A 45004-nucleotide genomic window follows, 5' to 3' on the forward strand; every position below is an offset into this window, starting at 1 on the left:
GGCGGAAGCCCTCGTAGCGGAGCTACTAGGGCTTTTGTCCGGTGCGGCGAGAGTGCGTGCCGGGCGTCGCGACGCCGCGGAGATCCATCAGAAGGACCCTAGGTGAAGCGCAGCCCGGCGAGCGGGTGCTCCGCGCAGTCGCTCACCGGGGGCCGCTCCAGGTCTTCGCGGCGGCGTACGAGCGTCACGTCGACCGGCCTGGGACGCGCGGTCGGTGAGGTGCGGTGGGAGTGGTCCACGGAGGGTTTGGGCAGGTGCGCCCTGTCCTGCGGCCGCCGGGCGAGGAGTTGTTCGCCGTGGCCCTGTACGCACTCGGGGTCGGGGCCGTCCAGTGGCAGCCCGGTGAAGAACTTCGCGGCCATGCACCCGCCCTTGCAGGTGTCGTAGAACGCGCAGGAGCCGCAGGCTCCGCCGTTCTGCGGGGCGCGCAGGCGCCGGAAGAGCTCCGAGGCGCGCCACACCCCGGTGAAGCCGCCCGGCTCGCGGACGTTGCCGGCGAGGAACTCGTCGTGGATGGCGAACGGGCAGGCGTAGACGTCCCCGACGGGGTCGATGAGACAGACGACGCGTCCTGCGCCGCAGAGGTTGAGGCCGGGGAGGGCCTGGCCGTACGCGGAGAGGTGGAAGAAGGAGTCCCCGGTCAGCACGGTGTCGCCGTGCGCCACCAGCCAGTCGTACAGCTCGCGTTGTTGCGCGGGCAGCGGGTGCAGCTCGTCCCACACATCGGCGCCGCGGCCGGAGGGGCGCAGCCGGGTCAGGCGCAGTTGGGCGCCGTAGCGGTCGGCGAGGGTCTTGAACTCGTCCAGTTGCGGGATGTTGTGCCGGGTGCACACCACGGAGAGCTTGAAGTTCCTCATTCCGGCCGCGGCGAGGTTCTCCATGGCCCTGAGCGCCGTTTCGTACGAACCGGCGCCGCGTACCGCGTCGTTGACGTCCGCGGTCGCGCCGTCGAGCGAGATCTGGATGTCGACGTAGTCGTTGCGGGCCAGGCGTTCCGCGGCCTCCGGGGTGATGCGGACGCCGTTGGTGGAGAACTTCACCCCGACGTGGTGACCGGTGGCGTAGTCCAGCAGTTCCCAGAAGTCGGGGCGGACCGTGGGCTCGCCGCCGCCGATGTTGACGTAGAAGACCTGCATGGCCTCCAACTCGTCGATGACGGCCTTGGCCTCGGCGGTGCTCAGCTCGCGCGGATCGCGCCGGCCGGAGCCGGACAGGCAGTGGCTGCACGACAGATTGCAGGCGTAGGTCAGTTCCCAGGTCAGACAGATCGGTGCGTCGAGGCCGTACTCGAACAGGTCGGCCAGCCGCGAGGTGCCGTGCGTGGGTGCTGTCATGAGGTCCTCCGGACGACCATCGACGAGTGGGCGAGAGCTGCCAGGGCCCTGCCGTAGCGCGGCAGTTCGCTGTCCGCGATGCCGGCCGCCGTGCATGCGGCACGGGCGGTGGGCGCCTCCGCGAGAGTCCGGACGACCGTCAGCAGACGGCGGTCCTTCAGGAAGGACAGCTTGCGCGTGCCGAAGTGGTAGAGCAGCGCGCCGAACGGTTCCGGCCGCACCGAGACCTGCGGGTGCAGGTCCCAGGCACGGTCCAGGTCCATGGTCGTCATGGCGGGTGTCATCGGGGACTCAGTAGACGCCGCACATGCCGTCGATCGAGACCTCTTCGATCAGGTCGTCGGCCTCGATCAGCGGCTCGGGAGCCGTGGCCTCCTCGACGGGAGCCTCGACGGTCTGGACCGGGTGGGGCTGATTCATGGAACCTCCTCGGATCGACGGCGTCCGGCCGCTCGGTGGATTCGGACGAGGGCCCCTCGTTATGCTGTCCGGAGAGTAATGGCACCAAGTGCCAAAAAGGAAGGGGCGGGTGGCCATGGGTTCTTTCGGTGACCCGGACGTCATCGTGGTGGGTTCCGGGGCCGCCGGCTCCGCGCTCGCGGCACGCCTCAGCGAGGACCCCGCCCGCAGCGTGCTGGTCCTGGAGGCCGGGCCCGCGCCCCGCCACGACTCCGCCTTCGGGCCCGCCCTGCTGGACGCGCGACTCGTCCCCGGCGCGCAGCCCGGCCATCCCGCGGTGCACGCGTACGCCGTGCACCTCACCCCGGACCTTCCGTACGCGGTGCCCCGGGGGCGCTTCCTCGGCGGTTCGACCACCGTCAACGGCGGCTACTTCATCCGTGCCCGCCGCCAGGACTTCGACCGGTGGTCGGCCGCGGGCGGCGCGGCATGGTCGTACGACCGCCTGCTTCCGCTGATGCGCGGCATGGAGAGCGATCTCGACCACGGCGCCGGCCAACTGCACGGCGGGACGGGGCCGACGCGCGTCCGGCGCACGGATCTGACCCATCCGGCCGCCGCCGCGTTCCGGGAGGCGGCCCGCCAACTGGGCTTTCCCGAGGACCCCGACAAGAACGCCCAGGGCACCCCCGGCTTCGGGCCGGTACCGACCAATGCCGTGGACGGAGTACGCGTCAACACGGGCATCGCCTACCTGCTGGGCGCGCTCGACCGCCCCAACCTCACGGTGGAGGGCGACTGCCCGGTCCGCCGAGTCGTCGTCGAACGGGGGCGTGCCACGGGCGTGGTCGTCGAGCGGAACGGACGGCCCACCACCATGCGGGCCGGTGAAGTCGTGCTGTGCGCCGGCGCGTTCGCCTCCGCCCATCTGCTGCACCTGTCCGGAGTGGGACCGCGCGCCGACCTCGAACGCCTCGGCCTTCCTGTCGTGAGGGACCTCCCCGCCGTCGGCGCCCACTTCGGCGACCACCCGCAGGTGGCGCTTGAGTGGATGCCGCGGGAACCTCCGGAACCGCCCACCGGCTCCTGGCTCGGCGGCGCCCTGCACCTGTCCTCCTCCGACGGAGCACACCCCGGCGACCTGGAGATCCTCCAGTCGCTCGTCCCCCTCGCGGGCCTGATCGCAGGGACGACGGCCGTACCGGGCGCCCCGCTCGCGTTCCTCGCCTCCGTCCAGTCACCGCGGTCGACCGGCCGGCTCGTCACGCGCTCGGCCGACCCGGCGGTCCCCCCGCGGATCGACTACGGCTACCTGGAGACGCCCGACGACAGGCGCCGGCTGCGCGAGGTGATCCGCACCACCGCCGCGCTGGCCGCCACCGGGGCGTTCGACGACATCTCCCTCGGCCTGCTGGAGCCGGGTCCGGACGTGCTCGCCGACGACCAGGCACTCGACCGGTGGACGGCGGCCCGGCTCGGCACGTCCCACCACACCTGCGGCACGGTGCCCATGGGGCCCGCCGAGGACCCCGGTGCGGCCGTCGACCACTACGGCAGGGTGCACGGCCTCGCGGGGCTGCGCGTGGCCGACACGTCCGTCCTGCCCACAGCACCGCTGCGCGGCCCGGCCGCCACCGCCGTTCTCGTCGGCGAACTCGTGGCGCACGCCATGCGGAACGAACTGCCCTGAGCGCTGTCCCGTCACGGACGCGAAGGGGCCACGCCGCGGCGCCCTCCGCACCGGCAAGGCCCCGCCGGTCAGGACCCTGAGCGCACCGCGGCCTCGGTGAGCGTCGACGCGGTCCGTACGGCGCTTGAGACGGCCTCGTCGGGGCCGAGCCCGCACAGATCGGTGAGCGTGAACAGCGCCTCGGCGCTCACGACGACCGCGAGGTCCCGCTTGAGCTGGGCGAAGGTGTCCGGGTCCGTGGCGCCGAGGGTGTCCTCCAGCGGGAGGAGCGCGTGGTCGATGAGTCCGAAGCGGATGCCGGGGCGCGTGGCCACCGTCTCGGGCCGGGTGACGGTGGCGGCGATCATCGCCCGCACCGAGCCCTGGCGGGCGAGGATGCCGCGCAGCAGGAACTCACAGGCGAAGGCGACGCGTTCGACGGGGTCGACGGAGTCCGCGACCGGTGCGAGCGCTTCGGCGGGGGGCGGCCAGACACCGGCCAGGGCCTCGCTGATCAGTGAGGGCAGGTCCGGGAAGTACCGGTAGGCGGTGGCCTCGGAGACCAGGGCCGCGCGGGCGATCGCGGGCATGGTGACCTCGGATCCCGTGCCGACGAGTTCCCGGGCGGCCGCCACGATCGCCGTCCGGGTGCGCTGCTTCTGGTTGGTGCGGCCGGCACCCGTCTGCGTCGTCATCGCGCGACTCCTCCTGTCGGTCCCTCCACATGTTAGCAGTCGCCTCTCTTTATGAGAGTCGACTTGCATAACGAAACCCGACTCACCTAATGTCGTGAGAGTCAACTCTCACGAAGGAGCACGGAAATGACCCGCAGCACCCACACCCTCACGCTCGACCAGGGCACCCTCGACATCACCGTCGACCTCCACGGCGAGCAGGGACACCCCTTCCTGCTCCTGCACGGGGGCGGCGGCCCGCAGACCGTCGCCCCGTTCGCCTCCCTCCTCGCCGCACAGCGGCCGGCCAGGGTGTTCACCCCCGTCCACCCCGGCTTCGACGGCACCGTCCGCCCCGAGTGGCTGACCGACGTGACGACCCTGGCAAAGGTGTACGCCCATCTGCTCGACGCGCTCGGCCTGCGGGACGTCGCCGTCGTCGGGAATTCGATCGGCGGTTGGATCTCCGCGGAACTGGCGGCGTCGGGCAGTGACCGGATCAGCAGCGTCACCCTCGTCAACGCGGTCGGCATCCCCGTCCCCGGCCACCCGATAGCCGACACCTTCTCGCTGACGCCCCTCGAGCTGTCCCGCCTCTCCTTCCACGACCCCTCGAAGTTCCGCTTCGACCCCGGCACGCTGACCGAGGCACAGCGTGCGGTCATGGCCGCCAACCGTGCCGCCCTCCAGGTGTATTCGGGCCCGCACGCCATGGCCGACCCCACCCTGCCCGAGCGTCTCGCCAAGGTCACCCGTCCGACCCTGGTCGCCTGGGGCGCGAGCGACCAGATCGTGGACGCCGACTACGGACGCGCGTACGCACAGGCCGTCCCGGACGCGGAGTTCCGCCTGATGGAGGGCACCGGCCACATGCCGCAGAGCGAGACGCCCGAGCAACTCCTGCCGATCCTCTGGGACTTCGCCGACGCCCACGCCACCGGCCGGCCGCGGCACTGACCCCGGAAGGCCGGGCCCGATGGCTCGCCCCGGCCGGCTCCGCGGCCGACCGCGTCAGGATCTCCCGGAGGGCCCGCGCCCCAGCGAGGTGAGGCGTGCCACCTCCTCATCCGAGAGCCGCAGCGTGCCGGCCGCCATGTTCTGCGCGAGGTGGTCCGGATCACCGGTGCCCGGGATCGCCAGCACATGCGGCCCCTGCCGCAAGGTCCAGGCCAGCCGGACCTGCGCGACGGACACACCGTGCGCGTGGGCGACGGCGCACACCGCCTCGCTGTCACCGGCAGCCGGACCCGCCTCGCGCCCGGAACCGGCGATCGCGAAGAAGGGGACGAAAGCGAGGCCGAGTTCACCGCAGAGCCGCAGGAGAGCCTGGTCCTCGCTCAGCGCACCGATCCCGTAAGGGTTCTGCACGCATACGACCGGGGCGATGGCCAGGGCCTCGCCCAGTTGCCCGGACGTGACGTTGGAGACACCGAGGTGCCGGATCAGCCCGGCGTCGCGCAGTTCGGCCAACGCGCCGAAGTGCTCGGCGATCGAGCCGTTCCGCCGACTCGGCGGCACCCGAAGATTCACCACGTCCAGGTGATCGCGGCCGAGTTGGCGCAGGTTCTCCTCGACCTGGCCGCGCAACTGCGCCGGTGTCGCCCACCCCCACGCGCCCGAGGGATCGCGGCCCGGCCAGACCTTGGTGGCGATGACCAGATCCTCCGGGTACGGCGCCAGCGCCCGGTTGATCAGCTCGTTGGCGGAGCGCGTCGACGAGAAGTAGAACGCGGCGGTGTCGATGTGGTTCACGCCGAGCTCGACCGCCCTCCGGAGCACGCCGATCGACCGCTCGCGGTCGCGCGGCACGCCGAGGTCGAAGGGCGCGGTACCGGTCAGACGCATCGCGCCGAACCCGACGCGGTTGACGGTCAGGTCACCGAGTCGCCAAGTCCCTGTGGCTGCCGCGGTGTTCGTCCGTGGGCTCATGACATGGATCTCCTCTTGCGGATGGGGAACACGGAACGGATGGGTGGCGCGGCTCGTCAAGACCGCCCGGCGGGGCGAGAACCTTCGCAGCGGACCCATCGGTGCCGGGACAGACTGGACCCGGGCACGAAAAAAGCCTCCCCGGCGGATCGGAATCCGCACCGAGGAGGCTCACGCGATGACCGGCATCCTAGCAGGCCGGCCGGGAGACGGCGCGGCGTCGACGCTCGAGGCCGGCGCCGGGCGACCGATCCGTCCGCCCGACTCCCGGTAGATTGTGCCGATGGCCGAACACCTCCCGCCCGGCGGCGTTGTGCTCGATGCGGACGAACTGGAGGCCCGCTGGGCGGACGCCTGGCGGCCGGAACAGGTCGCGGAGCGGCTGGACGGGGTCGGAGTGCCCTGGTGTGTCGTGGCGGGGTGGGCGCTGGATCTGTTCCGCGGGGAGCAGTCGCGGCCGCACGGCGATCTGGAGATCGCCGTTCCCGCGGCGGGGTTCCCGGAGATTCGACGCCGCTTTCCCGAGTGCCGGTTCGACGCGGTGGGTTCGGGCCGGGCCTGGCCGGATGCCGGACCCGAGGCACTGGCTGCCACACGGCAGACCTGGCTGCGGGATCCGGCGAGCGGCCGGTTCCTGTTCGACGTCTTCCGCGAGCCGCACGACGGCGCCACGTGGATCTACCGGCGGGACGAGAGGCTTCGGCTGCCGTACGACGCGGTCATCGACCGAACGGCGGACGGGATCCCGTACCTGGTACCGGAGTTGGTGTTGCTGTTCAAGGCGAAGGGGACACGGCCCAAAGACCGGGCGGACTTCGACCGGGTGCTGCCGCTGCTCGGCAGGGCACGGCGGGAGGCCCTCGGTGGCCGGCTGCCCCCCGGGCATCCATGGCTGGCGGATCTGGCGGGGTGACCGACGCGGGCCGTGTCGTCGGCCTGCATCCGCTGGATCACCGGCCACCGGGCAACCACGGACCGCACCCGCACCGTCACTGTTCCGCCGACGTGATTCGGCGTCCCGTGACGCGGGTGAGGCGGATCGAGACCCACATCTCGCGGTCGCCCCCGGCCCACGGCCCGGTGTGGGCGCGATCGGCCAGTTTCCGTACCATGCCGGGCTCGGTGACCACGCGCGCCGGTCCTACGACGAGCACGCTCCAGCCTCGGCTCATCGCCTCGTCCACATGGTCGACCTCGAAGGCGACCTCCGCTCCGACGGCCGACGCCGGCGCCGAATGCGGGGCCGTCCGGAACACGAGCGCGTCATCGATGACGTCGTAGTTCACCGGAACCACGGCCGGGCCGTCCGGTGTCGACACGGCGACGCGCCCCACGCCGTGCGTGCCCAGGCGGGCACGGCACTCCTGGGGATCGAGATCCCGCAGTCGCGGGTGCAGGAGCGCCTCGCCCTGCCCCGGCGGCAGCTCGACTCCGCCGCCGCGGAGGGCCGCGACGCTGGTGCCCAGTGCGTCGGCCACCTTGATGAGACTGGCCATGGTCGGGTCCGCCGGCTGTTCCTCGAGGTAGGCCAGATATGCCGGTGCCATGCCGGCGCGGCGGGCCGTCTCCTCCCGGGACAGCCCCTGGCGGGCGCGCTCGGCGGCGAGGCGCCGGCCGATGTCGCCGGGGTTGACCGCCCGGCCCGTTCCGGTGCCGTCGGCTCCCGTGGCCCGCGGGCCGTCGTACGCGCTCGCGGGGGCGTGCTCGGGGTGCCGGATGTGCGCGTCCGGCCCGGGGAAGACGAGGGTGACGTCACCGGTGTCCGACCAGCGCACGTCGTAGGGCGGGGAACCGTCCGCGTGACGGAGTCCGACAATCTCGCCGTCGCGCCGGGCGGCACCGGCGCCCGGGCCCTCGACCACGAGTTGATCGCCGAGTTGAGCTCGCATGATCGCCACCGTTTCCTGAGAGTCCCGCGTGTCACGCATGGCTGCCTTCGCCGGCACACATCTCGAGCCGTCGATGTCACGGTCGGCCACTTCCACGGTATGCGGCATCGTTGTGCCCCTCACATCGGGGCGGATCGCCGGGCCGTCGGGGCCGGACCCCTGACCCGACCGGTGCCCCCGCCGCGCGGCCGGGACCGTACAGGACCGGGACCGCCGTGGAATAGTGGAGGAGACGGGCATCACCTTCCGTGAACGGCCGGCCGGCCCTGGAGGGAGGCAGGTCAAGTGTCCCTACGCGAACTCGACGCGACGACCGTGACAGCGCTGGTCGAAGACGCCACAGCGGCTCCGTCCATGCACAACGCGCAGCCGTGGAGATTCCGTTTCCTCCGCGGCGACCACGCCTTCCAGGTGTGGTCCGATCTCGAGCGCGCCATGCCCCGGGCCGACCCCACCACCCGCGCTCTCCACCTGGGGTGTGCCGCCGCCCTGTTCAACCTCCGCGTCGCGGCCTCGCACGCGGGCTGGGTACCGGAGACCGAGCTGCTGCCCGATCCCGCGGAACCGCGCCTGCTCGCGGTGGTACGGCTGACCGAGCGCCGGGCCCTTCCCGGGAACGCCGTCGAGGACGATCTCGCGGAGGATCTCGCCCCGCTGTATCCGGCGGTCCACCGCCGCCGTACCAGCCGTCACCCGTTCACCGACGAGGAGATTCCCCCGGCCATCAAGGACGCCCTGAGCGCCGCCGCCCTCCTGGAGGGGGCCCGGCTGGCCTTCCCCGACGCGTGGCATGTACACACACTGCTGGATCTGGTCCATGACGCCGAGGGGCGCGACGCCATGGACGCCGCCGCCTCCGCGGAACTGCGGCAGTGGACCCGCGTGGGCGCGGAAGCGGCGGAAACGGCGAGTGACGGCGTACCGGAACGCGCCTTCGGCCCCCGCAGGCTCTACGGCAGGGCTCCGGTGCGCGACTTCGCCGCCCGGGCGCCTGTTCCCGGCCGCGAGGCCGCCGCCTTCGAGAACGCGCCGCAGCTCGCCGTGCTGGGCACCGCCGACGACCGGCCCAGGGACTGGCTGGTGGCGGGCCAGGCCATGGAGCGCGTCCTGCTGCAGGCGACCCTGGACGGGCTCGCCACCTCGCTCACCTCGCACGCCCTCGAATGGCCCGAGCTCCGCTGGGCCGTGCGTGACCCGCGGTCGGCGATGGGATTCATCCAGATGGTCCTCCGGCTCGGATACGGACCTTCGGGCCCCGGCACACCGCGCCGCCCCGTGCCGGAGGTGCTCGACATCGTGTGAGTCCCGCACACCGCTGAGGTGCACGGGTGGTCCCCCGCCGGAGAGAGGGGGACCACCCGTGCACCTCAGCGCTCAGCCGACGAACTCCGCGACGGCTGCCTTCAGTTGGCCCAGTCCCTTCTTCGCGTCGGTGAAGAACATCCCGGTCTTCGGATCGGTGTACAGCTCGTTGTCGATGCCCGCGTAGCCGTGGCCCATCGACCGCTTGATGACGACGACGCTCTTCGCCTTGTCGACGTCGAGGATCGGCATCCCGGAGATCGCGTTGCCGGGGCGGCGGGCGATCGGGTTGGTCACGTCGTTGGCGCCGACCACGAGCGCGACGTCCGCCTGCGGGAACTCCGGGTTGGCCTCGTCCATCTCCTTGAGCTGGGTGTAGGGCACGTTGGCTTCGGCCAGCAGCACGTTCATGTGGCCGGGCATGCGGCCCGCGACCGGGTGCACGGCGTAGCTGACGTCGACGCCGTGTGCGGTGAGCAGCTTGGCCAGGTCGCCGAGTTCGTGCTGGGCCTGGGCGGCGGCGAGGCCGTACCCGGGGACGAACACGACCTTGCTCGCGTACGCCAGCTGGATCGCCACGTCGTCCGCGGAGACCGACCGCACCTGGGCCGGGGTCCCGCCGTCGCCGGTCGCCGCGGGCGCGCTGTCGCCGGTGCCGAAGCCGCCGATGACGATGTTGACGATGGACCGGTTCATGGCGTCCGCCATCAGCTTGGTGAGGATGCCGCCCGAGGAGCTGACGAGCATGCCCGCGATGATGAGGGCGGTCTCGTCGAGGACGAAGCCGGCCATCGCGACCGCGGAGCCCGTGAAGGCGTTCAGCAGGGCGATGACGACCGGCATGTCGGCGCCGCCGATGGGCAGCACCATGGTCACGCCGAACAGCAGGGCCACGGCGGTCAGCCCGTACAGCGCCGTACGGGAGTCCGGTGCCAGCACCAGCCAGACCGTGCCGGCGACGAAGGAGGCCGGCAGCAGCACGTTCAGCAGCCGTGCCCCCGGGAAGACGACGGGCGCCCCGGAGACGATCCCCTGCAGCTTGCCGGCCGCGATGAGCGAGCCGGAGAAGGTGACCGCGCCGATGACGATGTCCAGCGCGCCCGGCAGGGAGACCCGGGCGCCGAGCGCGGCCGGGTCGTCGGCCTGGAGCAGGTCGTTGACGGCGATGAGCGCGGCCGCGCCGCCGCCGACGGCGTTGAAGAGGCTGACCAGTTGGGGCATGGCGGTCATCCGCACCTCGCGCGCGGCCCACAGGCCGAGCGCCGCGCCGACCAGGCCGCCCGTGGTGAGGACGAGCCAGCCGGTGCCGCTGATCACGTTCTCGTCGGCCACGAGCCACACGGTGGCTCCGATCGCGACGGCCATGGCGGCGGCGGAGAGGGTGTTGCCCCGGCGGGCTGTGCGCGGATGGTTCATCAGGTGCAGGCCGAGCACGAAGCAGGCGGCGGCGCCCAGGAAGACGTACTGGACGGCGTGGGAGACGGTGTCCATGGCGGTCACACCTCCGCCTTGTCGTGGTTCTGGGGCCTGGCCTTGAACATCTCCAGCATCCGGTCCGTGACGACGTATCCGCCGACGACGTTCATCGCGCCGAAGACCATGGCCACGAAGGCCAGGACGTAGCCGAGCCAGGTGTGCGACTCAGCCGCGATCAGCATGGCGCCGACGACGACGATGCCGTGCACCGAGTTGGATCCGGACATCAGCGGGGTGTGCAGGGTCGCGGGGACCTTGCTGATGACCTCGATGCCGACCAGCACGCTCAGCACGAACACGGTGATCGCGGTGAGGAGGTCGAGGTCGTTCATGACGTTTCACCTCTCATCAGGGCGCCCGTGATCTCGTCGGCGGGGTCGAGGACGAGTTCGCCGTCCCGCACCAGATGGCGCAGCAGGGCGACGAGGTTGCGGGCATAGGCCGTGGAGGCGGCGGTGGCCATGGCGGACGGCAGGTGTCCGGCGCCGATGACGGTGACGCCGCCCGCCAGGACGGTGGTCTTGTCGGGTTCGGAGTTCTCGACGTTGCCGCCGAGTTCGCTCGCGGCGAGGTCGACGACGACCGAGCCGGGCTGCATCCGCTCCAGGACGGCGGCGGTCACCAGCAGCGGCGGCTTGCGTCCGGGGACCTGGGCGGTGGTGATGACGATGTCGGAGCGGGCGATGTGCGCGTCGAGCGCCTCCCGCTGGGCCCGCTGCTCCTCTTCCGTCAGCTCTCGTGCGTAGCCTCCCCGTTCGGTGCCCGGTGCCTCGTCCGGCGGGCGCGGGACGTCGAGGAACCGGGCACCGAGGGACTCCACCTCCCCTCGTGACGCGGGGCGTACGTCGTACGCCGTGACGACGGCGCCGAGGCGGCGGGCCGTGGCGATGGCCTGCAGTCCGGCCACTCCGGCGCCGAGGACGAGGACCTGCGCCGGGCGCATGGTGCCCGCCGCGGTGGTCAGCATCGGGAGGAAGCGGTCGTAGGAGTGGGCGGCGAGCAGGGCCGCCTTGTAGCCGGCGACGTTGGCCTGGGAGGTCAGGGCGTCCATGGACTGGGCGCGGCTGAGGGTGCGCGGCAGCAGGTCGAGGCTCACCGTGCGCACTCCGCGTCCGGTCAGTTCCCGGACCAGCGCGGGGTGGCGCAGGGGTTCGAGGAGGCCGATGAGGGTCTGTCCGGGGCGCAGTGCCTCGGCGGTCTCCGGGTCGGGCGCCGCCACGCACAGGACCGCGTCGGCGCGTGCGTACAGCTCGTCCGGGGGGACGACGGTCGCGCCCGCGGCGGTGTAGTCGGCGTCGGTGAACCAGGCTCCGGAGCCCGCCCCGGTCTCGACCAGGACGTCGAGTCCGGCCCGGCGCAGAAGGGTGACGGCCTCGGGGACGAGGGCGACGCGGCGTTCGCCGGGTGCCCGCTCCCGTACGGCGCCTACGGTGACGGTGGCCATGGTGTGCTGCCTCTCCCTGTGGCCCGGTGGGCGCCGGGCCACAGAACTCTCAGAACTCTCGGGCCGCTCGGGCCGCTCAGAACTCGAAGACGAGCCGTGCCTCGGCCCGTCCGTCGAGGACCTCGTCGAAGGAGTCGTTGACGTCCTCCAGTCGCCGGGTCTCGGCGATGACCTGGGTGCGTCCGGCCGCGTGCAGCGCGAACACCTCGGTCAGGTCCTGGCGGGTGCCGACGATGGAACCGATGACGGAGATACCGCCGACGACGGTCTCGAAGATCGGCACCTTGATCGCCGCGTTGTCGGCGGGCATCGCGACCATGATCAGGCGTCCGCCGGGGTTGAGCGACCTGTAGGCCTGTTCGAAGGCCTGGGGCACGGCGGCGAGCACGACGGCCACGTCCGCTCCGCCGGTCTTCCTGATCTCCTCGACCGGGTCGTGGGTGCGGGCGTTGACCAGCACATCGGCGCCGAGCCGGTGGGCCAGGCCCAGCTTGTCCGGTGCGAGGTCGACCGCGGTGACCAGTCCGCCGACCAGCCGCGCGTACTGCACCGCGAGGTGGCCGAGGCCGCCGACGCCGAACACGGCGACCCGCTCGGCCGGCACCACGCGGGCGACCTTGATCGCCTTGTAGGTGGTGACGCCGGCGCAGGTCAGCGGGGCGGCGTCGAACGACGTCACGCCGTCGGGCACGCGGACGACCGCGCCCGCGCTCGCGACGGTGTACTCGGCGTAGCAACCGTCCACGGAGTAGCCGGAGTTGACCTGCGACTGGCAGAGGGTCTCCCAGCCGGAGACGCAGTAGCGGCAGGTGCCGCAGGACGAGCCGAGCCAGGGGACGGCGACCCGCTTGCCGATCAGGTCCGGGGAGACGCCCGCACCGACCGCCTCGACGGGGCCGATGCCCTCGTGGCCGGGGACGAACGGCGGCTGCGGCTTGACCGGCCAGTCGCCGTGGGCCGCGTGGATGTCGGTGTGGCAGAGCCCGGAGGCCTCCATGCGGACGAGTACCTGTCCGGGGCCGGGCTCGGGGACGGGCAGGTCCTGGATCTCCAGGGCCTTGCCGAATTCGGTGACGACTGCTGCCTTCATTGTCCTGCTCCTCAACTGCTGTGGCGCCGGGGCACCTTGACCCGGGTGACGAAGTGCTGTCCGTCCCCGGCGGGGAGGGAGAAGCCGCCCGGTGTGCCCGGTTCGACGTCCAGGACGAGGAGCGGGCGGCCGAGCGCCTCGTAGTGGTCGGCGTTCATGTGGAAGGTGCAGCCGTGCACCACGCCGACGAGCATGTCGCCCTCCCCCAGGGCGAATTCGCCGCCGGGGAAGCACATCGGGTCGCTGCCGTCGCAGCAGCCCCCGGACTGGACGAACATCACCGGCCGGCCCTGGGCGGCGCGCAGGGCCTCGATCGCCCTGCGGGCCGCCCGGGTGACGGTGACGCGCCCGGCGGTGCCGTTCTCGACCTTCGCGGGCATGTCGCCGCCCTCCTTCCTAGAACAGCCCGAGCGGCTTGGTGCCGTAGCTGACCAGGAGGTTCTTGGTCTGGCTGTAGTGCTCGAGCATCATCCGGTGGTTCTCGCGGCCGATGCCGGAGACCTTGTAACCGCCGAAGGCGGCACCGGCGGGGTACTGGTGGTAGCAGTTCGTCCAGACCCGGCCGGCCTTGATGGCACGGCCCATGCGGTAGGCGAGGGCGCCGTCGCGGCTCCACACGCCGGCGCCGAGGCCGTACAGGGTGTCGTTGGCGATCTCGAGGGCCTCGGCCTCGTCCTTGAAGGTGGTGACGGCGAGGACGGGTCCGAAGATCTCCTCCTGGAAGACCCGCATCTTGTTGTGGCCCTTGAGGACGGTCGGCTCGTAGAAGTAGCCGTTCGCGAACTCCCCGTCGAGCGTGGGCCGGTGGCCTCCGATCAGCAGTTCGGCACCCTCCTTGACGCCGATGTCGACGTACGAGGCGATCTTCTCGACCTGCTGCTTCGACACCTGGGGGCCGATCATGGTCGCGGTGTCGAGCGGGTCGCCCTGCTTGATGGCCCGGATGCGCTCCAGGCAGCGGCCCATGAACTCCTCGTAGATGTCCTCCTGGATGAGGGCGCGGGAGGGGCAGGTGCAGACCTCGCCCTTGTTGAACGCGTACAGGACGAGTCCTTCGACCGCCTTGCTGAGGAAGTCGTCGTCGGCCGAGGCCACGTCGTTGAAGAAGATGTTCGGCGACTTGCCGCCCAGCTCCAGGGTGACCGGGATGATGTTCTGGGACGCGTACTGCATGATGAGGCGGCCCGTGGTGGTCTCGCCGGTGAAGGCGACCTTGGCGATGCGCTTGTTGGTGGCGAGCGCCTTGCCGATCTCGGCGCCGGGGCCGTTGACGACGTTGAGGACGCCGGGCGGCACGATGTCTCCGACGACCTCCATCAGCTTCAGGATCGACCACGGGGTCGGGGAGGCCGGCTTGATCACCGTGGCGTTGCCGGCGGCGAGCGCCGGGGCCAGCTTCCACGCGGCCATCAGCAGCGGGAAGTTGAACGGGATGATCTGTCCGACCACGCCGAGCGGCTCGTGGAAGTGGTAGGCGACGGTCTCCTTGTCGATCTCGGTGATCCGGCTCTCCTCGGAGCGGATCGCGGCCGCGAAGTAGCGGAAGTGGTCGGCGGCGAGCGGGATGTCGGCGGCCAGGGTCTCGCGGACCGGCTTGCCGTTCTCCCAGCTCTCGGCGATGGCCAGTTCCTCGCGGTGGGCGTCGATGGCGTCGGCCATCTTGTTGAGGACCGCGGCGCGCTGGGCCGTGGAGGCCTCGCCCCACGCGTCCTTGGCCGTGTGCGCGGCGTCGAGGGCGTGTTCGATGTCCTCGGCACCGGACTTGGGGATCTCGCAGATGGGCTTGGCGGTGGCGGGGCACAGGTTCGGCGTGTACTGACCCGTGGTCGGTGCCTGCCACTTGCCGCCGATGAAGTTCTCGTAGCGGGGCGCGACGTCGACTGGACTGCCCGGCGCACCCGGAGGCTCGTACTTCATCACCGTCTCCTCTCGGATGACGTCCGATCACGACGATCGGGGGATGTTCGGAACGCTAGGCGCGGGAACGCTGCAACACCGCTGCATGCCGCCGGACCTGGGGAAACACGGCCGTCTCCAGGTTCAGCGCGCGGGCCCGCGCGGCGGCCGCGGCATGCTGCGGCGAGCCGGCGGGCAGCGTCCGGGCCAGGGCCGCCCAGGCACCGAGGTCCTCGGCGCCCCAGGCCGCTTCCACCCAGCGGCGCAGCAGCCGGGCGTCACCGCTGCCGAGGACGGCCCCGCGCAACTGCTGCTCCAGGGAGCGCCGGTGCGCGACGACGGCCGGTGCCTCGGAACGCGGCAGCAGCGGGCCGGGGTAGCGGGCGAGCGCCTCGCCGACCCGGCCGTCGGCCAGGAGCCGGGACACGTCGTCGAAGTCGGTCCGTACGGGGCGCAGCAGCGCGTACGGGCGGGAGCCGAGCAGCTCCGGCCCCAAGGCGGCACGCAGGCGCGTCATTTCGGCGCGCAGTGTCGAGGCGGGCACCTCGCGTTCCGAGAGGTCCACGGCGAGCCGGTCCCCGGTCACGCCCCGGCGGGCCAGGGCGAGCGCCAGCACGATCTCGCTGTGCCGGGGGCTGAGGTGACGTTCCCGGCCGGCGTGGTCCAGGACGGCGCTGTCCCGGCCCAGGGCCAGCAGGCGGACCTCGCCCGGGAACGCCGGGGCGCCGTCCGGCCCGAGGAGCGGTACGGACGGCAGCCGGGCGAGGTGTGCCTCGGCCGCCAGCGCGGCGGCCCGGACCGCGGCCAGGGCGGGCGGGGTGGCGATGGTGGCGCCGCCGGACAGGTCGACCACGCCCAGCACGCGCCCCGTGACGGGGTCCCGTACGGGGGCCGCGGCGCAGGACCAGGCGTGCACGGCGGCGCTGTAGTGCTCACCCGTCACGATCTGCACGGGACGGCCCAACTCCAGTGCGGTACCGGGGGCGTTGGTGCCGGCCTGTCGCTCCGACCAGACGGCTCCCTCGACGAAGTGCATGCGCTCGGCCCGTCTCATGGCCGCGGTGTCGCCCTCGACCCACAGCAGGGCGCCGCCGGCGTCGCCGACCGCGAACACATGCCCGTCGTCTGCGGCGCCGGCGCCCAGCAGTTCGCGGAACAGGGGCAGTACGGCGGCGAGGGGGTGGGCGCGGCGATAGGCGCCGAGTTCCTCGGACGTCCAGCGCAGAGGTGGCGGAGGGCCGCTGTCGGGGCGTATTCCGCACGCTTCGCAGCGTTGCCAGGAGTCGGCGACGAGACCGCGCACGCCCGGCTCGCGGGCGGCGCTCGGCGCGGGGACCGAGGCGGTGGAAACGTCCATGGCACCTCCCTCATGCCTGCTGTCGGGAACTCGGGCCCCGCCGTCGGAGCGGCGTCGGGGAAGGCCGGGGGTCGGTCGTCATCGGACCGGTCGGGGGTGCTCCTCCGTCGCGCGGATGACCGCGACGGGGCAGTCGGCGTGCCGCAGGGCCGCGCGGCTGACGCGGGTGGGCGGGGTGCCGGGGAATCCGCCCCGGCCGCGGGTGCCGATCACGACGAGCTGGGCGTGTGCGCTCGCCGCGACGACGGCCCGGCGCGTGCCGCCCCGGACGCGGGGACGGCGCACGGTGACGTCCGGATACTCCTGTCGCAGCGCGGCCAGTGTGTCGCCGTACCCGTCCCGCCGCCCGTCGGCCGTCTCGAACCCGTTCAGCACCACCACGTCGGTTCCGCGGGCGGACGCCTCGGCGAAGGCGAACTCGGCCGCCGGCCGGCCGAGGTGTCCGTGGTCCGCGGCGAGCACCACCGGGCCGGCCGGGTCGGGCCTGCCCCGGACCATCAGTACCGGGGAATCCCCGTGGGCGGTCAGCCGGACGGCGACCGAGCCGCGTCGCACGCCCGCGGACCGGCTCACCGGCCGGCTTCCGACGACGGTGAGCGACGCCCCGCGCGACTCGGTTTCCAGCACCGCGGCGGGTTCACCCATGAGGACCGTGTGGGTGACACGGAGGCCGGGCGCGGCGCGGTGGGCCCGGCGCTCGGCCTCCGTCAGCGCGCCGTGCGCGTGGCCGCGTGCCCCGTTCCCGCCCGGCTCCCACGGAGGCACGCCCGGTGGCACATGGGTCACCGGCCACTCGAAGGCGTGGGCCAGCCGGAGTTCCACCCCCAGCCGGTCGGCCTCACGTGCGGCGGTCTCCACCGCGACCAGGCTCGATGCCGAGCCGTCCACTCCCACCAGTACGGGGCCGCTCATGACGGCACCCCCCTTCCCCTCGTACAGCCTCTGGACCGGGGCGGGACGCTCCCGGCACGACGACGGACGGCGTTCCCGCTGTCCGAGGCCACGCTCTCGTCCCGCCGGGCGCCCGCGGCAGGGGCCGGTCGGCCCCCTGCAACGCGCCGTCCGGCCCTGTCCCCGGCTGTTCGGGGCAGCCGGGTCAGGTGACCGCGGCGCCGGCCGCCCTGAGCACGTCCGTTACCGGGCGGCGGGGCAGCGGCCGGCCACACGGCGGATATCCGAGGCGGAGGATCATCTGCGGGTGGGCACCGCCGCCGAGTGTCTGCCGGATCCTCACCCGCAGGGACGGGACCTCCAGCGGCTGGGTGTGGAAGGCCGCCATGACGCCGTGGTCCGCCGCTTCCAGCAGGACCTGCTGAAGGGCTTCGCCCGCCCGGAGCCAAGCGGCCGGGTCGTCGCGGTCCGTGCCGAGGATCGCCACCGGTCCCGTGCGCGAGGGCCGGCGCCGTGGAGGCAGGGCGAACATCGGCGTGTGGCCGATGTAGTCCCGTCCCGCGAAGGACGTGGCGTCGGGGTGCGCCGCGGCGACGGTGACGGGAATCCCGTCGTACCGCGGCTCGCCGGGCCACCAGGTCCACCGCGCCTGCTCGGCGGCGCATTCCGGACGGGATCTGCGCGTCTCCTCGGCGCTCCGGACCAGCTCGGCCAGTTGCCGTCTGCCCTGCCGGTCGGCGACGAAATCAAGCGTGGCGCCCGCCCGGTGGGCGTGCTCGCGCAGGACGTCGGCCAGCGCCGGGGGAAGCGGCTCCGACAGGAACGGCCCGCGCACGGTCCGGCGTCGCCGCAGTGCGCCGAACAGGCGCTCCTCGTCGGGGGTGGGGCGCTGGTAGGCGCCCCATGTCACCCGGGCCAGGTAGGCCGGGTCCGCCGGGCGCGGGAAGTACTCGACGACCGGCGTGAAGCCCAGGTGGCGTACGGCGAGCCGGATGTTGAGCAGAGCGGCCCCGCAGCTGATCACCATTTCCCTGCCGGACGGGTCGGCGAGCAGCAGTCTCCGGCTGCCGTCCGCGTGTACTTCGACGCCCCTGTCCGCGTCCTCGGCCACGAAGGTCCAGGGCTGTGTGTTGTACGGGGACGGCGCGGTGACGGCGGCACGGACCAGGTAGGCGGACGCGTGGCGGGGGTCCGCGCGGACCTCGGACATGTGGGACATGATCGGAACACACCTTTCTCCCGCTCGGCTCTGACGAGCCGTCCGAAGTGCCTCTCCGTCAGCTCGTCACGCATGGGGGACGACGGCCACGGGGCAGCCGACGTGGTGGATCGCGGCGTGGGTGACGGGCCCGGTACGGGGACCGACGGGGCGTTCGGCGAGGCGGTGACCGACGACGAGGAGACTCGCTCCGGTGGCGGCCCGCACGAGCGCGGTCGCGGGCTTGTCGTCCACCACCGTCTCCAGGACCTCCACGTCGGGATACTTGTCGCGCCACACCTGGAGCACCGCCTTGAGGAAGCCCAGCCACTCCTCGCCCTGCCAGGAGTCCCGTGCCAGGCCGATGTCGCCGGGGCCCAGGCCCACCGGGCCGGCCAAGTGCCAGGCGTGCACGGCCCGCAGCCGTGCGTGCCGCAGCCGGGCGGCCTCGAAGGCGAACTCGATGACCTCGTCGCAGGCGTCGTCGAGGTCGACGGCGAGCACGACGTCCCCGTACCCGGTCTCCGTCGACGGGCTTCCGTCGTCCGCCGGCACGTGTTCGTCCGCCGCCACCTCGTCCGCGCGGACGAGAACGACGGGGCTGGTGGCCTTGGCGACCACGCCGAGGGCCACCGACCCCACCAGGAACCCGGTGAACCCGCTCAGCCCGCGCGAGCCCAGGACCAGCAGCTCGGCCTCATCCGCCGCCTTCACCAGGGCGGCCGTGGCCGGCCCCTCCATCTGCTCGTCGGTCAGGCGCAGTTCGGGGCACTCGGCGCGGACACGTTCCTCCGCCTGCCGCAGCGAGCGCCGGGCCAGATGCCGCTGGGCGGCGTTCGCGATCTCACGCTCCTCGTGACGAGGATGCCAGTCCCAGACGTGCACCAGACGCAGCACACGGTCCCTCCGCTCGGCCTCACGCGCCGCCCACGCGGCAGCGGCCAGGCTCTCCGCCGATCCATCCACTCCGACCACAACGGGCGCAAACATGTGGGCACCTCCAACACTCGGTCCGTCCTGCGGTACCAGCCTCACTCCACGGCCCGCCCGGAGGCAGAGGCTGCCCGGCCCCCTCCGAGGGCCGGTCGGCCCGCTGTGTGCCGCCCGGCCGGAGCGGCGCGGACCCCGAACGACAGTGTGCGTGGCCGGTGAATCACCGGCCACGCACACCTGATGCGGCCCGGCGGGCCCTGTCTCGGCCGCGCCGCACCCGCATGGTCCCGGCTCCTCCCCCGAGACCAGGACCGTGATGGTCGTGTCAGTCGTGCGGCACCACCGCGACCGGCGCCGAGGCGTGCTGCAGCACCGCGTGCGTCACCGGGCCGATACGGCCGCCGATGGGCGCCTGGCGCTTCTTGCGGCCGACGACGACCAGCGACGCGTCCCGCGAGGCGTCCACGAGGTGCCGGCCGGCGCCGCCGATGGCGGTCTGCTCCCGCACCTCCACCCCGGGGAACTTGTCCTTCCACGGCCGCAGGACGTCGCTGAGTTCGTGCTGTGCCTCTTCCGCCAGCTCGGTGCCCAGCCCCGCGTCCAAGGCGGCGCCGTAGCCGTAGACGGCGGCGGGGTTCCAGCCGTGGACCACCCGCAGGCAGGCCGCGCGCCGCCGGGCTGCCTCGAACGCGAACTCGACGACGGCGTCGCCCGGGCTCTCCAGGTCCAGCCCCAGCACGACGTCGCGGTACGGGGTGGCGATCGCCCCGGCGCCCGTGGCGTCAGGCAGATGCTCGTCCTCGGCGTGCTCACCGGCCCGCACGAGGACGACGGGCCGTTCCGTACGCGCCACCACGGCGAGCGCGACCGACCCGACGAGGAACCCCGCCACCGTGCCGAGGCGATGGGACCCCAGGACCAGCAGTTCGGTGTCCTCCGCGGCGGACAGCAGGGCCGGGACCGGCTGCTCCTCGGCCTGCCGGGTGGTGATCCGCAGACCGGGGTGCCGCTCGCCGAGCCGGGACTCCGTCTCGCTCAGGAGACGGGCCGCCCATGCACGCTGCTCGATCACGTCGGGCGCCGCGGCCCCCATGAAGGGGACGTACAGCGGGCGCAGCGAGTCCTCGGCGTGCAGCAGACGCAGCGGCACCTCTCGTTGTGCCGCTTCGCGAGCGGCCCAGTCTGCGGCGGCGAGGCTTTCGGGCGAGCCGTCCAGACCGACGGTGATGGCGAACATGTATGGACCTCCTTGGGGGATGCACCGTCAGTCTCCGGGCCCGCGTCCCGGGGCAGGAGGGGCCAGAGGTCCCCGCCCGGCGCCGAACGGCCCAGGACGGCACGTCAGGAACGGGCCGGCACGCGGTGGTGGTGGCGCTGCGGACGGTGCGCTGTCGGCGGCCGGTGCGGCGCCCTGTGCGCCCGACGGCTCAGCAGCCGGACGGCGAGGCCGTCGAAGGCCGCGGCGAGGACACACGTCAGGCCCGCCGCCAGCACGAGCAGTACCGCGAACCGTTCCCAGAACTCCGGTGTGAGGCTGGTACCCACTGTGCTCGCCCTCCCAGGTCGGTGTCGTTCTTCCTGCTGTCAGCCAACTCCGCCGCGGACAGGGGCGCATGAGCCGAAGGGGCCGGAGGAGGGCGCGGAACGGCCCTTGCGCGCCCGGCACCCGGCCCCGGGGGCACGGGACACGGGAAAGTCATCCGTCGCCGGTGGGGAGCCGTACCGTGAAGGTGGTCGACCCCGGGTTGCTCTCGAGGGTGACGCTTCCGCCGTGGGCCTCCGCCACCGCCGCCACGATCGACAGGCCGAGGCCGGTGCCGGTGCCGCCGCCCGCGCCGTCCGTGCGGCGGCCTTCCCCGTGCGTGAAGCGCTCGAAGACCCTGGGCTGTACGTCCGCGGCGACACCGGGGCCGTCGTCGTGGACCTTCAGCTGCGCCGTCCCGTCGCCGGTCCCCAGCGAGATGGTGATCGTGGTGCCGGCGGGCGTGTGCAGGCGCGCGTTGGCCAGCAGGTTGGCCAGCACCTGATGGAGCCGGTGGGCGTCGCCCGGCACCGTCACCGGCTCCTCGGACAGCTCCAGCGTCCAACGGTGTCCCGGGCCCGCGGCCTGCGCGTCCGTCACGGCGTCCAGGACCAGCCGGGTCAGGTCGACGGGGAGGCGTTCCAGGGGGCGGCCCGCGTCGAGGCGGGCGAGGAGCAGCAGGTCGTCGACCATCTCCCCCATGCGGGCCGATTCGGCCTCGATGCGTTCCAGGGCCCGCGCCACCGGCGGCGGCACCGGGCCGGGGTGCAGCAGCGCCAGTTCGGCGTGGCCGCGGACCGACGCCACGGGTGTGCGCAGCTCGTGGCTGGCGTCGGCGGCGAAGCTGCGCAGCCGTTCCTCGCTCGCGTGCCGTTTGGTCAGCGCGTCCTCGACGTGGCCGAGCATCACGTTGAAAGCGCTGGCGACCCGTCCCACCTCACTGCGCGGGTCGGTCTCGGGCGCGCGCGGATAGAGCTCCACCTCGCCGCTGGAGAGCGGCAGCCGGCTGACCCGGGTGGCGGTCGCGGCCACCCGGCTGAGGGGGCGCAGCGACCAGCGCACCCACAACGCCCCCGCGACGCCGGCGACGGCGAGCGCGCAGCCGAAGACCACCCCGGCGACCAGTTCCAGCCGGTGGACGGTGGCCTCGACGGACTCCGTGGGCAGACCGGTGATCAGGACGTCGCCGTCCCTGCCCTCGGTCGCCATCACTCGGTACTCGCCCAGCGCGGAGAGACCGACCGTGTGCCCCTCGCCGTCGGCCGGCACCGCGGCGAGCCTTCTGCCGTCCGCGGCCCCGAGCGGAACGTTCTGCGTGCCCGTGCCCGTGCTGGAGCCCACCACGGCCGCGCTGGTGACCGTGTCGCCGACCAGCCGGGCTCCGAAGGTCCCGACGGTCTGCCTGCGGGTGTCGCCGTCGCCGTCCTCGTCGCCGTCGTGGTCCGACGGCCGGGCACCGCCGTGCTCCAGGCTCGCCGGGAACCGTACGCCCGTCTCGCGCAGCTGCTGGTCGAGACGGCCGGTGAGGAAGCCGTTCAGCTCCACCACCGCCGCCACCCCGACGGCCGCGCAGCTCACCGCGAGCAGCACGACGAGGCCCGCGGTGAGCCGCGCCCGCAGTGTGTGCGGCCGGGGCAGGCGCGTCAGCCACCGCCTCACCACGCGCCGTAGGTACCTCACCGGGCCACCGGCTTGAGCACGTATCCGGCGCCGCGCACCGTGTGGATCATGGGCGGCCGGCCCGCGTCCACCTTCTTGCGCAGGTAGGAGATGTAGAGCTCGACGACGTGAGCCTGCCCGCCGAAGTCGTAGGACCACACGCGGTCGAGGATCTGCGCCTTGCTGAGCACGCGTCGCGGGTTGCGCATGAGCAGCCGCAGCAGTTCGAACTCCGTCGGGGACAGCTCGATCAGGTCGCCGCCGCGGGTGACCTCTCGGGCCTCCTCGTCCATGACGAGGTCGCCGACGGTCAGCCGCGGCCCGTCCTCCGACTGCCGGGCCATGCCGGCCCGGCGCAGCAGGCCGCGCAGGCGGGCGACGACCTCCTCCAGACTGAACGGTTTCGTCACGTAGTCGTCGCCGCCCGCCGTGATGCCCGCGATGCGGTCCTCCACGGCGTCCCGCGCGGTCAGGAACAGCACGCACACGTCGGGGCGTACGGCGTGCAGCGAGCGGAGCACTGCGAAGCCGTCGGTGTCCGGGAGCATGACGTCGAGGACGACGGCGTCGGGCAGCAGCTCGCGTGCCTCGGCGACGGCCGAGACGCCGTCGCCCGCCGTGCGGACCTCCCAGCCCTCGTAGCGCAGGGCACCGGAGAGGACCTCCGCGAGGTCGGGGTCGTCGTCGACGACGAGGACCCGGAGCGGGGCGCCGTCGGTCCGGGTCAGTGCGGGGCGGCCGGAGCCGCGGGGGCGGGAAGTGTTCATCTCAGGTACCAGGATGCGGCCTCGCCGCGACCCGGGCCGCTCCCCCGGCCTCTGAGTTCGCTATGAGTCCGCCCTGCCGCCGGTCCGCCGCGCTCCCCCTGGCACCCCGTCCCACCTGCGGCGGAGCCGCGCCGGCCGCCGCGTGCTGAGAGCGGGCTCAGAGGTTGCGGCCGCACAGTGGCGTCCCGGACGGCCGAACGAACGGCCTCGCCGGACGACCTGAAGGGACCTGCGCATGACGACGGTGTACGAGCAACGGAGGGTCGCCCCCGCGCCTCCGGCCCCCCGGCGCTCCCCCGTCGGCCCGGTGCTGGCCCTGCTGTGGGGCGGGGCCGCCGCCGTGGTCGCCCTGTGGTGGCACGACACGGGCTCGGTCGTGGGCGCGGCGGGCTGGCTGACCGGCGCCGGGCGGATCGCGGGACTTCTGTGCGGGTACGCCTGCGCCGTCCTCGTCGGACTGATGGCCCGCGTCCCGCTCCTGGAGCGGCGCGTCGGGGCGGACCGGGTGACGCGCTGGCACGCGATGGCGGGCCGCTACACGGTCTGTCTGCTGGTGGCCCACGTCCTGCTGATCCTGCTCGGATACGCCGCGCAGGACGGCTCCTCGCTTCTGGACGAGACGCTCACCGTGGTCCTGGACTACCCGGAGATGCTCAAGGCCACCGCCGGCACCGTCATCCTGTTCGCGGTCGGGATCGTCTCCGCCCGCGCGGTGCGCCGACGGGTCAGCCACGAGTTCTGGTACTACGTCCACCTGCTGACGTACGCCGCGGTGTTCCTCGCCTTCGGCCACCAGCTCGCCCTGGGGTCCGACCTCATCGGCAGCCGGCCGGTGCAGGTCGCCTGGTACGCGCTGTACCTGGGCGTCGCGGCCCTGGTGCTGTGGTTCAGGATCCTGGCTCCGGTGCGGCTCAACCTCCGTCACCGGCTGCGGGTGGACTCCGTGCACCGGGAGGCGCCGGGTGTGTACTCGGTCGTCGTGCGGGGCCGACGGGTGGACGAGATGGGTGCGCGGCCGGGGCAGTTCCTGCGCTGGCGGTTCCTGACCGACGGCATGCGCTGGACCTCCACGCCCTACTCCCTGTCGGCGCCGCCGCGCCCGGACCTGCTGCGCATCACCGTCAAGGCGCTCGGCGACCACAGCGCGGCAGTCCCCCTGCTGCGGCCGGGCACCCGCGTGTGGGCGGAGGGCCCCTACGGGGCGCTCACCGCGGACCGGCAGTCCGCGCACAAGTCCCTGCTGATCGCGGGCGGTGTCGGCATCACCCCGCTGCGGGCCCTGTTCGAGACGCTGCCCGGCGACGTCACCCTCCTCTACCGGGCCCGCACCGCCGAGGACCTCGCTCTGGGCGGCGAGCTGGAGGCCGTCGCGCAGTGGCGCGGGGCGAAGGTGCTGTACGCGCTCAACGGTCCGCAGGGCAGGCGCCCGGATCTCACGGCCCACTCCCTGCGCGCGGCCGTGCCCGACCTGGACGCGCACGACGTGTACCTGTGCGGCCCGCACGGGTTCGCGCGCGACCTGTACGAAGCGCTGCGCGCCGCCGGGGTCCCGGACCGCCGCATCCACCACGAGTCCTTCGAGCTGTGAGGCCGTCTTGCACACGTTGAGGAAGAACCGTCCGCTGCGCCGCGTCGTGCTGGCGAGCGCCGCGACCGTCTCCGGGATGGTGCTGCTGCTGTCGCTGAAGCCGCACACCACGCCGTCCGTCGCCGGGTTGGCGACCGCTCCGGCGCCGACCAGCAGTTCCAGCCCGTCGGCCGGGACGACCCCGTCGAGCGGGTCGAGCGGGTCAAGCGGGTCGGCGGCCACGGGCACCCGGACCCTCACCGGGGACTCCGTCCAGACCCGCTACGGCCCCGTACAGGTCCGCGTCACGCTGAAGAACGGCAGGATCACCGACGTCACCGCGGTCACCTACCCCCAGGAGAACCCGAGGGACCAGCAGATCAACGCCTATGCCGTCCCGCAACTGACCCGAGAGGCCCTCACCGCCCAGAGCGCGAACATCGACACCGTCTCCGGAGCCACGTACACCAGCGAGGGCTACCGCGAGTCGCTCCAGTCGGCGCTGGACTCCGCCGGCGGCTGACGGCTACTTCCGCGCCGGCACCCGCCACACCAGCCGGGTGCCGCCGCCCTCGGGCTGCTCCAGCTCCAGCCGGCCGCCCAGTTGCTCGGCGCGTTCCGCCATGTTGCGCAGCCCGCTGCGGCGGCCGGTCTCCGGGATGCCCACACCGTTGTCGGCGACCGTGAGCCGTACCTCCCGTCCGTCCGTCGCCAGCAGCACGTCGGCGCGGTCCGCGCGCGCGTGGCGGGCGATGTTGGTCAGGGACTCGGAGAGCACCGCCACCACGTGATCGGCGATCTCCTTCGGTACGTCGGTGTCCAGCAGGCCCTCCATGCGCACGCTGGGAGCGAAGCCCAGGACCGGCGCCGCCTCCCCGACCACCCGTACGGCACGCGCCCGCAGCCCGGCCTCCCCCGCTCCCTCGCGGGTGCGCAGGCCGAAGATCGTCGATCTGATGATCTTGATGGTCTCGTCCAGGTCGTCGACCGCGCGCACGACGCGTTCGGAGGCCTCCTCGTGCTCGATGAAACGGCCCGCGCTCTGCAGTGTCATGCCGGTGGCGAAGAGCCGCTGGATCGCCAGGTCGTGCAGGTCCCGTGCGATGCGGTCGCGGTCCTTGAGCACCGCGACCTCCTCCGCGTCCTGGCGGCGTTCCGCCAGCTCCATCGCTATGGCGGCCTGCGCGGCGAACGCCTGCAGCGTCTCCGTCTCGGTCGCCGAGAACGCCGGACGGCCGACCTCTCGCGCGAGCAGGACCACGCCCCGAGCGCCCGCCTCGTCCGTGCCGATCGGCATGGCCACCGCGGGGCCCAGTCCCCCGAACCGCGGAGGCTCCAGCGAGATGCGCTCGTCCCGGCCGACGTCCTCGCTGGTGACCGGGGCCCTGCCGGAGAAGGCCAGCCCCATCAGGCTCCGGTCCATCGACAGGACGAGTCCCCGGTGTGCGTCGGCGTCCATCCCGACGGCGATCTCCACCGCGAGCGACCCGGTCTCCCCCATGGGCAGCGCGACCGCCGCCAGAGCGGATCCGGTGATCTCACCGGCCCGCTCCGCGATCAGGGCGAGCACCTCGGTGCGGTCACCGCCGGACATCAGGCTGTGGGTGATCTCCGCGTTCGCCCGCAGCCAGCGCTCCCGCAGCCGGGACTCCTCGTACAGACGCGCGTTGTCGATCGCGACGCCGGCCGCCACGGCCAGTGTCAGCGTGACCGAGACGTCCTCCTCGTCGAACTGGGCGCCGCCCCGCTTCTCGGTCAGGTACAGGTTGCCGAAGACCTGGTCGCGCACCCGGATCGGGACGCCGAGGAAGGTGTTCATCGGCGGATGGTGCGCCGGGAAACCGTACGACGCCGGATGCTCGGAGATCTTCGCCAGCCGCAGCGGTTCCGGATGGCTGATCAGCTCGCCGAGGATGCCGTGGCCCTCCGGATACGGGCCGATCCGGGCGATCTGCTCCTCGCTCACCCCGACCGTGTGGAAGGCGGACAGCCTCTTTCCGTCGGGGCCGATCACGCCGAGCGCGGCGTACTCCGCGTCGACCAGCGCCGCGGCGGCCTCCACGATGCTGTGCAGGGCCTGCTCCAGGTCCAGCTCCCGGCCGACCGACAGCACCGCCTCCAGCAGGCTGTGCACCCGGTCGCGGGTGCCACGGGCCGCGTCCAGCCGCGCCTGCAGCTCCTCCAGCAGCTCGTCCAGCCGCAGCTGGGGCAGCCGTCCGCGGGCCTCCTCGGGGCTTCCCACCGGTAATCCTCCAGGTCCCCTCAACGCACGGACACCCACCGGTCCGATCATGTGCAACGGTATCGGGTCGGCCGGACGGCGCGGTAGCGGATCGGGCCGGTTCCCGGTGGCTCCCGCCTGGGCCGACCGGCCCACGGGAGGGGACCTGCGGCACCTGCCCCCTGCGGTCCCGGCGGCCGGACGCTGGAGAGGTAACCAGCCAGCAGCCCGACGGAGGAGACCGACGTCATGGTCCGTTACGTGTACGACTTCGCGGAAGGCGGCCGTGACCAGGCCGACCTGCTCGGTGGCAAGGGCGCGAACCTGGCCGAGATGACCCGGATGGGTCTGCCGGTTCCGCCCGGCTTCACCGTGACCACCGAGGCCTGCCGGGCCTTCCTGGCCGGCGGCACCGAGCCGGACACCCCGGCCGGGGAGATCTCCGCGCACCTCACCGCCCTGGAGCGGGCGGCGGGGCGGCGGCTCGGTCAGCCCGACGACCCGCTGCTGCTGTCCGTGCGCTCCGGGGCGCGCTTCTCCATGCCCGGCATGATGGAGACCATCCTCGACATCGGCCTGAACGACGAATCCGTCCTCGGGCTGGCGAAGGTCTCCGGGAACGAACGCTTCGCCTGGGACTCCTACCGCCGCCTCGTCCAGATGTTCGGCACCACCGTCATGGGCGTCGACGGCTCCCTGTTCGAGAACGCCCTGTCCGGCCTCAAGCGGGCCCGGGGCGCGGCGAACGACCTGGGGCTGGACGCGGCGGACCTGGCCGGTCTCGTCGGGACGTACAAGGACGTGATCCGCCGGGAGACCGGCGAGGAGTTCCCGCAGTCGCCGGCCGAACAGCTGCGCCGGGCGGTGCTGGCCGTCTTCGAGTCCTGGCGGGGCGAGCGCGCCCGGCTGTACCGCCGCCGCGAGCACATCCCGGACGACCTGGGCACCGCGGTGAACGTGCAGACCATGGTCTTCGGCAATCTCGGGTCCGACTCCGGCAGCGGCGTCGCCTTCACCCGCGACCCGGCCACCGGACGGCCCGGTCTGTACGGCGACTACCTGGCGAACGCGCAGGGCGAGGACGTCGTCGCCGGCATCCGCAACACCGTCCCGCTGACCGCGCTGGAGGAGCTGGACCCGACGTCGTACGCGGACCTGTGCGGCCATCTGCGGACGCTGGAGACCCACTACCGGGACCTGTGCGACATCGAGTTCACCATCGAGCGCGGCCGGCTGTGGATGCTCCAGACCCGGGTGGGCAAGCGCACCGCCGAGGCCGCGTTCGCGATCGCCGCCGAACTGGTGGACGAGGGCCTGATCACTCCCGACGAGGCCCTGGCCCGCGTCGACGGGGACGGTCTGGCCCGGCTGATGTTCCCCCGGTTCGACACCTCGGCGGTGGGCGAGGCCCTCGCGCACGGTCTCCCGGCCTCACCGGGTGCGGCCGTCGGCGCGGCGGTGTTCGACTCGGCCGAAGCGGTCCGCCGGGCCGCCGCCGGCGAGAAGGTCGTCCTCGTCCGCCAGGAGACCACCCCCGACGACCTGCCGGGCATGATCGCCGCGCAGGCGGTGCTCACCAGCCGCGGCGGCAAGACCAGCCACGCGGCCGTGGTCGCCCGTGGCATGGGCACGGTGTGCGTGTGCGGTGCCGAGGAGATCACCGTGGACACCGCGGCACGCCGCTTCACGGTGGGCGACACCGTCGTCGAGGAGGGCACGGTCGTCTCCGTCGACGGTTCCGAGGGGGCCGTGTACCTGGGCGCCGCTCCGCTGGTCGACTCCGCGGTGATGCGCCACTTCGAAACGGGCGAGAAGGCGGGCGGGCTGGTCGAGGCGGTGGCCCGCGCCATGGATCGGGCCGACGGCGCCCGGCGGCTGGAGGTGCGGGCGAACGCCGACACCCCCGAGGACGCCGCGCGCGCCCGGCGGTTCGGCGCGCAGGGCGTCGGGCTCTGCCGTACCGAACACATGTTCCTGGGCGAGCGCCGCAAGCTGGTCGAGGCGATGATCCTGGCCGGTGACGAGAGCGAGCGCGAGAAGGCGCTGAGCGCGCTGCTGCCGCTCCAGCGGCAGGACTTCATCGGCATCCTGGAGGCGATGGACGGTCTGCCGGTGACCATCCGGCTCATCGACCCGCCCCTGCACGAGTTCCTGCCCGACCGCACCGACCTCGCCGTGCGCATCGCCACCGCCCAGGGACACGGCGACGCGACCGACCCGCACGACACCGAGCTGCTCGCCGCCGTCAACCGCATGCACGAGGAGAACCCGATGCTCGGGCTGCGCGGCGTGCGGCTGGGCCTGGTGGTCCCGGGACTGGTCGCCATGCAGGTGCGGGCGATCGCCGAGGCGGTCGTGGAACGGACCAGGGCCGGGGGCTCGCCCGCGGCGGAGATCATGGTGCCGCTGGTCGGCGCCGTCGAGGAACTGCGCATCGAACGCGAAGAGGTGGAACGCGTCCTCGCCGAGGTCTCCGAGGAGACGGGCGTGCCCGTGCACTGCCCGGTCGGCACCATGATCGAGCTGCCCCGGGCCGCGCTCACGGCCGGCCGGATCGCCGAGGAGGCGGAGTTCTTCTCCTTCGGCACCAACGACCTCACCCAGACCACCTGGGGCTTCTCCCGCGACGACGTCGAGGCGGCCTTCTTCTCCGCCTACCTCGACAAGGGCATCTTCGCCACCTCCCCGTTCGAGACCCTCGACCGCGACGGAGTGGGCCGGCTGGTGCGGATCGCGGTCGACGAGGGCCGCGCCACGCGGCCCGACCTGAAGATCGGCGTCTGCGGCGAGCACGGCGGCGATCCCGCGTCCGTCCACTTCTTCCACTCCGCGGGACTGGACTACGTCTCCTGCTCGCCGTTCCGCGTCCCGGTCGCGCGGCTGGAGGCGGGACGCGCCGCGCTCCCCGCGACGGGGACCAGCGACAGCAGGTGACGAGAGAGAGCAAGGGAAGTGGTCGGCATGGCCCGCATCGTCGGTGAGGTGATGACGCAGGACGTCGTCGAGGCGCACCGGGACACATCGTTGAAGGAGGTCGTACGGCTGCTGGACCGGCATCGGATCAGCGGGGTGCCCGTGGTGGACGCCGACGACAAGGTCGTCGGGGTGATCTCGGAGACCGATCTGATCCGCCGCCAGGCAGCCCGGTCCCCGGACGGCCGTGCCCTCACGGCGCAGGAGCTGATGTCGTCCCCCGCGGTCACCGTGCATCCGGAACAGCGCATCGCGGACGCCGCGCGTGTGATGGAACGTCACGGCGTCGAGCGGCTCCCGGTCGTGGACGAGGAGGACCGGCTGATCGGCATCGCCACCCGGCGCGATCTGCTGCGGATCTTCCTGCGCACGGACGACGAGATCACGCGGGAGGTCCGGGACGACGTCCTGGGCGGCGCCCGCGGTGTGACGGTGTCGGTGCGGGACGGCGTGGTCACGCTGGCCGGCTCCTTGGCGGCCGGCGCGGACCTCCCGCTCGCGATCCGGCTGACGTACCGGGTGGACGGTGTGCTCGGCGTCGTCAACAGGCTGACCGTCCACACCTCTTCAGGGCCGATCGGCCCCGCGAAGGGACCGACGGGACCTGGGACCGGACCCGGCTGACGGGAGACGCTGCTGATGGGAGCGGTACCGGCCCCCCGCCCTACCGCTCCCGCCCCGCGCCGCCGACCGTGCGGCGCCACCCTCTCGACGACGGAGGCTCGCCCCCATGACCCGCCATGACGACCACAGCGCGACCATCGACCCGGCCGGCCCGCCGTCCGACATCGCCATCGCGGTGGACCGCCTGGTGACGAACGGGCTCAAGGCACTCGCCGACTACGAGGCGCTCGATCAGGAGCAGGTCGACCACATCGTGAAGAAGGCCTCGGTCGCCGCTCTGGACCAGCACACCGAGCTCGCGCGGCTCGCGGTGGACGAGACCGGACGCGGTGTCTTCGAGGACAAAGCGGCCAAGAACATGTTCGCCTGCGAGTACGTCACGCACAGCATGGGCCCGATGAAGACCGTGGGTGTCATCGCCCGCGACGACATCGACGACATGACCGAGGTGGCCGAACCGGTCGGCGTGGTGTGCGCGATCACGCCCGTCACCAACCCGACCTCCACCACGATCTTCAAGGCGCTGATGGCGCTGAAGACCCGCAACCCGGTCGTCTTCGCCTTCCATCCCTCCGCGCAGCAGTGCAGCGCGCGGGCGGCCCGGATCGTGCGTGACGCGGCGATCGCGGCCGGCGCGCCGGAGCACTGCGTGCAGTGGATCGAGACCCCGTCCGTCGAGGCGACCGGCGCCCTGATGCGGCACCCGGGTGTCTCGCTGATCCTCGCCACGGGCGGCAACGCCATGGTCAAGGCCGCCTACTCGGCCGGCAAGCCCGCCCTGGGCGTGGGCGCCGGCAACGTCCCCGCCTATGTCCACCGCAGCGCGGACGTACGCCGGGCCGTCAACGACCTGGTGCTGTCCAAGTCGTTCGACAACGGCATGATCTGCGCCTCCGAACAGGCCGTCATCCCCGACACGGAGATCTACGACGCGGTTCTCGCCGAATTCCGCACCCTGCACGCCCACTTGGCCACGGCCGAGGAGAAGGCGAAGCTGGAGACCTTCCTGTTCCCGGCCGGCGCCGCGGGCGCGGGCTGCGAGCCCAAGGTCAACTCGGCGGCCGTCGGGCAGAGCCCGGCGTGGATCGCCGAGCAGGCGGGCTTCACCGTGCCCGCCGACACCTCCCTCATCCTGGTCGAGGCCGACCGCGTCGGCCCCGACGAGCCCCTGACCCGTGAGAAGCTCTGCCCGGTCCTCGCCGTGCTGCGCGCCGGCTCCGAGCAGCAGGGCTTCGACCTGGCCGCGGACATGGTCGCCTTCCACGGGCAGGGCCACAGCGCCGTCATCCACACCGGGGACCCGGAGCTGGCCGAGTCGTACGGCAGGCGCATGAAGGCCGTGCGGATCATCGTCAACGCCCCGTCCTCGCAGGGTGCGATCGGCGGCATCTACAACAGCCTGCTGCCGTCGCTGACCCTGGGCTGCGGCTCCTGGGGCAGCACCTCGGTGTCCAACAACGTCTCCGCCGCCCAGCTGCTCAACGTCAAGCGGGTCTCGGTGCGCCGCAACAACCTGCAGTGGTTCAAGGTCCCGCCGAAGATCTACTTCGAGCCGCAGTCCATCCGCTACCTCACCTCGATGCCGGACGTCCACCGCGTCACCGTCGTCACCGACGCGACCATGACCCGCCTCGGCCTCGTCGACCGGGTCGAGCGCGTGCTGCGGCGGCGCCGGGAGCCGGTCACCGTCCAGGTCATCGACAACGTCGAGCCCGAGCCCAGCATCGACTCCGTCCGGCGGGGCGCCCGCCTCATGGGCGACTTCCGTCCGGACACCATCATCGCGCTCGGCGGCGGCTCCCCCATGGACGCGGCCAAGGTGATGTGGCTGCTGTACGAGCAGCAGGCCGAGGGCAAGGACGTCGACTTCGCCGACATGCGGCACAAGTTCTCCGACATCCGCAAGCGCGCCTTCCGCTTCCCCGTCCTCGGCAAGCTCGCCCGCCTGGTGTGCATCCCGACCACCTCCGGCACCGGCGCCGAGGTGACCCCGTTCGCCGTCATCTCCGACCCCGCGACCGGCAAGAAGTACCCGCTGGCCGACTACGCACTCACCCCCAGCGTGGCCATCGTCGACCCGCTGCTCACCACCGCGCTGCCCCGCGCGCTGGCCGCCGACAGCGGCTTCGACGCCCTCACCCACGCCATCGAGGCGTACGTGTCCGTCTACGCCAACGACTTCACCGACGGTCTCGCCCTGCACGCGATCCGGCTGATCTTCGACAACATCGAGGCCGCGGTCAACGACCGCGCGGCCCGGCCGGACGCGCAGGAGAAGATGCACAACGCCGGCACCATCGCGGGCATGGCCTTCGGCAACGCCTTCCTCGGCATCGTCCACGCCATGTCCCACACCCTCGGCGCCACCTTCCACATCGCGCACGGCCGCACCAACGCCGTCCTGCTGCCGCACGTCATCCGCTACAACGGCACCGTCCCCACGAAGCTCACCGGCTGGCCCAAGTACGAGCACTACCGGGCCCCCGAGCGCTTCCAGGACATCGCCCGCACCCTCGGCCTGCCCGCCGCCACCCCGGCCGAGGGCGTCGAGTCGCTCGCCTCGGCCGTGGAGCGGTTGCGTGACGCCGTGGGCATCGAGCCGACGTTCCAGGCCCTCGGCGTCGACGAGCGCGCCTTCCTGGACGCCCTGCCGCAGCAGGCGCTCAACGCCTTCGACGACCAGTGCGCGCCCGCCAACCCGCGGATGCCGATGCTCGACGACATGCGGGAACTCATGCGCGCCGCCTACTACGGCCGTGGCGCCGCCGTTCCGGCGAACTGACACCCCCCTGCCGCCCTCACCCCGTCATCCCCTCCCAGGAGGTTCCATGCTGTCCGCGGAATCCGCCGCCCTCGTGCGGGCCACCCTGCCCGCCGTGGCCGGAGCGCTCGACGAGATCACCACCCGCTTCTACGCCACGATGTTCCACGACCGGCCGGAGCTGCTCGACGGGATGTTCAACCGCGGCAACCAGGCCAGCGGCGCCCAGCGCCGCGCCCTCGCCGGGTCGATCGCCGGATTCGCCGGCGCACTGCTGGAGAATCCCTCCGCGCGGCCGGACGCGCTGCTGTCGCGGATAGCCCACAAGCACGCCGCCGTCGGCGTCACCGACGACCAGTACACGATCGTGCACAAGTACCTGTTCGGCGCGATCGCCGAGGTCCTGGGCGACGCGGTCACCCCGGAGGTGGCGGCCGCCTGGGACGAGGTCTACTGGCTGATGGCCGGCGCCCTGATCAGCCGGGAGGCCCTCCTCTACCAGGACGCCGGGGTTCAGCCCGGCGGGATCTGGCGGCCCTGGACGGTCGTCGAACGCCGTACCGAGACGCCCGACGTGGTGTCCTTCGTGCTCCGCCCGGCGGACGGCGAACCGGCCCCGCGGGCCCGCGCGGGCCAGTACGTGAGCGTCCGCCTGCCCATGGCCGACGGGGTGCACCAGTTGCGCCAGTACAGCCTGTCCTCGGCCCCGGGCGGAGAGCTGCGGCGGATCACCGTGAAGCGGGTCACCGGTGACGCCGGCACACCGGACGGAGAGGTCTCCACCCTGTTGCACGAAAAGGTGGGTGAGGGGGACGAGCTGCTGCTGTCCGCGCCGTTCGGCGATGTCTTCCTCGACGATCCGGTGGATGCCACCAGCCCCGTCGTGCTGGTGTCGGCGGGCATCGGCTGCACCCCCATGACCGGCATCCTGGCCCACCTGGCCGCCCTCCGCTCGATCCGCCCGGTCCTGGTCCTGCACGCCGACCGCTCCCCCGGCGACCACGCCCTGCGCGCCGACACCCGCGCTCTCGTGGCGCGGCTGCCGGGCGCCCACGCGGTCTTCTGGTACGAGGACCCCGGCCCGGACGAACCCGACGCCCGCACCGGCCTGATGGACCTGACCGACACCGAACTCCCCGACGGGGCCACGGTGTTCCTGTGCGGACCGCTGCCCTTCATGCGAGAGGTGCGCGGACAGCTGCTGAGCGCCGGGGTCCCCGCGCGGCGCATCCGCTACGAGGTCTTCGGACCCGACCTGTGGCTGCCCGACACCACGGCCTGAACCACACCCGGTTCACCCCACTCACCCCACTCCCTCAACCCTCTTGATTTTTCAGGCATCTGGAAGGAAGGACCGGCATGACCACCGACCACACCCAGGAGACTCCCCTGATCCGGCTGCGCTCCGAAGGCGCCGTGGACGAGGAGACCCTGGCCTACGCCCGTACGAAGATCGACGCCCTCGTGGGCCGGCCGGGCCTGCCCGCCGTCACCGGCGAGGTGCACCTCGTGCGAGCGGCCGCCCGCCACGCCGGCCACCAGTGGTCGGCCACGGCCGACCTGCACATCGGCGGTCGTCAGGTGGTCGCGGCCGCCGAGGAGGCGACGGGCACGGAGGTCGTCGACCGGCTGCAGGACAGACTGCGCCGCCAGACCGACAGGGCCGCCCAGTCCTGGGACGGCGGACACCGGACCGCGGCCCCGCCGTGGCGCGGCGGCACGGCGGAGGACTCCCGCACGGCGTGATCCCACGGCGACAGCGGGCCCGATGACGGCGGGTCCGGCCGGCCGCGGTCGGCCGGCCGGACCGCCGGGCCCCGCTCCGAGGGCCGACCGGACCCGTCAGGTGACCAACGGCCCACAGACCGCACCCCGGACCACGGGACATCGTGGGTCCGCACGGTTCCCGCAATGTGGCGGCGAGCACGAGGAGTTGAGTGATGGCTAAGGCATATCTGGTGGGCAGCGGGATCGCGGCACTGGCCGCGGCGACGTTCCTGATCCGCGACGGCGGTTTCGAGGGATCCGACATCCACCTCTTCGAGGAACAACGGACCCTCGGCGGCAGCCTGGACGCGGGCGGGACGCCGGACACCGGCTACACCATGCGCGGCGGCCGGATGTTCGAGGCCGAGTTCCGCTGCACGTACGACCTGCTGTCCGGCATCCCCACCCTCGACGACCCCGCCGTCTCCGTGACCGAGGAGATCCTGGCCGGGCACGAGGAGTTCGCCTGGGACGACATCGCCCGGCTCGTCGACGGGGACGGCAAGATCATCGACACCACCTCGATGGGGTTCTCCGAGCGGGACCGGCTGGAGCTGGTCCGCTGCCTGGCCACCCCCGAGGGCCACCTCGACGGCCGGCGGATCACCGACTGCTTCGGCGAGCACTTCTTCACCACCAACTTCTGGTTCATGTGGTGCACCACGTTCGCGTTCCAGCCCTGGCACAGCGCGATCGAGTTCCGCCGCTACCTCAGGCGCTTCGTCCACCTCTTCCCCGAGTTCGCGACCATGTCGGGCATCCACCGGACCCGCTACAACCAGTACGACTCCATCGTGCGACCGCTGACGGCCTGGCTGCGGGAGCGGGGTGTCACCGTGCACACCGGCTGCCGCGTCACCGACCTGGGGTTCACCCCGGGCATCGGCAGCGGCACGGTGGAGACCCTCCATCTGAGCAGGAACGGCCGCGAGGAGAAGATCGCCGTCGAGCCCGAGGACCTGGTGTTCGTCACCAACGGCTCCATGACCGACGCCTCCAGCCTCGGCACGCACACCTCCGCGCCCCCGCCCGCCCCGCAGCGCTCGGACGCCTGGCTGCTGTGGCACCGGCTGGCCCGTGGACGCGAGGAATTCGGCAACCCGGCCGCCTTCGACAAGCACGTCACGGAGTCCCGCTGGGAGTCGTTCACGGTCACCTCGAAGGACCCCGCCTTCCTGAGGGCGCTCGAGGAGTTCAGCGGCCGCCCGGCCGGCAAGGGCGGCCTGATGACCTTCACCGAGTCCAACTGGCTGCTCACCGTGGTCGCCAACCGCCAGCCGGTCTACCGCGACCAGCCCGAGGACGTCGGGGTCTGGTGGGGCTACGGGCTGTTCCCCGGCCGTGCCGGCAACAACACGCCCAAACCGATGACGATGTGCAGCGGCCGGGAGATCCTCGAAGAGGTCCTGCACCACCTCCCGTTCGACGAGCCGACGGCGGCGCGGATCCTGGAGACCTCCGTCGTCGTGCCCTGCGTGATGCCGTACATCACCAGCCAGTTCCTGACCCGCCGCCAGGGCGACCGGCCCCGCGTGGTGCCCGAGGGATCGGTGAACCTCGCGTTCGTCGGACAGTTCGCCGAGGTGCCCGACGACGTCGTCTTCACCGTCGAGTACTCCGTACGCACGGCCTGGGCGGCGGTGGCGGAGCTCCTGAAGCTGGACCGGCGGCCGCCGGAGGTCTACAAGGGCCACCACGATCCCCGCGTACTGGCCGCGGCTCTGGAGACGATGCACCGCCGGTAGGCCGTACGGCCCTGCCGGCGGGACCGATCGGCACCTGTGCGAAGCGAGTGACCCGAGAGACACTGAGGACAGGAGCGGCACCGATCCCCCGCGGTGTCGCTCCGTTCACGTCGCCACACGGTTCGAACGGCCCGGTCCGGCCCGCGTGTGGCCGCGGGAGACGGAGAACCGTGAGTGACCCGACGATACGGAAACCTGCCATGACCGCCGACGACCACCGGTCGGACACCTCGGAAAGACACAGAAGTGTGGAGCTGGACGGCGTCGAGGCGCTGCGGCTCCTGGGCAGTGTGTCCCTCGGGCGGGTCGTCTTCACCCGGCACGCGCTGCCGACCGTCCGGCCGGTCAACCACGTCCTGGTCGACGGCGACATCGTCATCCGTACCCACGGCGACGCCACACTGGCCCGGTACACCCGGCAGACCGAGGGCGAGGGGGCGGTCGTCGCCTACGAGGCCGACGACATCGATCCCGACACCCACCTCGGGTGGAGCGTGGTCGTCACGGGCTATGCGCGGCTGGTCACCGACCTTCGGGAACTGGCCCGCTATCAGGCCCTGCTGCGTCCGTGGGCGTCCCAGAGGATGGATCACGCCGTCCGCATCAGCCCCGACCTGGTCACCGGGGTCCGCCTCACCGCCGACGACCCGTCCACGTCCGTCTGAGCGGCACCGCCGGACGTGGCGGCGCTCCGCTCGTCCGCGGGGCCCGACGGCCACCGGTTCAGGAGGGGAGGCGCACTCCGTACAGGGTGCGTCCGCCGACGAGTTCGCGTCCGGTGACCAGCTCCGGGTCGATGCGCACGAAGACCTCCTGCGGCGCCGGCGCCCAGGAACGCGGCCCGGTCCGCAGCAGCCGTGCGTTCTCGGCGGGGTCGGTCACGAGGGCGGCCGTTCCCATGACCACGACACTCCAGCCGGAGTGGGCGGCGGCGTCGACCTCGTCGGCCTCGAAGGCGACCACCGCTCCGTCGACCGCGCTCACCAGTTCCGAGGAGGCCGAGGTGCGGACCAGCACCGCGCCGTCCCGGTCCAGACAGAAGTTCACCGGCAGGACGGCGGGCAACGCCTGCCGTGTGTACACGATGCGCCCCACGGGCACCTTGGCCAGCAGACGCAGGGACTCCTGCCGGTCGAGTTCACGGAATCCGTCGTTGGCGTCCATCTGCCTTCTCGTCTCTCACCTGACATCGCGGTACTGGCAGGATCCATCGTCGAACGCGGCGGACCTCCTCAGCCAGGGACCATCGGTCCCCGACCTCCGGAGAAGGACCCTGGCCCGGACCGCGGTACGGCGTCCCGTCAGGCCGCCCGGGCGTCGCGCGCGGGTGGTCACCCGCACCGGAAAGGTCCGGTCGGACCCGTCCGAACAGGGACCGAACGGCCCTTTCGTGCGCCCCCTCGGCACGGCTTTCCTCTCCTCATGACCACTGACCACACGACGTCCACGCCGTATCGAGCGCATCACACCGTCGGTGGCGTGACCGTCGTGACCCTGCAGGGCGAGATCGACCTCCTGGCCGTGCCCGAGCTCGCGGCGCGCCTGGACGCGCTGACCGAGGGGCCGCGCCCCGATCTGGTGCTCGACCTGCGCCCGGTGTCCTTCATCGACTGCGCCGGGCTGGGCGTGCTGTGCCGGGCGCTACGGCGGGCGCGGGCCCGGCACGGCCGACTGCGGCTGGTCACGGACAGCGCCCGGTTCCTGCGCATCCTGCGCTGCACCAGCCTGGCCGGCGCCTTCGACATCCGTTCCCGGTGGCCCGAGGGTCTCGCCGGCCCGGCCCACGGCGGATCCTGAGCCGGTGCGCGGCGCCGGCCGCCGGCGGTGGGCCGTCCCGCGGCCGCTTGGGCTGAACGGCCCTCGTGGGCCGTCAAGTCGGTCCCGGGCGGCCCTGCGGCGACGCCTGGTCGGCCCATGCCGCGGCCCGGGCCCGGCTGGCACCTTCGGAAGGGTCACGACGACGAGGAGGTGCGGTCCGATGCCCGCTGGCACGTACGTGAGGAAGTGCGTCAGGAAGTGGCTGTGGCGGTGGCGCAGCAACCCGCTGCGACGACACGACGACATCGTCGAGGCCTGGATCGTGCTGGCCGTGTGGGCGGTCCTCGCCGTGGGCGGCACGGTCGCCGGACTGGTGACCGCTGACGCCGCGGACGGGGCGTTCGCCCGGCAGCGAGCCGAGCGGCAGTCCGTCCGGGCCGTGCTGCTGGAGGACGCCCCGCGCAGCGCCACCGCCACGGTGCGCTGGACGGCGTCCGACGGCTCGACCCGCACCGGCCAAGCCCTGGTGGGCACCGGCCTCAAGGCCGGCTCCCGGGTCACGGTCTGGCAGGACGCCGAGGGCCGCCTCACCTCCGCGCCGCCGAGCTCCACCGAGGCGGCGATCGAGTCGGGCCTTCTGGGCGCCGTGGCCGCGGCCGCCGTCGGCGGTCTCGTGTTGAGTGGCGGAGCGGTCGCCCGGTGGCGGCTCGACCGGCGCCGGGTCGAGGCATGGGCCACGGAGTGGGACCTGGTGGGACCCCGGTGGGGCCACAAGACCGGCTGACCGTACGCAGGCCGGACGCCGCTCGGACGCCGCTCTATCCGGCGCGGGTGATCGTGAACATGTAGCAGCCCCAGGCGACGTTGCGGCTGTGGATCTGCACCACCTCGGGCTCCGCGAGCAGCTCGGCGATGGCTCCCTCCGGATCCTGGCCGTCGTGCACTCTGGTCATGTCGTGGATCCAGCCGCGAGCGTCGTACGCCCGCAGCACCTGCGGACGCCCGCGCCAGTCCGGCGGATAGCTGTCGAGGTCGGCGGGTCCCGCGCAGGGGACAGCGTGTGCGAGCACGGCGCCGACCTCACGGTAGGGGCCGGCCGGGAGCGGCGGCTGGTAACCGAAGAGCAGCAATTCCTCGCCGGACTCGGCGTTGCGCAGACAGCAGCGCAGCGGGTCGCCGCCCTCGGCGGTGATCCTCTCCACAGGGTTCCCGAGGGCGTCGACTCCACTGGCGCGCACCCTGTCGAGCACCTCAGCGGGCAGTGCACGGATGCGGAAGGCGACCGTCGATGTCGTAGTCATGCGCCCAGCCTCCCGGCCCGGCGCCGATCGCACCGGCGGATATCGGACGTCACGTTCCACGCAGGACGTGCCTGAGGGCTGTCCCACCCTCAGGTGCGCGCCAGGGCACCGGCGATGTCCTGCGCCCATGCCTCGATCGCGCCGAAGTCCCGGAAGTCGCCTCCCTTCCCGGAGCGGAGGATCATCCCGGCGATGCGCCCCTTGGCGCCTTCCTCCAGGCACCCTCCGAACGTGACGTGGTCCCGGACGTCCAGCCGGTTCATGGCCCGCCGCACGCCGGCCACGGGCGGGATGTCCCGCTCGGAGGCCGAGGCGTCGAGCGGGCCGCTGCTGAAGAACCACACCGGGCGCTCGGCGAGCACGGCGGGGTGCCGGCGGACGAACCGCCGCGCGTCCTTGTGCCAGCGGCCCGCGTAGAGCCCGCCGCCGACCACGACGGCGTCGTAGCGCGAAACACTCGTCACGGACCGGGCCGGCCGCGACTCGACGGTCAGTCCGCTCTTGCGCAGGACGTCGGCGACGGCTTCGGCGATCTCCGCCGTGGATCCGTTCGTCGTTCCGTAGGTGACCAACACGGTGTCGGTCATGGCGGTCCACCTCCTCTTGCTCAGCGCAGTCGGCGCAGGTACGGGTCCTGGCGGCGGCGCGGCAGCAGACGGATCCGTGCGTCGAGCACGGTGACGCCGCCCGGTGTCGCCAGGACGGGGTTGAAGTCGGCCTCGGCGAGTTGCGGCAGGTCCGCCGCCATCCGGGACAGCCGCAGCAGCAGCTGTTCGAGTTCTTCGAGGTCCACGGGGGCGCTTCCGTCCGCGCCCAGCAGCAGCGGGGCGCACCGCGGCGAGGTGATCAGCTCGTGGACGTCGCGGTCGGTGAGCGGGGCGAGGCGGGCCACGGGGGTCCCCCCGGTCGAGCGAAGCCGAGACTGGGGGAGGTCGGCCAGGACCTCGGTGGCCGTGCCGCCGAGCCCGAACAGGACGAGCGGACCGAAGACCTCGTCCTGGACGACGCCGGCGAAGAGCTCGGTGCCGCGGGCGGCGAGGGGCTGCATGACCACGCCGGTCATGAGCCCCGCGAATCGGGTCTCCAGGTCACGGAACGCGGCCCGCACCTGGGAGTCGCCACGCAGGTCGAGATGGACGGCGTGCTGCAGGGTCTTGTGCAGGAGGCCGGGCCAGTGGGCCTTCATGACCACCCGGCCGTCGAAGCCGCGCAGCCGGTCGGCTGCGAGCACGGCGTCGTCCTCGGTCTCCGCCCAGGCCCACGGGATCTGCGGGATGCCGTAGCAGGCCAGCAGGTCGGCGCAGGTGCGCGGGTCGAGCCAGCCGCCGTCGGGGAGTGCGGACAGGTACTGCTCGACGACTGTGCGGGCCCGCGCGGTCTCGATGTCGTCGAGGCCGGGGATCACGCCTGCGGGCCGGGCGAGCCAGGCGGCGCGCTCGGCGGCGTGGGCCAGCGCGCGGGCCGCCGCCCTGGGTTCGGCGTAGGAGGGGATGGTGCCGCCGTCCGCGGCGGGCAGCAGGCGGACGGACCGGTCCTGCTCCAGGCGTACGGCGAGCACGGGGCGTGCCCGCCGGCCGGGTGCCGCGGTGACGGCCCGTACCAGGTCGTCGCCGGTGGCCGCGGCGACGGCCGTGGGCACGAGGGCCACGATGACGGCGTCGATGCCGGGGCAGCGGGTGAGGCGGTCCACGCACTCGGTGAGCTGTTGCTCGGAGACCGCGGCGGTGGCGTCGACGGGGTTGCCGACGGAGGCGCCGTCCGGCAGCACCGCGAGCAGTTCGTCGATCATCGCGGGGGTGAACGGGGGAAGGGCGAGTCCGTCCTCCGCGCAGGCGTCGGCGGTGAGCACTCCGGCGCCGCCCGCGTTGGTGACGATCGCGACGCGGCTGCCTTCGGGCAGCGGCTGGGAGTGCAGCAGGGCGGCCGTCTCGAGGAGTTCGCCGACCGAGCGGGTCGCGGTGATGCCGGCCTGGGTGAACAGCGCGCCGCGGGTCATGGTGCGGGTGGCGGCGGCCGCGGTGTGCGGGGCGGCGGCCTTGCGGCCCGCGTCGGTGCGCCCGGCGTCGACGGTGAGCACGGGGATACGGCGGGTGACGCGGCGGGCGGTGCGGGAGAAGGCGCGCGGGTTGCCGAAGGACTCCAGGTGCAGCAGGGCCAGGTCGGTGCGGCCGTCGCTCTCCCACCACTGGAGCATGTCGTTGCCGCTGACGTCGTACTTGTCGCCGAGGGAGACGAAGGAGGAGACGCCGATGCCCAGCCGGGACAGCCCGTCGAGCAGGGCGATGCCGATCCCGCCGGACTGCACGGCGACCCCTGCCGTCCCGGGGCGGGGGTGCCCGGCGGCGAAGGTCGCGTCGAGGCTCACCTCGGGGTCGGTGTGGGAGATGCCGAGGCAGTTGGGTCCGACGAGCCGCATGCCGTAGGTGCGGCAGGCGGTCAGCAGTGTCTCGGCCTGGATGTGGTCGAGACCGGCGGTGACGACGACGAGCGCCCGCACCCCTGCCCTGCCGCATTCGTCGGCGACGGCCGGGACCGCGACGGGGGGCACGGCCACGATCACCAGGTCGGGGGTCTTCGGCAGGGCCGCGACGGACGGATGGCATGGCACCCCGAGCAGTGACGTGACGTGGGGGTTCACGGCGAAGAGGCGGCGGGTGAAGCCGCCGGTGCGCAGGTGGTGGAGGATGGCCCGGCCCACCGAACCGGGGGTGCGGCCGGCGCCGACCACGGCGACCGTGGACGGCCGCAGCAGGGGCAGCAGGCTGGCCACGTCGGCGGACCGGCCGCGGGCCTCGACGGCCGACAGGTAGGTGTCGTCCTGGTCGAGGTGGACGGTGCAGCGCACCTCCGGCCCCTCGAAGCGGCGGGAGGTGCGCAGGCCGAGGTCGGCGAAGAGCCGGAGCACCTCGTGGTTCTCGCTCAGCGCGTCGGCCGTGAAGGTGGTGATGCCTTCCGCGCGCGCCGCCGAGACCAGGTGCTCGACGAGCAGGGTGCCCACGCCCCGGTGGTGCAGACCGTCGGCGACGGCGATGGAGATCTCCGCGCCGGCCGCCTCACCGTCTGCCGCCCCGCCGCCGTCCTTCTCCCCGCCGGTGTCGTACTCGGCGAGGCCGATCACCCGGCCGTCCGTCTCGGCCAGCAGGGCCCGGTAGCCGGGGCGGGCCGGGGCGCAGGCCCGGTCGGCGGCCAGGTCGGCGGAGCGCCGGCTCGCCCCGAAGAAGCGCAGACGGAGGTTTTCCGGGGACATCTCCTCGTAGAGCCCTCGCAGCTGGCCGTGGTCGCCAGGCAACACCGGCCGTATGCGCACGGTGGTGCCGTCGGCGAGCAGCGCGTGGACCGTGGGCCGGTCGAGCAGGTCGTCCGTCATCGCAGGTCTCCTCCATGACTTTCGCTTCTTCGATCGTCCGGCGGAGCGGAGGAGGATCCCATGGGCTGTACGGGGTCGTCCTTGGGCCGGTCGGCCCCACTCGACGCCGGAAGTCCCCGCTCACGGCTGCGTCAGTCGTCCGCCACCAGTGCCGTCAGGTCCAGGAGACGGTTGGTGTAGCCCCACTCGTTGTCGTACCAGCCGAAGACCTTGGCGAGGGTGCCGTTGGCCTGGGTGAGGGCGGGGTCGAAGACGCAGGACGAGGGGTCGCCGATGACGTCGCGGGAGACGATCGGTGCCTTCGAGACGCGCAGGATGCCGTTCAGCGGACCGTCGGCGGCCGCCTCGAACGCGGCGTTGATCTCGTCCGCGCCCGCCTCCCTGCCGAGGACCACGGCGAGGTCGGTGAGCGAGCCGTCCTCGACGGGCACCCGGACCGCGATCCCGTCCAGCGCCCCGGCGAGCTCGGGCACCACCAGGCCCACGGCACGGGCGGCGCCGGTGCTGGTGGGGATGATGCTGAGGGCGGCCGAGCGGGCCCGGCGCAGGTCCTTGTGCGGGCTGTCCAGGAGGGACTGGTCGTTGGTGTAGCCGTGGATGGTGGTCATCACGCCGCGCTCGATACCGAAGGCGTCGTCGAGGACCTTCACCATCGGCGCGACGCAGTTGGTGGTGCAGGAGGCGGCGGAGACGATCCGGTCGCGGTGCCGGTCGTAGGCGCGGTCGTTGACGCCCATCACGATGGTGGCGTCCACGCCCTTGCCGGGAGCCGACAGCAGCACGGTGCGGGCTCCGGCCTTCAGGTGCAGGGCCGCCGAGTCGCGGTCGCGGAAGCGGCCGGTGGACTCGATGACGACGGCGGCGCCGTGGTCGGACCAGTGCAGGGCGGCCGGGTCGCGTTCGGCGGTGACGGCGATGCGCCGTCCGTCGACGGTGATGGAGCTGTCGTCGTGCTCGACGTCGCGTCCGATACGGCCGAACGTGGAGTCGTACTCCAGCAGGTGGGCCAGGGTGGCGGGCGAGGTGATGTCGTTGATGGCGACCACCTCGACGTCCTGGGTGCCTTCCTCGGCGCGGTCGAGGGCGGCACGCAGGTAGGTGCGGCCGATGCGGCCGAAGCCGTTGATGCCGACGCGTACGGTCATGGCGGTGGAGTTCCTTTCGGGGAGAACTGCGGTGGTCAGGCGTTCCAGGTCCAGTCGGCGACCTCGGGCAGGTCGGTGCCGTGTTCGCGGATCCAGGCCTGGTGTCGGGTGCGGGCGTCGGCCATCTGCTGGCGTACGGCGGCGGCGCGCACGGCGAGCCCGGGGACGCGGTCGATGACGTCCATGACCAGCCGGTAGCGGTCGAGGTCGTTGCGGACGACCATGTCGAACGGCGTGGTCGTGGTGCCGGACTCCTTGTAGCCGCGCACGTGCAGGTTCTTGTGGCCGGTACGGCGGTAGGCGAGGCGGTGGATCAGCCACGGGTAGCCGTGGTACGCGAAGATCA

Annotated in this window: 42 protein-coding genes; 15 read left to right on the forward strand and 27 right to left on the reverse strand. The window is 72.8% G+C overall.

The features are described from left to right. Positions 1 to 98 precede the first annotated feature (98 nt). The 3 genes from mftC to mftA are packed head-to-tail and all read right to left on the reverse strand — an operon-like array spanning position 99 to position 1754. Entirely contained in the window at positions 99 to 1334 is a 1236-nt protein-coding gene (mftC, locus tag ABT057_RS46335; RefSeq protein WP_352350918.1) for a mycofactocin radical SAM maturase, read from the reverse strand. Next, positions 1331 to 1618, reverse strand: a complete 288-nt coding sequence (mftB, locus tag ABT057_RS46340) for a mycofactocin biosynthesis chaperone MftB (RefSeq protein WP_352350920.1) — start codon at positions 1616 to 1618, stop codon at positions 1331 to 1333. The genes mftC and mftB overlap by 4 nt, the downstream gene beginning before the upstream one ends. A gap of 7 nt (positions 1619 to 1625) precedes the next feature. Next, on the reverse strand, positions 1626 to 1754 hold the full coding sequence (gene mftA / locus ABT057_RS46345) for a mycofactocin precursor MftA (protein ID WP_352350922.1): 129 nt from the start codon (positions 1752 to 1754) through the stop codon (positions 1626 to 1628). A 115-nt stretch (positions 1755 to 1869) separates the two neighbouring features. Between mftA and mftG the strand changes: the two genes are divergently transcribed. Continuing rightward, positions 1870 to 3423, forward strand: a complete 1554-nt coding sequence (gene mftG / locus ABT057_RS46350) for a mycofactocin dehydrogenase MftG (protein ID WP_352350924.1) — start codon at positions 1870 to 1872, stop codon at positions 3421 to 3423. Between the two features lie 68 nt (positions 3424 to 3491). On the opposite strand, the gene ABT057_RS46355 is transcribed toward mftG, so the two are convergent. Further along, positions 3492 to 4097 carry a TetR/AcrR family transcriptional regulator gene (locus ABT057_RS46355; protein WP_352350927.1) on the reverse strand — a complete coding sequence of 202 codons (606 nt, stop codon included), beginning with the start codon at positions 4095 to 4097 and terminating at the stop codon, positions 3492 to 3494. A 126-nt stretch (positions 4098 to 4223) separates the two neighbouring features. Between ABT057_RS46355 and ABT057_RS46360 the strand changes: the two genes are divergently transcribed. Next, positions 4224 to 5033, forward strand: a complete 810-nt coding sequence (locus tag ABT057_RS46360) for an alpha/beta fold hydrolase (protein WP_352350929.1) — start codon at positions 4224 to 4226, stop codon at positions 5031 to 5033. Positions 5034 to 5087: 54 nt separating this feature from the next. Here the strand turns inward: ABT057_RS46360 and ABT057_RS46365 are convergent, their stop codons facing one another. Next, positions 5088 to 6005 carry an aldo/keto reductase gene (locus ABT057_RS46365; protein WP_352350931.1) on the reverse strand — a complete coding sequence of 306 codons (918 nt, stop codon included), beginning with the start codon at positions 6003 to 6005 and terminating at the stop codon, positions 5088 to 5090. Positions 6006 to 6288: 283 nt separating this feature from the next. On the opposite strand from ABT057_RS46365, the gene ABT057_RS46370 reads away from it, so the two are divergent. Further along, positions 6289 to 6918, forward strand: a complete 630-nt coding sequence (locus ABT057_RS46370; protein ID WP_352350933.1) for a nucleotidyltransferase domain-containing protein — start codon at positions 6289 to 6291, stop codon at positions 6916 to 6918. 76 nt (positions 6919 to 6994) lie between these two features. Here the strand turns inward: ABT057_RS46370 and ABT057_RS46375 are convergent, their stop codons facing one another. Further along, on the reverse strand, positions 6995 to 7894 hold the full coding sequence (locus tag ABT057_RS46375) for a DUF1918 domain-containing protein (RefSeq protein ID WP_352350935.1): 900 nt from the start codon (positions 7892 to 7894) through the stop codon (positions 6995 to 6997). A 285-nt stretch (positions 7895 to 8179) separates the two neighbouring features. Here ABT057_RS46375 and ABT057_RS46380 point away from each other — a divergent pair, with 285 nt between their 5' ends. Next, positions 8180 to 9196, forward strand: coding sequence for an Acg family FMN-binding oxidoreductase (locus ABT057_RS46380; RefSeq protein WP_352350937.1), 1017 nt, complete (start codon positions 8180 to 8182; stop codon positions 9194 to 9196). Between the two features lie 72 nt (positions 9197 to 9268). Here the strand turns inward: ABT057_RS46380 and ABT057_RS46385 are convergent, their stop codons facing one another. From ABT057_RS46385 to ABT057_RS46450, 14 genes are all read right to left on the reverse strand, one after another. Further along, positions 9269 to 10687, reverse strand: a complete 1419-nt coding sequence (locus ABT057_RS46385; RefSeq protein WP_352350939.1) for an NAD(P)(+) transhydrogenase (Re/Si-specific) subunit beta — start codon at positions 10685 to 10687, stop codon at positions 9269 to 9271. A 5-nt stretch (positions 10688 to 10692) separates the two neighbouring features. Next, complete coding sequence (locus ABT057_RS46390; protein WP_352350941.1) at positions 10693 to 11004, reverse strand: NAD(P) transhydrogenase subunit alpha part 2; 312 nt, start codon at positions 11002 to 11004, stop codon at positions 10693 to 10695. Further along, positions 11001 to 12116, reverse strand: a complete 1116-nt coding sequence (locus tag ABT057_RS46395) for an NAD(P) transhydrogenase subunit alpha (protein ID WP_352350943.1) — start codon at positions 12114 to 12116, stop codon at positions 11001 to 11003. Before ABT057_RS46395 ends, ABT057_RS46390 begins: the two co-directional genes overlap by 4 nt. 76 nt (positions 12117 to 12192) lie before the next feature. Beyond that, the gene (locus tag ABT057_RS46400) at positions 12193 to 13206 is read right to left on the reverse strand and encodes a zinc-dependent alcohol dehydrogenase (RefSeq protein WP_352350945.1); all 1014 of its coding nucleotides are present in this window, start codon (positions 13204 to 13206) and stop codon (positions 12193 to 12195) included. Between the two features lie 11 nt (positions 13207 to 13217). Continuing rightward, the gene (locus ABT057_RS46405; RefSeq protein WP_352350947.1) at positions 13218 to 13586 is read right to left on the reverse strand and encodes a DUF779 domain-containing protein; all 369 of its coding nucleotides are present in this window, start codon (positions 13584 to 13586) and stop codon (positions 13218 to 13220) included. Between the two features lie 16 nt (positions 13587 to 13602). Further along, positions 13603 to 15126: an aldehyde dehydrogenase family protein gene (locus ABT057_RS46410; protein ID WP_352350949.1), complete on the reverse strand. Its 1524-nt coding sequence runs from the start codon at positions 15124 to 15126 to the stop codon at positions 13603 to 13605. A 52-nt stretch (positions 15127 to 15178) separates the two neighbouring features. Then, complete coding sequence (locus ABT057_RS46415; RefSeq protein WP_352350951.1) at positions 15179 to 16459, reverse strand: GAF domain-containing protein; 1281 nt, start codon at positions 16457 to 16459, stop codon at positions 15179 to 15181. A 78-nt stretch (positions 16460 to 16537) separates the two neighbouring features. Continuing rightward, positions 16538 to 17371: a universal stress protein gene (locus ABT057_RS46420; protein ID WP_352350953.1), complete on the reverse strand. Its 834-nt coding sequence runs from the start codon at positions 17369 to 17371 to the stop codon at positions 16538 to 16540. A gap of 184 nt (positions 17372 to 17555) precedes the next feature. Next, positions 17556 to 18569, reverse strand: a complete 1014-nt coding sequence (locus ABT057_RS46425; RefSeq protein WP_352350955.1) for an Acg family FMN-binding oxidoreductase — start codon at positions 18567 to 18569, stop codon at positions 17556 to 17558. A 66-nt stretch (positions 18570 to 18635) separates the two neighbouring features. Beyond that, positions 18636 to 19538 (reverse strand): universal stress protein, encoded by a 903-nt coding sequence (locus ABT057_RS46430; protein WP_352350957.1) that lies wholly within the window; start codon positions 19536 to 19538, stop codon positions 18636 to 18638. A gap of 268 nt (positions 19539 to 19806) precedes the next feature. Beyond that, positions 19807 to 20718, reverse strand: a complete 912-nt coding sequence (locus ABT057_RS46435; protein WP_352350959.1) for a universal stress protein — start codon at positions 20716 to 20718, stop codon at positions 19807 to 19809. Positions 20719 to 20822: 104 nt separating this feature from the next. Beyond that, the gene (locus ABT057_RS46440) at positions 20823 to 21026 is read right to left on the reverse strand and encodes a hypothetical protein (RefSeq protein ID WP_352350960.1); all 204 of its coding nucleotides are present in this window, start codon (positions 21024 to 21026) and stop codon (positions 20823 to 20825) included. A 151-nt stretch (positions 21027 to 21177) separates the two neighbouring features. Next, the gene (locus ABT057_RS46445; RefSeq protein ID WP_352350962.1) at positions 21178 to 22665 is read right to left on the reverse strand and encodes a sensor histidine kinase; all 1488 of its coding nucleotides are present in this window, start codon (positions 22663 to 22665) and stop codon (positions 21178 to 21180) included. Between the two features lie 14 nt (positions 22666 to 22679). Continuing rightward, the gene (locus ABT057_RS46450) at positions 22680 to 23429 is read right to left on the reverse strand and encodes a response regulator transcription factor (protein ID WP_352350964.1); all 750 of its coding nucleotides are present in this window, start codon (positions 23427 to 23429) and stop codon (positions 22680 to 22682) included. 235 nt (positions 23430 to 23664) lie between these two features. On the opposite strand from ABT057_RS46450, the gene ABT057_RS46455 reads away from it, so the two are divergent. Both ABT057_RS46455 and ABT057_RS46460 read left to right on the forward strand, forming a co-directional pair. Then, positions 23665 to 25017, forward strand: coding sequence for a ferredoxin reductase family protein (locus ABT057_RS46455; protein ID WP_352350966.1), 1353 nt, complete (start codon positions 23665 to 23667; stop codon positions 25015 to 25017). 7 nt (positions 25018 to 25024) lie between these two features. After that, entirely contained in the window at positions 25025 to 25519 is a 495-nt protein-coding gene (locus ABT057_RS46460) for an FMN-binding protein (RefSeq protein WP_352350968.1), read from the forward strand. A 3-nt stretch (positions 25520 to 25522) separates the two neighbouring features. On the opposite strand, the gene ABT057_RS46465 is transcribed toward ABT057_RS46460, so the two are convergent. After that, the gene (locus ABT057_RS46465; RefSeq protein ID WP_352350970.1) at positions 25523 to 27238 is read right to left on the reverse strand and encodes a GAF domain-containing sensor histidine kinase; all 1716 of its coding nucleotides are present in this window, start codon (positions 27236 to 27238) and stop codon (positions 25523 to 25525) included. A 228-nt stretch (positions 27239 to 27466) separates the two neighbouring features. On the opposite strand from ABT057_RS46465, the gene ppdK reads away from it, so the two are divergent. From ppdK to ABT057_RS46500, 7 genes are all read left to right on the forward strand, one after another. Then, positions 27467 to 30151: a pyruvate, phosphate dikinase gene (ppdK, locus tag ABT057_RS46470; RefSeq protein WP_352350972.1), complete on the forward strand. Its 2685-nt coding sequence runs from the start codon at positions 27467 to 27469 to the stop codon at positions 30149 to 30151. A 27-nt stretch (positions 30152 to 30178) separates the two neighbouring features. Beyond that, on the forward strand, positions 30179 to 30814 hold the full coding sequence (locus ABT057_RS46475; protein ID WP_352350974.1) for a CBS domain-containing protein: 636 nt from the start codon (positions 30179 to 30181) through the stop codon (positions 30812 to 30814). Positions 30815 to 30920: 106 nt separating this feature from the next. Then, a complete protein-coding gene (gene adhE / locus ABT057_RS46480; protein ID WP_352350976.1) occupies positions 30921 to 33596 on the forward strand; it encodes a bifunctional acetaldehyde-CoA/alcohol dehydrogenase in 2676 nt (891 codons plus the stop codon). Between the two features lie 46 nt (positions 33597 to 33642). Next, on the forward strand, positions 33643 to 34857 hold the full coding sequence (locus ABT057_RS46485) for a globin domain-containing protein (protein ID WP_352350978.1): 1215 nt from the start codon (positions 33643 to 33645) through the stop codon (positions 34855 to 34857). 77 nt (positions 34858 to 34934) lie between these two features. Next, positions 34935 to 35321, forward strand: a complete 387-nt coding sequence (locus tag ABT057_RS46490; RefSeq protein WP_352350980.1) for a hypothetical protein — start codon at positions 34935 to 34937, stop codon at positions 35319 to 35321. A gap of 194 nt (positions 35322 to 35515) precedes the next feature. Then, positions 35516 to 37087 (forward strand): oleate hydratase, encoded by a 1572-nt coding sequence (locus ABT057_RS46495; protein WP_352350982.1) that lies wholly within the window; start codon positions 35516 to 35518, stop codon positions 37085 to 37087. A gap of 200 nt (positions 37088 to 37287) precedes the next feature. Further along, positions 37288 to 37752, forward strand: coding sequence for a pyridoxamine 5'-phosphate oxidase family protein (locus ABT057_RS46500; RefSeq protein WP_352350984.1), 465 nt, complete (start codon positions 37288 to 37290; stop codon positions 37750 to 37752). Between the two features lie 58 nt (positions 37753 to 37810). Here the strand turns inward: ABT057_RS46500 and ABT057_RS46505 are convergent, their stop codons facing one another. Continuing rightward, on the reverse strand, positions 37811 to 38251 hold the full coding sequence (locus ABT057_RS46505) for a pyridoxamine 5'-phosphate oxidase family protein (protein ID WP_352350986.1): 441 nt from the start codon (positions 38249 to 38251) through the stop codon (positions 37811 to 37813). Positions 38252 to 38566: 315 nt separating this feature from the next. Here ABT057_RS46505 and ABT057_RS46510 point away from each other — a divergent pair, with 315 nt between their 5' ends. Continuing rightward, on the forward strand, positions 38567 to 38884 hold the full coding sequence (locus ABT057_RS46510; protein WP_502974081.1) for an STAS domain-containing protein: 318 nt from the start codon (positions 38567 to 38569) through the stop codon (positions 38882 to 38884). 181 nt (positions 38885 to 39065) lie between these two features. After that, positions 39066 to 39629 carry an Rv1733c family protein gene (locus ABT057_RS46515; protein WP_352350990.1) on the forward strand — a complete coding sequence of 188 codons (564 nt, stop codon included), beginning with the start codon at positions 39066 to 39068 and terminating at the stop codon, positions 39627 to 39629. 34 nt (positions 39630 to 39663) lie between these two features. Here ABT057_RS46515 and ABT057_RS46520 read toward each other — a convergent pair whose 3' ends face one another. The 5 genes from ABT057_RS46520 to ABT057_RS46540 form a co-directional block, all read right to left on the reverse strand. Then, entirely contained in the window at positions 39664 to 40146 is a 483-nt protein-coding gene (locus ABT057_RS46520) for a DUF1203 domain-containing protein (protein WP_352350992.1), read from the reverse strand. Between the two features lie 89 nt (positions 40147 to 40235). Beyond that, on the reverse strand, positions 40236 to 40733 hold the full coding sequence (locus tag ABT057_RS46525) for a flavodoxin domain-containing protein (protein WP_352350994.1): 498 nt from the start codon (positions 40731 to 40733) through the stop codon (positions 40236 to 40238). Positions 40734 to 40753: 20 nt separating this feature from the next. Next, positions 40754 to 43513 (reverse strand): bifunctional acetate--CoA ligase family protein/GNAT family N-acetyltransferase, encoded by a 2760-nt coding sequence (locus tag ABT057_RS46530; protein ID WP_352350996.1) that lies wholly within the window; start codon positions 43511 to 43513, stop codon positions 40754 to 40756. Between the two features lie 131 nt (positions 43514 to 43644). Further along, positions 43645 to 44658: a type I glyceraldehyde-3-phosphate dehydrogenase gene (gene gap, locus ABT057_RS46535; protein WP_352350998.1), complete on the reverse strand. Its 1014-nt coding sequence runs from the start codon at positions 44656 to 44658 to the stop codon at positions 43645 to 43647. A gap of 35 nt (positions 44659 to 44693) precedes the next feature. After that, positions 44694 to 45004: phosphoketolase family protein (locus tag ABT057_RS46540; RefSeq protein ID WP_502974082.1), on the reverse strand; the 311-nt coding region annotated here is incomplete at its 5' end.

The organism is Streptomyces sp. NPDC002588 (genome assembly GCF_040295925.1).
Taxonomy (GTDB): Bacteria; Actinomycetota; Actinomycetes; order Streptomycetales; family Streptomycetaceae; genus Streptomyces.

Coding starts and splice junctions, on each gene's coding strand:
- ABT057_RS46475 (WP_352350974.1), top strand. CDS start 30,179: ATGGCCCGCATCGTCGGTGAGGTGATGACGCAGGACGTCGTCGAGGCG.
- ABT057_RS46515 (WP_352350990.1), top strand. CDS start 39,066: ATGCCCGCTGGCACGTACGTGAGGAAGTGCGTCAGGAAGTGGCTGTGG.
- mftC (WP_352350918.1), bottom strand. CDS start 1,334: ATGACAGCACCCACGCACGGCACCTCGCGGCTGGCCGACCTGTTCGAG.
- ABT057_RS46505 (WP_352350986.1), bottom strand. CDS start 38,251: ATGGACGCCAACGACGGATTCCGTGAACTCGACCGGCAGGAGTCCCTG.
- ABT057_RS46375 (WP_352350935.1), bottom strand. CDS start 7,894: ATGCGAGCTCAACTCGGCGATCAACTCGTGGTCGAGGGCCCGGGCGCC.
- ABT057_RS46405 (WP_352350947.1), bottom strand. CDS start 13,586: ATGCCCGCGAAGGTCGAGAACGGCACCGCCGGGCGCGTCACCGTCACC.
- ABT057_RS46370 (WP_352350933.1), top strand. CDS start 6,289: ATGGCCGAACACCTCCCGCCCGGCGGCGTTGTGCTCGATGCGGACGAA.
- mftG (WP_352350924.1), top strand. CDS start 1,870: ATGGGTTCTTTCGGTGACCCGGACGTCATCGTGGTGGGTTCCGGGGCC.
- ABT057_RS46430 (WP_352350957.1), bottom strand. CDS start 19,538: ATGTTTGCGCCCGTTGTGGTCGGAGTGGATGGATCGGCGGAGAGCCTG.
- ABT057_RS46360 (WP_352350929.1), top strand. CDS start 4,224: ATGACCCGCAGCACCCACACCCTCACGCTCGACCAGGGCACCCTCGAC.
- ABT057_RS46530 (WP_352350996.1), bottom strand. CDS start 43,513: ATGACGGACGACCTGCTCGACCGGCCCACGGTCCACGCGCTGCTCGCC.
- ABT057_RS46485 (WP_352350978.1), top strand. CDS start 33,643: ATGCTGTCCGCGGAATCCGCCGCCCTCGTGCGGGCCACCCTGCCCGCC.
- mftA (WP_352350922.1), bottom strand. CDS start 1,754: ATGAATCAGCCCCACCCGGTCCAGACCGTCGAGGCTCCCGTCGAGGAG.
- adhE (WP_352350976.1), top strand. CDS start 30,921: ATGACCCGCCATGACGACCACAGCGCGACCATCGACCCGGCCGGCCCG.
- ABT057_RS46495 (WP_352350982.1), top strand. CDS start 35,516: ATGGCTAAGGCATATCTGGTGGGCAGCGGGATCGCGGCACTGGCCGCG.
- ABT057_RS46525 (WP_352350994.1), bottom strand. CDS start 40,733: ATGACCGACACCGTGTTGGTCACCTACGGAACGACGAACGGATCCACG.
- ABT057_RS46520 (WP_352350992.1), bottom strand. CDS start 40,146: ATGACTACGACATCGACGGTCGCCTTCCGCATCCGTGCACTGCCCGCT.
- mftB (WP_352350920.1), bottom strand. CDS start 1,618: ATGACACCCGCCATGACGACCATGGACCTGGACCGTGCCTGGGACCTG.
- gap (WP_352350998.1), bottom strand. CDS start 44,658: ATGACCGTACGCGTCGGCATCAACGGCTTCGGCCGCATCGGCCGCACC.
- ABT057_RS46450 (WP_352350964.1), bottom strand. CDS start 23,429: ATGAACACTTCCCGCCCCCGCGGCTCCGGCCGCCCCGCACTGACCCGG.
- ABT057_RS46365 (WP_352350931.1), bottom strand. CDS start 6,005: ATGAGCCCACGGACGAACACCGCGGCAGCCACAGGGACTTGGCGACTC.
- ABT057_RS46490 (WP_352350980.1), top strand. CDS start 34,935: ATGACCACCGACCACACCCAGGAGACTCCCCTGATCCGGCTGCGCTCC.
- ABT057_RS46420 (WP_352350953.1), bottom strand. CDS start 17,371: ATGAGCGGCCCCGTACTGGTGGGAGTGGACGGCTCGGCATCGAGCCTG.
- ABT057_RS46455 (WP_352350966.1), top strand. CDS start 23,665: ATGACGACGGTGTACGAGCAACGGAGGGTCGCCCCCGCGCCTCCGGCC.
- ABT057_RS46355 (WP_352350927.1), bottom strand. CDS start 4,097: ATGACGACGCAGACGGGTGCCGGCCGCACCAACCAGAAGCAGCGCACC.
- ppdK (WP_352350972.1), top strand. CDS start 27,467: ATGGTCCGTTACGTGTACGACTTCGCGGAAGGCGGCCGTGACCAGGCC.
- ABT057_RS46435 (WP_352350959.1), bottom strand. CDS start 20,718: ATGTTCGCCATCACCGTCGGTCTGGACGGCTCGCCCGAAAGCCTCGCC.
- ABT057_RS46425 (WP_352350955.1), bottom strand. CDS start 18,569: ATGTCCCACATGTCCGAGGTCCGCGCGGACCCCCGCCACGCGTCCGCC.
- ABT057_RS46385 (WP_352350939.1), bottom strand. CDS start 10,687: ATGGACACCGTCTCCCACGCCGTCCAGTACGTCTTCCTGGGCGCCGCC.
- ABT057_RS46415 (WP_352350951.1), bottom strand. CDS start 16,459: ATGGACGTTTCCACCGCCTCGGTCCCCGCGCCGAGCGCCGCCCGCGAG.
- ABT057_RS46500 (WP_352350984.1), top strand. CDS start 37,288: ATGACCGCCGACGACCACCGGTCGGACACCTCGGAAAGACACAGAAGT.
- ABT057_RS46390 (WP_352350941.1), bottom strand. CDS start 11,004: ATGAACGACCTCGACCTCCTCACCGCGATCACCGTGTTCGTGCTGAGC.
- ABT057_RS46395 (WP_352350943.1), bottom strand. CDS start 12,116: ATGGCCACCGTCACCGTAGGCGCCGTACGGGAGCGGGCACCCGGCGAA.
- ABT057_RS46400 (WP_352350945.1), bottom strand. CDS start 13,206: ATGAAGGCAGCAGTCGTCACCGAATTCGGCAAGGCCCTGGAGATCCAG.